This window comes from Chryseobacterium sp. MYb328, assembly GCF_037572595.1.
Classification (GTDB): Bacteria; Bacteroidota; Bacteroidia; order Flavobacteriales; family Weeksellaceae; genus Chryseobacterium; species Chryseobacterium pennae.
Map to the genome: position 1 here is coordinate 1 of NZ_JBBGZQ010000017.1, position 57,671 is coordinate 57,671.

Sequence of the window (57,671 nt, forward strand, 5' to 3'; positions counted from 1 at the left end):
CCGCCGCCAGTTTTTATTTTATTTTTAAAAATCCTTTATCGAAAGATAAAGGATTTTTTTTTGCTCTATACTCAAGAATCAAAATACTCAGAGATCCCAATACGAGTAGTACTGAGAATCTAAAACATCATACAAATATTCATCATTACTTCTCATTATCAATCAATAATCTTACAATCAGCTTCACAGGCATATATTTATTATCTATTGCTCTTTCTAGCCCTGATAGTAGTGGTTACCCCACAGCAGGAGTGGGAGAGCAGGGCTTAAGCGTTGGGATAGAAAGGCGCGAGGAGTATGAGTGGATAGCAGGATTAAGCTCCTGGAATATACTTGAAATAAGGAAAAATTTATTATTTCGCTTTATATATTGTGAAACTATAATTAACATATTTTTATTATTTTGATGAATTTATTATAAATTTTTTCTAAAACATAACCTTTTTTTGTTTTTCTAATTTGTAAATTGTGTAACTTAGTCATACTAAAATGATTACGAATCTAAAATATACATTCTATGAAAAAACATTTATTCCCTCTATTTTTACTGTTCCTAGGCATTAATGCACAGGCTCAGCAGGATTTTTTTGCTATTGCAGGAAAGGATACTCCAAGTATTAATTTCAGTGATTTCCGAGCGATAGATGTAATGAACGGAACTTCCGGTGAGAAAATTTTTACTGCAGAATCATCTTCAAAGGTTATTTCTCAGACCAGAAGAGGAATGGTGACGGAAGATAAAAATTCTTTCAATAACTCCCAGGCAGTAACTATGGCAGCATTGGCTTATGATTCTTCCAGCAATAACCTGGTATATATGCCTATGTTTTCTTCTAATATTTATGTTTTAAATCCTCAGACTAAAGAAATTACTTTAATAGAGAATAATGCCGTGAGAGTAACGTCTTGTGATATTAATTCTCATATTACAAGAATGGCTACAGGGTATGATGGTAATATCTATGCTGCCAATAACTCCGGAACACAGTTTTTACAGATCAGTAAAAAAGGTGGACAGTACGTGGTTAACGATCTTGGAATTATAAAGGATGATGCTTCTAACGGTAAAAACTCATTTACTACGTTAGAAACTGGGTTTGGAGGTGATATGATTGCAGATGCAGATAATAATTTCTATGTTTTTGCAGCTTCAGGGAATGTTTTTAAAGTATCTGTTAAAGAATTAAAAGCAAAATTTGTAGGTAAAATTGCCGGGATTCCGGATAACTATTCTGTGAACGGTTCTGCAGTAAATGCGCAGGGAAAAGTGGTAATAGCAAGTGCTAAAGGAGCTCCTTTATATGAAGTAGATTTAGCGACTTTACAGGCAAAGCAACTTCCGGGAGAACAGAATCTGCATATTTATGATCTGGCAAGTAAGTACTTTGTAAACGACAGAACTTCTTCGAATAGCCTTTCATTAACTGATCTTGATATTTATCCTACAAGGGTTGATGAGCAGTTTGTCAATGTTCATGTTAATAATAAGAGTGTAAAAGGAAATATTAAGCTTAATGTCTTCGATATGTCCGGTAAAAATGTTATGACTCAAAACCTGTCTGTTAAGGATGGATCTTTGGATCAGAAGGTTTATTTTAAAGGATTAATTAGTGGAGCTTATATTGTAAGTATAGCTGATGAATCAGGAAAAGTAATAATAAATAAGAAAATTCTTGTTACCCAATAATGGGTCATTAAAATTTATCAGTAAAATTAGACTTATCATAGAACCTTTTCAATTGTATTGAGAAGGTTTTTTAATGATTATTTGATACTCAACAAGTTTTATTTTTCGATATTAAAATGTACTTTTATAAAAAAATATAGATGAAACTATACTTTAATGTAGGATATATTGTAAAGGCCGGAGAGAATCTGGAGCTTGTGATTAAGGAAGCAGGAGCTTCAGCTCATGTTTATACGATGTTTTGCGCAGAGAATGGTTTGTGGAAATGTGAAGTGGATTATTTTTCAAAATCCATTTCTTATCAGTACAGAGTGGTTAATGAAAAAGGAAACGTTTTAAGAGACGAATTTGTTCAGCATTATCTTAATTTTCCGCACAATTATAAAGAGTTTGTAATCTTTGATGAGTGGAATAATAAAAACTTCCCGGAGAATTATTTAAATAATAAAATTCTTTATAACAAGTTACACGATTTTAGCCTTGAGAAATCTGCAATTTTAAAAAAGCATACTCATCTATTCAGAATAGAAGCTCCTATCTACAATCCGGATTGGAGAATCGTCTTGTTTGGTAGTACAGCCTCATTAGGAAGCTGGGATTATCATAAGGTAGTTCCTTTATTCCAGACAGATTTTGGGGTTTGGGAAGTCTCTGTTGAGATTCCTGAAAATGAAAGTATTCAGTTTAAATACTGTATTTACGATACAAAACAGAATAGAGTAATAGATGTAGAAACAGGAGAAAACAGATTTACAATAGCGAACCCATTACCGGATGTACTACAGATTGTTTCCAACCATTATTTCAGATTCAAAGGGTACCAGATGTATCATGATGCCGGAGTTGCTGTTCCTGTATTCTCATTGAGAAGTGAAGAAGGATTTGGAGTAGGAGAATTTTCTGATATTAAAAAATTAGCAGATTGGACAAAGGAAACAAATCTTGGGATCATTCAGATCCTTCCGATTAATGATACAACAGCCAATTATTCCTGGACGGATTCCTATCCTTATGCTGCAGTATCTGTATATGCTTTACATCCCCAATATATTTCACTGGAAAAACTTGATTTTTCTTTACCGAAAGAATTAGTTAAAGATTATGAAGCTGAGAAAGAGGCTTTAAATGCTCTTGACCTTATTGATTATGAAAAAATGATCGAAGGGAAATGGAAGTATTTGACAGCCGTTTTTCAGGCAGAAAAAGATAAAATTTATAAAGACAGAAACTTTAAAAAATTCATTAAGGACAATGAATATTGGCTGGTTCCTTATTCTGCATTCTGTGTATTGAGAGATAAATACAAAACACCTAATTTCAATGAGTGGAAAACTCATAAAAAATATATTGCCGGAAAGATCACACAGTTTTTTACGACAAAAAGTAAAGACTATGATCTTTCAATGCTTCATGCATGGGTACAGTATCAGCTTCATGTTCAATTGAAGGATGCTGTAGATTATACCCATAGTCTTGGAGTTTCTTTAAAAGGAGATCTTCCAATCGGAATCTATAGATATTCTGTTGAAGCATGGACTGAACCTGAACTGTTCGGAATGGATTTCCAGGCCGGAGCACCACCGGATCAGTTTACAGAGCTAGGACAAAACTGGGAATTCCCTACCTATAACTGGGAAGCTATGAAAGCAGATGACTACCGATGGTGGAAAAACAGATTCAAAGCATTGGAACAGTATTTTGATGCTATGAGGATAGACCATATTTTAGGTTTCTTTAGAATATGGAGGATGCCTGTTTCTGCTGTACAGGGTATTTTAGGATATTTCTATCCTGCGGTTCCTATTGTTGCAGATGAATTTAAAGCCTGGCAGATTCCATTTACCTTTGACAGGTATTGCAAGCCGTTTATCAACAATGAGATTTTATGGAAGAATTTTGCAGGAGATAGTGGAAAAGCTCTTGTATTTATGGATCGTAAAGAAGATGGAACCTATTCCTTTAAAGAAGAATTTGATACCCAGCGAAAACTTGTAGATTTCTTTAAGAAAAAACCACATGGTCCACTTGAGGAAAAGTTGATTTCCCTTTGTGCCAATGTCCTGTTTTTACCGGAAGAAAAAAATGGAGAAACCGTTTATCATCCAAGGTTTAATGTTTATAATACAGAGTCTTATCAAAATCTTCCGGGATCTGAACAGAAAAGTATTTATGATCTGTACCACGATTATTTTTTCAGAAGACAAGATCATTTGTGGTACGAAAAAGCAATGGAGAAGCTGCCGGTTATCCTGAATGCAACAAAAATGCTGATCTGTGGTGAAGATCTGGGGATGGTTCCTGCCTGTGTGCCTGTTGTAATGGATGAGCTGGCGATTATAGCCCTGAAAGTTCAGCGTATGCCTGCAGAGAATATCCCATTCTATGATCCAAGGAATGCCAGTTATATGAATGTAGTTACAGCCTCCTCTCATGACAGCTCAACACTGAGACAATGGTGGAAAGAGGACCCGGCTTTAACTCAGAGATATTTTAACCAGCAACTGATTCAGTATGGAAAAGCTCCGGAAGAATTAACTCCTGAACTAGCCGAGATCATTATGAAGCAGCATTTATACAACGAATCTATGCTGGCAATCTTCCCAATCCAGGAATTTCTGGCTACGGATGCGAATCTTACCAATCCTAAAATAGATAATGAAAGGATTAATAATCCTGCCGTTTTCCCTCATTATTGGCGCTATAGAATGCATATAAATCTGGATGAGCTTAAAAACCAGAAAGTTTTCAATGAAAAAATTGGAGATTGGATAAAAAACAGTGGTAGGATGTAAATTTAACAATTGATTTTCAGACTATTACATATATATTAAAAGAAGTTTAATCTAAGGATTTAACTTCTTTTTTTTATTTGAATCAAAAAGATAGAATTAAGATATTCTGTTATATATTAACCAATTAACGACTATAGAGATGAAAAAAATATTTTTGGGATTAGCTTTTGGGCTTGGCGTTTTGACGTCTGCTCAGCAGTATCCGAATAATGGTTGGGGTGATGATGGTTATTATCAGAATGGAAATGGCTATTACGGCGATGAAGATGACAGAAATTATTTCCCTGATGATTATTATTATAACTATCCTCAGGATTATTATCCAAGTGATTATTATCAAAGCTATTATAACGATTACAGAACCAGTATTGTCAATATCGACTGGAATGGATTCTTTATACAGAACAGATTGACCCGTTGGCAGGTAGATCAGATCATGAGACTTAATAATCTGTATGCAAGTTTTTCTACTTGGGATAACTTTTACAGATATAATCCGGACAGATGGTACTATGACAGATTCTACGCTTTGGAAAGAATTATGGGACCAAGAGTCTTTGTAGTTTTTCAGAATAATTATTACAGAGGAGCAAATCCTGTTATTTACTTCCAAAATTATAGAAGATCTTATTATATGCCGCGATATACGGTAATGCCCAGATACAGAAATGTAAACATTAATATTTACAGAGTAGACCGGTCAAGGTTCAGAAGAAATGATAATCCTACTTTTGATGTAATCAGAGGAAGCAGCAGACCAAATAATGGTTTCAGAAATAATAATGAATCAAGTGGTGGTTTCCGTAATAATGGAAAAGAGACTAATTCTGGAGGTTTTAGAGGAAACTCTGAGAACAACAGCGGATTCAGAAGTAATTCAGATAATGAAGGCTTCAGAAACAATAATTCCGGAGGTTTTAGAAGGGATTCTGAGAACAGCGGATTCAGAGGAAACTCAGACAACAAAGGTTTCAGAAATAATAATTCCGGGGGCTTCAGAGGAGGCAGTGAAGTGAAAAGAGAAGCAGCTCCGGCTAGAGAAAGTAATGGCGGTTTCAGAGGAAACAATGGTGGTTTCAGACAGCAAAGATCTGAAAATTCTTCACCAGGTCGTGGAAATAGTGGAGGCTTTAGAGGAAGCTTGGTAAGGAATTAATTTTCATATATTATATTTAAGTGGTGTGAAGGATAGGTTTTTATAATCTGTCCTTTTTTTATTTATTATTGATTTATTTTAGTTAAAATTTAACATTATTTATGAATTTGTTAATTTAACTTATGGTTTAATATGTAATCAAAAAGATATAATAACAATTAATTAAATTTTTAAAGATGAAAAAATTAGTTTTAGCAATAGCATTTATCGGAATAGGAAGTTTTGCAATGGCACAACAGACAACTCCACAGGACAAGGAAGCAAGAAGAGCAGAAATGCAGCAAAAAATGCAACAGAAAGAGCAGGAACATCTTGCGCAGATGCAAAAAGACCTTAATCTTAATGCTTCACAGGTAACACAGGTAAAAGCATTACATGAAAAAAGAAAAGCTGAAATGAAAGCTGACTTTGCAAAGAATAAAGAAGTAAGACAGGCGAAAATGGAAGAAATGAAAGCCAAGAGAGCACAAATGGATGCTGATATGAAGAAGATTCTTACTCCTGAACAATATGATAAATGGCAGGTTGACAGAAAAGCTAAAATGGAACAGAAAAGAATGGCAATGAAGGATAGAAGAATGATGAAAAAGCCTATGAACACTGCTGCTCCTGAAGTAAAATAACCGTTCGTGATTTTAATTTTTTAATGTGTAAAGGATGGATGATTTTCCATCCTTTTTGTATTAATTTTCTGTAAAACTTTTGATTTCGGGGTTTTATTCCCTATTTTTGACTATAAATTTAATACTTATGGTTAGCGAAAAAATTGCAAAATTAATTAACGAACAAATTGCTCACGAACAATACGCCGCTCAATATTATCTTTCAATGTCTGCATGGTTTTCAGGAAAAGACCTGGATGGAATTGCCAACTACTTCAGAGTACAAAGCAAAGAAGAATTAATGCATGCTGATAAAATGTTTGATTATCTGAATGATGTAGGGGGAGAAATTATCATCGGAGAAATTCCAAAACCTCCGCATGAGTTTGAAAATGCAACAGATATTTTTGAAAAAGCGTTGGCACATGAGAAAATAGTTACTAAAAGTATTTTCAATATTGTGAAAAATGCCAATGAAGAAGGAGATTTTGCAACAACATCGTTCCTTCAATGGTTCATCAACGAGCAGGTAGAAGAGGAAGCAAGTGCTTCTCAGTATGTAACGAAAATTAAAATGGTATGTGATAACCCATCTGCATTATACCTTTTTGATCAGGAACTTTCTCAGAGAGTATTTGCACCTAATACAACTGCTTAAAACCTTAAAAAGTTTTCAATAATATAAAAACCGCTGTTCTTTGGAATAGCGGTTTTTTGTGAGTAGACTTTATTATAAACAATATGTAATAAAGAGTTATATAGGAAAATTACTTATAGGCTTCATTTAGCTCAATTTCAAACTTCCTCTGCTCTTTTTCATTAAACTCTTCTACTAGTACGCTTCTAAAATAAGGTAATAATTTTTTATCATGATCCAGCTTTGCAATCCTGGAAATAAAATCCCGGTCTATAATGGCCTTATCCTTTTGGAAAAGTAGCAGCAGATATTCAGTACTATACTTCTCAGGATTACTTTTTATTTTGCCAATAACATCTCTGAAAATAATTTCATTACTGTCAAAATGAAAACAGCAGACCAGGTAGAAAAATAGATCATTTAATTGCTCATCCTTTAGCCATTTATCAATTTCCTCCTGATTAGGCGTAAACAATAACTTATTAAGAACAATATTATATTCCTCACTATGATCAAGGTTTTTATAATCAGACGAATTGTAATATTTTAAGCTTGATGTATCCAAAAGAGGAAATTCTGTATCAAAAGAGATGATCCTTTCTTTCGGAAAAAGAACCAATCTGGAAGCATCTCCACTAGCGCTGTCTTTTTGAAAAATATGATAAGGGATAATCTGGTATGTTGTATTGTTTACCGGTATTTTTAGGTTTTTATTTACTATTTTGTTAAACTCTGATTCAGAAGGAGCTTTATAATGTTCGTGGATTAGAAATTCACTCACAAGTTTTCCGATTTTCCGATAATAATCTTCCTTATGTTCTGGGCTCCATGAATCCATTACATATGCTTCATCCGAATCTTCCCGTTCATAACTATAGGTCTGTGCTTTTTGTTTACAACCGATAAACAGGAATAGTATTGTAGTTATAATACTTAATTTCATGATTATAATGGATTAGTTGAGAGGTTGAATAGCTTTTATAGCATGACTGCTGTTGATGCTGTATAACGAGAATACCGAAACAATAGTCAATAAGTATAAGACACATAATAAGAATAGTTTCTTGCCATTTCCTTTTCCAATTGAAAAGAACTGTATCAGAAAAAGTAAAGGATATACAAGGATAATCACTGTAAAAAAAATAAAAAACCACGTCATGACTAAAGAAAACAGACTCTGGATATTAATCGTTTCAACACTTCTGTTAAAAGAAACATGAGCTGCTTTATCCCAATAATAGAGGGCTGTTAAAATAATAAAAATACTGAAGCTGATCCATTGGATATTGAATAAGATTTTCCAGTTTTTAATGATGAAACTTTTCAACATAGCCTTTGTGTATTTTTAGTCTGCGAAGAATTATTTATTCTGCCTTTGCCTCTGTATTCTGATAGCGGTAATAAAAACTACAGCACCTATAATAATACTGAAAAAAGTAGATTTAAAGAGGCTTTCTGTAGGCATATACCTAAAACCTTCTGCAGTTACAGGCGGATCAATATAATCCAGAATATTATATATGACAATTCCGGATAAGGTTATCATAAAGACGCTTATAAGAAACGAGATAAAATAAATTTTCATGGCTAAAGCATTAATACTTGTGTTAGTTTTTAAGGGCGCTTTTTTAATGTTTTTCCAGTAGTTTTTTATATGACGAAAGATACAACTAAATCTATATCTTTCGTTGGTTCAACAAGTATTATATTACTGTTAAGAAAAATTGTATCTGAGAACAGACCGATAATATAATAAGGATATTAAATCCAGTTAGAACTCTGATCGTTTTATACACTTTATTCCGGTTCTATTCTGATAATAGAATTTCCAAGGTCGAATTAAAAAAATAATCCTTTTTTACTTTTATTTTAATTGACTGCAAATTAGGATAATAATTGAAATATAGGAAGTTACAGATAAATGATCTGTGTTTTCAAAACTTTTTTACCCAGCCTTTCAAGAATGTTTTTATAGCCTTGTACCTGCTCTTCATCCTTATCTTTCTGTTCGCCGGTTTTAAAATCTACAATAATATAACCTTCCTCACTTTTTAAAATACGGTCAGGTCTTGAAATATGGCTTTCTCCATTTTCAGAGATCATGATATCTTTTTCATTGATGACTTCCCATTTCTCATCAAAAAACTCAGCATACGTTCTTATGATTTCCTGGAGAGTGCTTTGTATCTCATTTTTCTCTTCAAGTGTAATCTGGCCTTCAAGTGCGTATCCTTCCAGAACTTTGTTGATGTCTTTTTCAGTATTGATCTTCGATAAAAGCTCATGCACAAAAAGTCCGATTCTTACTTTCTCATTTCGTACCTGATAATTTTTGGACGGAGTCGCAATTTTGATGGAAGTACTTTTTTCATTTACATTCTTCAGGTTCTGAATGTTCTGGGTTTTGAAAGATGAGCTTTTCGTCTTTGAGTACTTTTTCAACATTTCAGACTTCACTTCATACAAATCAAATGAATCCAGGTTTTCAGTGTTTTTTGTCTGAATAAATTCTAACAGTTCAAGATTATTAGAAGTTTTATTCGCCTTTTGAAGATAGAAAAATAGCTGTTCGACAGGTCTTGTTGTTGCTACATACTGCAAACAAAGTCTATCGATCAGGTTTTTATAAGAATTCTTTTTGTTAAACTTTTGAATTTCCTCATCGTATACTTCCAGATTCTTACTGAACTGATTGATGTTGACAGATTTTAAAGCATCATTTTCATTCGTTTCAAACCAGTTGGTAAACTCGCTATCACGGTTTTTGTTCATCATAGGAATAAAAACGATAGGAAACTCCAGTCCCTTAGATTTGTGGATCGTCATGACCTGGATAGCATCAATATTTTCAGAAGCCTGAATGGTGTAGGAAGAAGCTTCTTCATCCCAGTATTTTAAAAACTCTTTGGTACTTGCTCCCGCATTTTGTGTAAAATTGAAAAGCATTTCCAAAAAGTTCAACAGAAAGTCAGTTTCCTTATTTTCTACTGAAAATTCATTGATGTAATATTCTATAAAATTATACAGATTGAATCTCGGGAAATGATCCTGCTTCAGCTGCAGCGAATATTTCTGCTGAATAAACTGAAGAATTTCCTCATGACCTTCAATATCCAGGATTTCTTTCATTTCAAGGGTAAAATCTGCCATGTGAATTTTTCCCAACGTATTCAGATAATACATCATCATAATCAGGCATGGCTTATTCTTCGGATTGATTTCCCATCTTAAGAACTCAATGACTGCTTTCAAAGTATTGGAAAGCTCCAGTGTAAGACCTTTATCAGATATAGTTTTAATATTGGTTTCCTCGCCATGGTAATTCACTTTTAAATTTCCCAGCTTTTGAGAATAGCTGAAAATATCAAAATTTCCACGGCATAGAATCGTAATATCAGAAAACTTAAACCCATTATCCAGACATTCCTGTATATCTTTTCGCATACACTCAGAAGTATCATCATAAAACTCTTCATTGGTGAGATTTTCGATCAGGTTTACTCTTACCCGTCCGTCAATCTTAGATTTAGGAGTTTGCTCCGCATCCTTCCCGAAAATATTTTTATGTTCCTCTTCCAGCTCCAGAGAATGGTACTGATACAGTTCATTATTAAACTGCACAATATTTCTGGCACTTCTCCAGTTGTCTTTAAGAACAAGAAGGTCTGCTTCTTTAGGTGAAAATTCTTTCTTGTTGATAATATCCAGCATCAGTTTACTTTCCCCACCCCGGAATCTGTAAATACTCTGTTTAGGGTCTCCTACAAGAGTAAACGAAGTATATTCAGTAGAGACACTATGATCCCTCAGCGGAACAAAATTCTGCCACTGTAACTCTGACGTATCCTGAAATTCATCAAAGAAATAATGCTGAAACTGTGAACCTACTTTTTCATAAATAAAGGCAGAAGGTTCATTTTTAAGATTTTCATTGATAAGAATATTAAACTTTGAAAGAAGAACAAGGTCATTCTCTTCCTCAATTTTTTTCAGCTCATCCTGAATATCTTTATTAACCTTTAAAGGAAGCAATGCAGATAAAACCTTTTCCTTCTTCTGAGTCTCAATATACAACAGAATAAGTTTCATTCTGTTTTCAATAAGCTGATCCAGAATATCCAAGATTTCAGCTTCTTTATGCTTCGATTTTGAAGAGGCTCCTTTCCTGTAATTGTTGATTACAGACTCTTCCTGAGTCGTAGGAAAAGGAAACCCGGCTCTTTTCTGTTGGTAAAAATCAATAACCTTAGTAAAGAAACCTCCGATCCCGTTTTTCCCCTGAGCAAAATCTTCAATTTCAATATTTTTGGATTTAAACAATTCAATAGAACTTGCAGCAAGATCTGCAGCCTGTTTTTTATTAAGAACAATCTCTTTCCTAAGCGCGTTTTTGATGTCTTCATAATTGGTGTCATCAAAACTCTGATTACTTTTCAGATGCTCATAGTGAATATCTTTTACAAACTCTTTTGCTGAGTCGTAAAGATTTTTGTTAAGATTAATCCTTTCGTTATTTTCAAGACTGTAATCCACATAATCCATGAAAGAATTGGAGATCGTTTCATTCTCACCGATCTGATCCAGCATTTTATCCACAGCTTCAATCAGAAACGGTTCTGCTTCAATTTCCAGGTTAAAGTTTTTAGCCAGCCCCAACTCATAGGAAAAGCTTCTTACCAGCCTGGAATTAAAACGGTCAATCGTTCCGATATTTAAAGTGGAATAATTATGAAGAATATGGTCTAATAATCTTTTAGACCGAAGATGCAGTTCATCAAGAGTAATTTTTAATCCCTGCTCTTCAAAGGCTTTCTGGATATTTTTAAGATCAGCATTCTCTGCATAATTACTGGCAGTGAAATTCCCAAGCCAGGACAGAATTCTTTCCTTCATCTCATTAGCAGCCTTATTCGTAAAAGTCAGGGCAAGAATATTCCTGATCGATTGCTGTTGGTTAGGGTAACGGAGACAGATCATCAGAAGTCTCTGAACCAGGGCATATGTTTTCCCCGATCCCGCAGAAGCATTGATGACTGTGTAAGAATTTTGCATTGTTAAAAGAGAATTGAGACTGCAAGTTAGCTAAAATTTAAAAGAAAATTTAACAATTCAATCCGGCTATTTAACAGTTTCGGGAGCAAAAGACAGAAAGAAAATATTAAAAGGCGTTAACGGTGGTTAAACTTATGGTATAAATTAAAAATAATTTTAGCTTTGCTCTATAAAAAATAACCTGTGAAATTCAAACTACTTCTTTTTTTATCACTCATTTTCTTCATTCATTCCAATGCCCAAAATTATATCTTCGGAAAGATAGTTGCTGAGAGTGGTGCGGAAATGCAGGATGTTACTGTCGTTAATATTCGGACAGACGACATGGTCTTGTCAAATGGTGATGGTCATTTTATGATTTCCGGAAGAGTAGGTGATGAATTACGTTTTATAAAAGCCGGTTATGATAGAGTGGAGAAAAAAGTATCTCAGGAAAATGTACAGTCTCCTATGAACATCAGTCTCATCCGGTCAACCATTCAGATTCCCGAAGTAGAGGTAAAGCAGGGACTTACCGGAAACCTGAAAATAGATTCCCGAAGCTATAACAAGCCGAAAAAGGTTGAAAAACTGTTGGCTGATCTTGGAAAATATATGTCGCAGAAATCAGATCCGAGGATTCTTGCTGCAAAACCAGGGGAATTTGTACAGCCAAAAGGAGAGGGATTCATGATTGGGAAGGCTAAAAACAAATGGGATGATATTGATTTAACGAACTATATACGGGCAAGTCTTGGAGATGATTATTTTACCAATCTTAAAATAGAGAAACCACTGATTGACCATTTTATTTCCTATGTTTTTGCCGGAGGTTTTGAAAGGAAAAAGATCCTCAAATATGGATTTTGCAGTGATGCGGATCTGTACAGATTTCAGCGTTTTGTACTCACCAGAATTCCGTCTTATCGTACTCCACAAGTTCAGAGGTAATGTAAAAAAGGCCAATGACTCAGGAAACGATACCAGTCTTTCACGAATACTGTAAAATAAATAAACTGTACGATAAATAAAATATCGTTACTTTTATATCTATAATAAATTGGATTATAAACTCAAAAATATACTAAGCATATATTGGGGGAAAGGTTTTCTCTTCCTTACAATACTATGTACTCATCTTGTATTAGCCCAGCAAACTGTAACCGGAAGGATTATTGATGATAATGGTGACAATCTGAGTGCTGTAACTATTGTTAATATGTCTACCGATAAGAAGGCATATTCGAATTCGATGGGGATGTTTTCTATTGAAGCCAATTCTAATGATGAACTGAGGTTTGTAAAAGAGGATTTCAAAAGAGTTTCCAGAAGAGTTCTTACAGATGGTGCCAATACACAATTGCTGATAACCCTTTTTCAGATTCCAAAAGATATTGGAGAAGTAAAAATCGTAAAGAAATTGTCCGGTGATCTGGAGCAGGATTCCAGAATTGTTGCGAAAGTAGACAAAGGAGAGCAGGTAAAACAGGCTGTTGGTCTTCCGGAGCCCATTGGAAAGATGCGCGAAAAACCGGCAGAAGTGAAAAGTGTACTGTTACCTATCCTGCTGGGAAATCTTAATGTACAGGGAGTTTATGATCTCGTAAGCGGTAAAGCCAGGAAGCAGAAGAGACTTTATAAATATGATGATCTGCAGGAGCATATTGAATGGGTTAGAAGCAGGGTAGAGGATGATTATTTTGTTAAGGCTGGAATTCCTGACAACAAAATTTCAGAGTTCATAGAATTTTCATTTGTTGCAAAACCTCAGGTTCGTACCTATGTAAAAGCAAGAAACTTGTCGGGTGCCCTATTGAGAATGGAAGAAGTTATCCCGCTTTTTATTGAACGCTTAAAGAATAGTCATCAATAAATCTGATTTTCTTTTATAATCAGTAGCTTTTCTTTAATGTTAAAATTTTCTTAAAATATTGGAATGGAAATTGCTGCAATATTCTCATAATCAAAATCAATTCACAAATTTTATGAATAAAAACATTATTGCGGTAGCTATAGGAGCACTTGGCTTTGTACTGGGCCTCGGTTTTTTAGGGAATGCAATCAAAAACAGGAATAAATCTGAAAATACAATCTCTGTAACAGGGTTAGGATCCAAACAGTTTACCGCTGATCTTATTACCTGGTCTGGGAGTTTTTCTAAGAATAATGTTGATCTGAAATCAGCTTATGATGAATTGGCTATGGACAGAAAAGTGATCAACGATTATCTGACTTCGAAGGGAATAAAGCAGAATGAAATTGTTTTCTCTTCCGTAGACATTCAGAAACAGTTCAGAAGTTATAATGATTCCAATGGGAATTATGTTCAGGGAGAATTTTCCGGTTATAACCTGACTCAAAATGTATCTATTGAAAGCAAGGAAGTAGGCAAAATTGAAAACCTTTCCAGAAATATTACTGAAATTATCAACCGCGGAATTGAGTTCACCTCTTCTTCGCCTTCCTATTTCTATACCAAATTAGCTACTGTAAAGCAGGAAATGATTGCCAGTGCGACAAAAGATGCCAAAGAACGTGCAGAAAAAATTGCAGAAAACTCAGGAAGCAGTTTAGGAAATCTTAAAAAAGCTACGATGGGAGTTATTCAGATTACAGCACCCAATTCAAATGAAGATTATTCTTATGGCGGAACATTCAATACCTCTTCTAAAGAAAAAGAAGCCAGTATTACCATCAAACTGGAATATGAGGTGAACTGATTTACAATCAAGGATTATTTAATTCGTCAGGTTTAAAAGAATGAAAATAAAGCGCAAACATCTATAGTTAATTCTCTTATCAATTAACTTTTCAAATCAATAAAAAATAAACGCCGGAAATACTCCGGCGTTCTATATTAAGGATATACAATATCGCAAATTTCATTTTTAAGCTCCTCCACATTTTCAGGAGAATAATTGGCCAGCAGCCATAAGTTCAGAGATTGTTTTCCCTCTCCATAGCTTGGCTGTATATAAGTCGTATCAATCAGACCAAAGTTGTTTCTCTGATAGAATGAATAGCGTCTTTTAGCATCTTCATTCTGATCTTCAGGTTCGATTTCAAGGATTATTTGTGGATAACTTTCCAGTAGATGTCCCATAATATGTGATCCCAGCTTTTTACTTCTGAAAGTTTCAAACACTTCAAAATGTTCCATAAAAACAAAAGAACTTAATTTCCATAAGATGAGGTATCCTATATCTTCAGATTCATGTACTACAGACATGAAACTTACATTCGGATTTGAAAATAAATCCAGAAACTGTTCCTTATCTCTTTGCTCGTCTACAGGAAAAGTGCTGGTATAAGAAGTATAGATTCCCTGAACTCTATGATCTTCAGCAGACGTAATCGGTAAAAATTCCATAATTGTTATAAGTCGAAGACGCTTGGTCTTCTGGTGATAAAAATATCTTTAATCCACAAAGTAAATGCCAAACCCAGATAAATCAGAAAGAAAAAGCCGGCTGTGGCGAAAGTAGAGTAGATGAAGAAGATCCTTAATTTGGATACAGGAATTCCCAGTTTAGCTCCTGTTCTTGTCAGTACACCAAACCATTCCCTTTCCATTTTATGACGGATATTACTCAGCATTTCAAGATTCTTTTAAAAGTTTAAATCCAATACTGCAAGTTAAGCAATTTTTTTCGTCACATGAATTTTTATAATGATAAATCAGGCTTTGGCTTTCCAGGGCCGTTTTAACAAGAACTCCAAGATTTTTCCAGTTCTGGATTACTGAGTTTTTTTCAGCAGTAATATTCTGATAGAATTCTAAGATCTTATCAGCAGTTTCTTCTTGATGATATTTATGATAAGTGTATTTTAAAGGAAGTATGGTATTCAAGATGATGAGGTCAATAAAATCTTTGCTCAAAGTCTTAGGGTGTACTTTCGAAATTGTTCCGAAATTGAAATGGCAATCCCAATATTCCGAAGCTTTTACCGATTTAAACAGATCATATAGCTCTTCAGTGCTTTCTGCATCCATGATCTTTGAAAATAGATTCTGATTCTGATAAAGGTCTGCAAGCTGAGATAAACGGATCGTAGGAAAATTAGGCGGTCTTAATCTTAAAAACTTAGGATGAAAAACAAGATCCGGAAGCTTAAATTTTACTTTAAGGAAGTCAAATTCCCGTTTCCATATTTTCATTTGTCCGTCTTCGGGAGTGACAAGCCATCCTGAAATTCCGAATAATAAAGCTTCAAGCTGTAAAGGATTCTGCCGGATTTTATTGATAATACTGTAATCAATACTTTCAGCAATCTGCCTGAAAATATGAGCATTCACTTTTAATCCAAAAGAATACGCTAGGCTGTGAAATAAAACTGCTTCAAAATTATTTTTGTAAAGAACTAAGCTTTGCTCCAGTTCAACAGATTTTTCCTCCAGTTTTTTCAGTATATTTCCTTCATGAAAATGTAAAGGGATCTTATCTTTGTTAAAGATATTTTCACAGGCTATAAACTGGTTTCCATTGATTAACTTTTCGTATTTTCGGATGATATTTTCATCAATGTGATGCTTCAGTTCAAGAGTAGAAACTTGCTGATCTGTAAGCTGACTTATTTCTACATCATGCTGAAATACGACATGAAGAATAATATTCTGGTAATTGGGATCCTGAGAATGATTATGGAAAATCCAGTCCGAGGAGCGGACATGCAGTTCTATATTTCCGGCAAGAATTACCCCGTTGATTTTGATCTTAGAATCGATAAAATCCGGGCCGGCATCTTTGTTCCATTTCCCAAAATGTATGATCTCAACGGAATTTCCTTCAATATCCTTGAAGTCAAAATATTTGAAAACCTTATAGTTCCAAAGATATTGAAGTAATTTTTCCGTCATAAGTGTAAGAAGAAATAGATAGAATGGTTTGTCCTTTATTTTGAATCTACACCCTACATGATAGTCTGACCAATTCCAGATCTAGTTTAGATTAGGAGTAGAATGCCAGGTTCCCTGGATCCAAAAAGTCCCACCGGAGTTTCCAGCATTAATTGCTGTTAAACCGTTTACAGTTGTGAAAGTAAAATTAAAAGCCTGTGAGGAATTGATAGTAAGAGTAAAACCATTGTTGGTTATATTAGTAATAGTAGCCGTTCCCCCAGCAGACAGAACAGGATTTTGAATAATAGTAATAGGAGTACCCAGCTGATATATAATTGAAAAAGTGATGGCAGGAAAACCAGGAATAGACGCTCTTCCTATAAAATCCAGTCGGGCTTCTTTGTTGCCTGTCCGAATATTTGACCAATTACTATTGCTGTCCGACCATCTGTATATTCCTGATGAATATAGAATGTTTAAAGCATTGGTGTTGGTAAGCGTTCCGTCACTGGTCGTTACAACTACTGAATTAGGAAATAATGTACTGTTGTTGGTTGCTGCTCCAGTTAGGTTTCGGACTCTTGTGCTCCCATTGACATCCAGTGTTTTGGTAGGGGTATCTGTATTAATTCCTATCTGAGCAAGGAATAATCCTGAAATCATTAATCCTAATAAGCTCAGTTTTTTTTTCATGTCTCTCATTGTATGTGTTTTATTGTTCAATAAATAAAATTGTATTATTGAAGGGATAACAAAATTTGTAGATTCAGCTTTATTACAGATCTATTATTATTTGCAAAGGTCTGTTATTTTTTGTGTCATTATTCTTAAAGGCGTACGACACTTATACAACATTTGTAAACTACAGGTACTACAAATGTTATACAGAAAATTAAAATATTCTTTATAGTTCCTGAAAAAGAAATTATCTTTTTGTTAACTCTGATTTTTTATCTACGTCCTACCAATGGTAGAGCCAATGATCAGATACGTAGAAATCATGATACGCTGTATATTTCTATCCCTGGGAGAAGTTAAGAAAAGAAACACTGGAAAAACATGAAGCTTATGTAGATATGATACCAGTAAAATGGATCAGGATAAGAATAAAAGTAAAAGATGAAACCGCAAAACTATACTTAAACGGTGGCTGTACAACCTATATTAATTGTTAATAATCTGAAGGGAAGTATTGGGCCATTTTACTGATCTTAAAATAAGTTAGGAAGATTAATAGACTGAGATGATTGCAAAAAAATAAAGGCCTAGATCTATTCATCTAAGCCTTATTTTATGTCTATTCGACTACCGGAATTTTAAAATATTATGCTTTCGTCAACTCCGTTTTAAAATTTTCTATAGTTGTTCTATACATTTTCTCATATATAGGAAGAATATTTTTCAAATCGAACTTTATTGCCTGATCTTTCGCGTTTTCCTTCATTTTGGTTAAAAGATCTTCGTTACTCAACAACTTAATAGTGTAGTTGCTCATGGCTTCTACATTTCCGATCTCTGCCAGATATCCTGTTTCTCCTTGGATATTTACTTCAGGAATTCCTCCAGCGTTCGAGCTGATTACAGGAGTGTAGGCTGCCATAGCTTCCAAAGCTGCCAAACCGAAACTTTCCTGCTCAGACGGAAGTAAAAATACATCAGAAAGCTGTAAGATTTTATAAAGATCATTTACTTTCCCCAGAAGACGGATTTTTGAGATAAGATCAGGGTTTTCTTCAAGGAACTGGTTCACCTTTTCCATATCAGGACCCTCACCAATAATGATCAGTTTGGATTTAACCTTTTTTTCTACATTCTTAAAGATCTGCAGAACTTCATCCACACGTTTTACAGGACGAAGGTTCGATACATGGATCAGAATTTTCTCATCAGGATTTGCAAACTGCGTTCTCTGACATTCTGTACAATCATCGAATTCTGAATTATCAATAAAGTTGGTAATCACCTGGATTTCCTTTTTGATATTGAAAAACTGAAGCGTATCCTTTTTCAGACTTTCAGAAACAGAAGTAATAGCGTCTGATTTGTTGATAGAGAATTCTACTGCATGTTTATAGCTTGGATGCTGACCTACAAGAGTAATATCTGTACCATGTAATGTCGTCACCAAAGGAATATCATTATTGTCTTCCTGAAGCATCTGTTTAGCTGTAAATGCAGCATATGCATAAGGAATAGCATAATGAGCATGCAACAGATCCAGTTTATAGAGATTGACAACCCTATAGATCATAGAACTTAATGCAATATCATAAGGCTGATATTGAAAAAGCGGGTAGGTCTGAACATTTACCCTGTGAAAGAAAATATTCGGATTGGTAATATCTAATCTTGCAGGAAGAGCAGAGCTTATGAAGTGTACTTCATATCCTTTGTTGGCAAGGGACATTCCAAGTTCTGTTGCTACAATTCCGCTTCCACCATAAGTTGGATAGCAAAGTATGCCTATTTTCATTGGATTATAGTTATTTTGATTTTGTACTATTTATTGATGGAGGAGGAGGAAGAGGTAAGTCTATACCCATTCCTGCTTTCAGTTGATCATTGACCAATACAGGAAGTTTACCCCATATTCTTGTTTTTCCGTTTAAGGCATCAGCTGCTGCATTCATTGAATCATCATTGTTTTCATAAGCCACAAGAACTGTTGATACTTTTGAAATATCAATATCTTTTAAAGCATAAGCACTTCCGAATACCGTAAGAAGTACATTTTGATTTTTAGTAAGGTCAGCAAGTATCTTCTTTGATTCAGCAGAGATTGTATAAGGTTTGTAAGCCGTAGAATTATCCTTATGGAAACCTACTATTACAGTTGAGCCCGCAGGAATTGTGTTGATTTCAGATGCTTTTTTAATGATTACATTTGATCCCAGTTTATTGGCAAAAGTCTGATACGAACCTTCTTCTAATGGAACATAATATACTTTTGCGTTCCACCCGGAAATTGGAAGTAATCTTTGATTATTTTTAATCAAAGTCAGAGCATTAGAATAAAGATTCTGAACCAAAGTCTTATGAGAATCATTATTAAGATCAGCATTGATGTTTTCCGGATTTTTCGGAGTATACTGAGTTAATCCAAGGAAATATTTTGTTAATAGTATTTTCTTTACACTTTCCTCTACTCTGGATTGCGGGATTTCTTTATTATCAATTGCCTTTTGAATCAGCTTTTTACCTTCAGAAACTCCCTGAGAGAAAAGCATAATATCATTTCCTGCTTTAAATGCCATGGCATCCAGTTCTCCCGGTTTATATTTGTTGGCTACAGCTCCCATATTGAGAGCATCAGTGATGATTAATCCTTTATATCCGAGCTTATCTTTCAACAATCCTGTAATGATATTTTTTGAAACAGAAGCTGGAATTCCTTTTCCGGATTCTAGGCTAGGAACGTATAAGTGAGCCACCATTACGCCTCCGATTCCTTTATCCATCAAAGCTTTGAAAGGCGCCAGCTCTATAGAGTTTAATCTTTCCATATTGTGGGAAACCACCGGAAGATCAAGGTGAGAATCCGTATTGGTATCACCATGGCCAGGGAAATGCTTGATGGCTGCCAATATATTGTTATCCTGAAGTCCGTTAGAATAGGATAGGGCAGAGCTGATTACATTATCCACTTCAGAACCGAAACTTCTGTTGCCAATAATAGGGTTGTTCGGATTGGTATTAACATCCACTACCGGAGCAAAATCCCAGTTGATACCCATTCTGTGACAGTCTTCTGCAATTTTAGCAGACATCTGATAAACCAGATTCTTATCCTGAATAGCTCCAAGGGTCATTGCCCATGGGAATTTATGTGCTGTTGCAATTCTCTGGAACAATCCCCATTCAGCATCCATTCCGATCATTAAGGGAACTTTGGATTTCTGCTGGAATTCATTCACAAGGTTGATTTCTCTTGCAGCATCATCCTGCATCAGGATCAAGCCGCCAATTTTATCATTAGCAACAATATTTCTTACCTGATTGATATAGTCTTCTCCTTTATTAGTATATAATGCAACAATAAAAAGCTGGCCCAGTTTTTCATCCTGAGAAAGATTTTTATATGTCTTTTCAACCCATTGCTGGGCCTTTTTAAGATCTTCCTTCGATGTATTTTTAGGCTGATATTGGGCATTAATCCTAGGACTGATGATTGCTGCAATAAAGAGTGAAGTATATAATAATTTCTTCATGACTTTTTGAATAAGAACAAAAATACAATTAAAAAAATTGAGAAAAACAAAGATTTTGAAATTTTTGGTATATGATTTGAATACGCAATATAAATAATAACTAAACATTTATAAAAATGAAAAAAATACTTCCACTTATACTGCTAGCATTTGTTGGTTTATTTGTTATGAGCTGTAATAATGACGATAATGTTGTTGGAGACGGTGACACAATCAGCTTAATGCAGGATGCTACAGGGACTTTTAATAGCGGAAATGGATTCTTATTATCGAAAGGTATCAGTATTCAAAGTACAGATGTCGTTCTTGTGTATAGAAAAGAAGGCAATCTGTGGCAACAAATTCCCAAAACCTATTATCTTGATGACGTAAATGGTTTGCCAACAAATAGAGAACTAGATTATAACTTTAAGTTTAATACTAGTGATGTAAATATTGAGACAAAAGCAAATTTTAATCAGGGAACACAAATGACACCTGCAGAAACAGCTCAATATTTGACAAATCAAACATTTAGAATTGTACTTGTTCCAGCTAATGCAGCAGGTAGTAAAGCTAAAAAAGCAAAAGCAGATGTAGATTATAGTGACTATAATGCTGTTGTTAAGTACTATAATCTAGACGATTCTCATGTTCCAATAACAAGAGTAAATTAGTAAATATCTTTTCAGTTTTTTATAATTAAAAAGCCTCGGGAGTTATCTTCCGGGGCTTTGATTTTTCTTAATTAATTAAGATGATTTAAGAACATCTGAATCCTCCTGGATTACCACAAGGAGGATTAGGATTAGGGGTTACAACATGAGAAGGGTCAAAGGGCTTTTCTACAATTTTGATTCCAGTAACAAACATATTATAAGCATTTTTTGGTATGGAGGTTGCCCCTCTTTCTGCAAGTCCAGGCATAAAATAAATTATAAATGCATTTTTAGATTCGCTAGTAGAGAAGTTAAATGTCATTTCTTTTTTTTGGTTGTATGGTTCTGCTAATATGACAGTTTGAGATTTATAATAGTTCCTAACTACAAAAGGTGAAGGTTCAACAAAAGGCCTTGGTTCACAAGGATTATTTCCATTTATAGTAGGGCTGCTGGCTAGCTCTATCCCAATTGTTGGGAATGCTTCACTTTGAGGTACATCATACTTATTATCATCCCTTCTGTCCTCTCTGTTATTGTTTTTCGTTTTCCATATATAATCGGTAATCCATGCCGTTAATGTGATTTGATAAGTTACATTTGCCTTAAAAGGATGTTCTATAGAAAGTGCATTTGATTGAGGATTATTGGTAAGTGTGGTTTGTCCCCTATTGATAGTTGTTTTAGGAAGGTTCTCAATGTCAATTTTTATACCCTTCCAAAGAAATCCATCAGTTCTAGGCTTTCCATATCCTCTAAATGTATAACCAAAAAAGGAGAGTGGGGTTGGGCCAAATGCTGCTGTTGATTTATGTATATTTTCAACACTATATCCAGCTGTAAAAGTACATCCACCACCATCTGGATTTATAAGAGCTTTGTCTAATTTTAAATCCATAAGGGTTACCTCATTAAGACTATTGGCTAATAATTTTGAATGAGAATTTAGTACGGATTGATCCAGATCGGTTGTAAGAGGCAAAGTTTCATCTTGAGAATTAATAAGATCATTTGTACTTGTACAGCCTGTTAATAAAATAGTAGAGACAATAATTAGTGTTTTTTTCATAGTAAAATAATTTCAATGGCAAAGATATTATAATTTCATAAAATATACACTTGTTGGTGAAATATCAATAAACTTAGTCCTTTTAATTTATAATGATAATTAAAAAGCTCCAAAAAATATATTTTTCTGGAGCTTTTTAATAGTTTGTAATAAAGAAATTATTTATCATTGTCATCGAGCAGATGTCCAAAGAAATCTTTTTTTGTCTGTAAATAGCCTTTACTAATCTCGTTGGCCGGAATTTGTAATGGAATCCTTGAATTGAGATGAACATTACTCTCTACCACATATTTTACCTTTTCAGGATTATTGGTCAAAAGGTTGATGTCTTTTACATCCAACAGATTAAGAATTTCAATGGCTACACCAAAGTTTCTGTCATCTGCAGGAAGCCCAAGTTCAAGATTGGCCTGTACTGTATCAAGACCTTTCTCCTGTAATGAATAAGCTTTTAATTTATTGATGATGCCAATATTACGACCTTCCTGACGAAGGTATATAATAATTCCCCCGTTTTCGTGGATATATTTCATTGCTGCATCCAATTGCTGGCCGCATTCGCATTTTTTTGAATGGAAGACTTCTCCGGTAATACATTCTGAATGGAAACGGACATTCACAGGTTTTGAGAAATCTGTATTGTCTGCGATGATGGCCATGTGAGGCATCCAGTCGTTTTCATTTTCGGAGAAAGCGATCATTCGGAAATTGCCGTGCTCTGTAGGAACATTGGCTTCCGCCTGAATTTTAATCATTGATAATTCAATTAGTTTTTAACTTCCTGGTAAAGCATCTTCAATCACAGAAATATTGGTTTTTAAACGGACCAAATATCTGTTGAGAACTTCATCATCATCTTTGTCAAGGCTTTGTCTTTGCTTTTGAATCTTCTTGTATGATTTTTCGAAGCTTTTTAGTGCCCTACTTTTACCTGATGAATTATTGGCATCAATAGCATATAGATAATTCTGAAGGCTGTATTTCAAACTTGCCACCTCATCATTCAGCCCATTGTTTTTAAACTTAGGGAAAGTTGAGATAATATTTGAAATCTCAGATGCGTTTACATTTTCCTTGATATTGATATTAAAACTCTTCTTAGAGCCTCTATCTGAATCAGAGCCTTTTGTATCGCTATAAAAGTTATTTGACAGCGGAGAAAGGTTAAGCTTTTCCGTTGCGCAGGAAGATGTTAATAGTATTAGTACTCCAAAAAAAACTAGTCTTTTCATTTTTGTTGCCCTTTTTGATAAAGGATTGGGTTAAGACTTTCATCGTTATACATTTTCATTTGTTTGTATACTTTCATCTTAACATTACCGTTTTCAATATCAGCAAGCAACTGGTCTATAGAAGTTGACAGATCTTCCTTCTGAGTAAGCAGAACATCCAGTTTAGTCTGGCAGTTGTTCCTGTGTTCTTCAGAGGCAGATTCTCTATTGGCTTCTAATGACATATGATAGACCTTTAGTGCAAGGATAGATAATCTGTCTACTGCCCAAGCGGGAGTTTCCGTATTTATCTTTGCTTCAGGTTTAGGAGTTATATTTTCAAACTTATTAAGGAACCAGCTGTCTATATATTCTACCAGATCAGTTCTTTTCTGATTGGAGGCGTCTATTGTTCTCTTCAGTTGAAGAGCTTCAGCCGGATCAATATTTTCATCTCTAATTATATCTTCCAGATGCCATTGAACGGTATCAATCCAGTTCTTTGCATACAAAATCCGTTCCAAACTATCTTTTTCGAACGGGTTATTAATTAGAGCGTTAACGTCATCAGACACGTGATAGTCTTCAATAGATTGATTGAAGACTTTCCATGCAGTCTCAGTAAATTTCATTAATTCTAAGGAATTTTAGTTACTTGAAGAATTATTATCTGTAGAAGAAGATTTTTTTTCAGAACCTGGTTTGTCTTCTTCTTTCACCGCATCTTTAAATTCCTTGATTCCTGAACCTACTCCTCTCATAAGCTCCGGAATTTTCTTTCCTCCAAAAAGCAATACTAAAAGTATAGCTACGATAAGGATATGTTGCCAAGATAAGGCAAGTATTGTGAGTGTATTCATCTCTTAAAATTTTTGCAAAGTTACACTTTTTTTAATATGAAATCCAACCTAGTGGATCAACCGGTGTACTTCCGTTCCATACTTGGAAATCAAGGGTGTAAGCACCGTCAAAATCCTGAGCTACAGTTCCTACAGGGGTTCCGGCGGAAACCTGTTGTCCTTTGGAAACATTTACATTTCCTAAGTTGGAATAAATAGTAAAATAGCTTCCATGTTTAATGATTACAGTTTTTGTACCATCATTGTTTGCAAGTACTGAAGATACAGATCCCGGATATACAGATTTGGCACGGGTGCCTGCTGGTACAGAAAGTTTGATACCATTGTTTTCTTCTGTAATATTTTTGAATACAGGGTGTGGCTGTCTTCCGAAACGGTGGGTAATTCGTCCTGCTTTGTCTGTAGGATATCCTAATCTTCCTCTGCTTTCTGCAAAACTACTTCCTGTGGAGGTAGTAACTCCATAGCTTGTCATAGCCTTAGATTCTGCAGCTTTTTTGTCTTCTTCTTTTCTCTTGGCTAAGGCCAACTCTGCGGCTCTGGCTGCTGCGAGTTTATCTGCGGCTTCTTTAGATTTGGCAGCTGCTTCATCAGACGCTTTTTTAGCAGCTATTTTTCTTGCTTCATCTTTTGCGCTGGCTTCAGCTCTTGCAGCTTCTTCATTACGTTTTCTTTCTTCTTCAGCTCTTCTTGCAGCTAATTCTGCTGCTTTTTTAGCTTCAGCTTCAGCAATTCTTCTTTCTCTCTCCAAAGCTTCAGCTCTTGCTTTAGCCTCAGCTTCAATTCTTGCTTTTTCTCTTTCTGCAGCAAGTTTTGCTAAACGTATTTTTTCTGCTTCCGCTTTTCTTCTGGCTTCTTCTTCCGCTTTTGCAATTCTGATCTCTTCTGCAATAATTGCTCTGATCTGTCCTTCAAGAGCTTTGGACTGAACTTGTTTTTGCTTTAGCTCACCAGTAAGTTTTACTTCGTTCTTTTTAAAGTCAGCTACCAGTTGCTCTTTTTGAGCTCTTTCCGCATTAATCGTTGCTAAATCCTTCTGTTGATTTACCAGAAGGTTTTGTTTCTCTTTTACAGAGTTTTGTCTTTGCGTAATGGTTTTTTTGATCTGATTGGCTGCATCACTGATTTCAGCCGCTTTTTTATCCTGGTAATCAGAATATTGCTTTAGGTATTGTACTCTTCGAATACCTTCACCCAGATTTTTAGACGAAAGAATGAAGGTTACTTTATTCTGTACCCCTTTGTTTTTATAAGCATTTACCAAGACTTCAGCATAATTCTTTCTCAGAACGGCCAATTCCTTATTCTGACGGTTGATCTCAAGCTGCTTTAAATAGATGTCATCTTCAATAAATCTCTTTTCTTTCTGAGTGTTATTGTAGACCTTTTCTCTTAATACTAACTTTTGATTAACATTGGTAAGGTAGGCTATGGAAAGTTTAGATTCGCTTCTTGTTTTAGCTAAATCCGTATTTATTTGTGCAATTTGTTTTTTAAGTTCGGCATTCTGCTTCTGCAGCTGTTCTTTCTTCTGCTGTCCGTGGTGCAGTCCAAACATAAGAACACCTATTAAAAAGCTAAATTTTTTAATCATTTAATCTCAATTTTCTTATAACTGGATGGTACAGAATATGGTGTTTCCATCCTCGAAAAGTCAAATTTCGTATTTTCCAGTAAAATTTGACTAGATTTTGAACCTTTTATAATTATTTTAACATTTTGCGGAAGGCGTATTCCGTTGTATTCATTCCAGTCACTATATGATATTTCCAGTTCGTCCGGTGATAAAACATCTTTTAAATTGACACTTAATAAATCGTAATTGGTATCATATTGCAAAGCAATTTTATACTCTCTGCTTTTTTCATCGGTTACGATTTTCTGGTTTACATTGGAGACCATTTTATAACCTTGTGCATTTTGGGCTAAAGTAAATTGAGAATCGCTGATCTTTACAAAAGTTCTTCCCAAAAGGATTTTTTCCAAAGCTTTATAATCAATGAAGTTAACATTCAGCAGGTTATTAAGATAGTCGAAATCAGAATCAATGTAGGTTTTACTGGTTTTATCCTGGCCCTTTATTCCATCCGGGGTTGCAATACCTCTGGCAACATTAAATAAAAGAGCTCTCAGATTCATCCAGACCTTTTTATCATTTTCTATATAAATAGTAGCATCTAATGTAGGAATAAAACTTCCGGTTTCTACCCGCACTTTACTGTCTATTTTGATTTGCTCGAATTTTGGTGGGATCAATACATGTTCATAAAAGGTAAGTTTATCTCTTACCGGTTGATTTACATCTTTTGGGTTTCTGTTATCTTCTGTTGTTTGGATACTGTCCCTGCTATTGCCTGTAGTGTTTTTTACGGCATTACGGGTTTTACAGGAAGATAAGGCAAGAAGTAATAAAAGAAACGGGATCCAATTTTTCATGTATTTATCTTTTTTAATTAAAAAAATACGGTGCAATATTAACGCCAAACCACACAAAACATTTTGTGTGGTTTGGTTTATCTTATTTTAAATTAAATAATTACTAATCTTAATTATTTAGACAGGAAATCTAAAACAGAGTAATCTCCGAGTGAAATTTCTCTTGCCACTCCAAAATACTGAGCAGAATTCCCAATCATAGAATTGGAAAGGTTCCCGTGGTTGATTTTTGTGTTTTCCTGGATAAGAGAGTTCTCAATATTAGAGTTAACAATAGCTGTATTGTTTCCTAATGAAACTCCAGGTCCAACTTTAGAATTAGAAATTTTCACATTCTCACCAATAAAGCATGGTGGAATAATCAATGAGTTTTCAATTACAGCAGATGCCGGATAATGAGACATTTCTTCTTTTTCGTATTCAAGAATTTTACTGTTGGTTTCTACGGTTGCATTTTTGTTACCACAGTCCATCCAGTCATTCACTTTACCTAAAGTAAACTTAGCTCCTTTCGCTCTTAGGTTTTCCAATGCCATCGTCAACTGATATTCTCCGCCATTTTTAATGTCATTGTCCATGATGTAGTTGATCTCATCCATTAATTTTTCGGCACTGTTGAAATAATAGATTCCAATAATGGCAAGATCTGAAACAAATGTCTGAGGTTTTTCAACGAAATCAGTAATGAATCCATAGTTATCCAGCTTTACCACTCCGAATGCAGATGGATCCTCTACGCTTTTTACCCAGATTACCCCATCAGAGTTTTTATCCAATTGGAAATCTGCACGGAAAAGAGTATCAGCGAAAGCAATTACAACGTCTCCTGTCATTGACTGTTCAGCACATTTGATAGCATGAGCAGTTCCAAGAGGATCATTTTGATAATATAAACTTCCTTTTGCTCCCAGTTTTTCGGCGATCTGAATAAGTGATCTTTCGATCTCAGGACCAAAGTCTCCAATGATAAAAGCTACTTCTTCAATTTTTTCTCCTGCAACTTTAGCAATATCTTCTACCAATCTCTGTACGATAGGTTTTCCTGCAATAGGAATAAGCGGTTTTGGTACTGTCAGTGTATGTGGACGTAATCTGGAACCACGTCCAGCCATAGGAACAATAATTTTCATAGATGATATAACGATGTTTTTGTTTAAATGTAGGTATTTTTAGCTAAATATAGTAATTAAAACATTTTAGAAATATAATACTCATCATGTTTAACCACTCTGTTTGTTTTTTTAAGCTTAATAGTCATCAAAAGAGAGACCAAAGTTTAATTCTTCCTGATTCTTGATATAATCATATTTTTCTCAGAATAGATCAAAATGCCAAGGAAGGTTAAGAATAATAAATTACTTGTTAAAATATTATAGTTAAGATATTTTACAATGATAAAACTGAAAACGCCAAGCAATAGTAAGAAAAAAGATATTTTCTTCATTCTATAAGGGATCGGGTAATATTTCTGTCCCAGCAGATATGATATGATCATCATAATGGTGTATGCTCCGAATGTTGCCCATGCAGACCCCATCATACTGTGATAATAGGATAGTGCTAAGTAATTTAAAGCGATATTGATCCCTGCTCCAATCCATGAAATTGCAGTTCCAACACTTGTCCTGTCTGTTACTTTATACCATGTGGAAAAGTTATAGTATATTCCGAAACAAAGGTTGGCGATAACAATAATCGGGATAATATCTATAGCAATCCAATACGATTGATTGGGTATGAAAACACTTTTTAGCCAGGAAATATTAGCAATGATTCCCAGGGCAACAGCACATGCAAAGAAAGCAAAGTATTCTGCTACTTTAGCATAGGTCTTTTTGGCATCACCTTTATCCATTTGCTTAAAAAAGAAGGGTTCAATACCCATTCGGTAAGCGGTAACAAATAATGTCATCAGGACAGCCAGTTTATAACATCCTCCATAAGCACCGGCTTGCTCATCTGAAATATGACTTCTTTGAATGGACTTGTCAAAGTTTTCATTTACCATGAAAGCAAGACCTGCAAGCATTAATGGAAATGAATACTTAATCATACGTTTAAAAAGGGGAGCTACAAATTGGAATCTTACTTTCAATATAATGGGAAGTAGCAATAGAACTCCTAAGGCACTTCCTGCGAGATTACTGAAGAAAGGATAATCTACATTTTGATTTAAACCAAAGCTTTTCGAAACACTTTCCGGAATCCAGAAAAATAAAGCGGCTGTAAAAACTGCCTGAAATATAGACTGGAAAACTCTTACTGCTGAATATTTGATAGGCTTATTATGAAAACGGAGCCATGCAAACGGAATCACCAATAAATTATCGAAAAATGCAATTAATGCAAACCATTTAATATATTCAGGATTGTTGTGATACCCCAAATAATCGGCAATAGGCTGATTGAATAAGTAGCATAATGCAAGGAAAAGGGTAGAGGTAGAAAATAAAAACCAGAATGAAGTATTGAAGGTTTTTTTCTCGTTATCGTCTTCCGCAGAGAATCGGAAATAGGCAGTTTCAAAACCGAATGAAAGGATAATGTTGACAAATGAAATCCAGGCATAAAGCTGTGTGAAAATCGCAAAACCTTCATTGGGAATTTTATAGATCAAAAGTGGATTAAGAATAAATAAAATAATTCTTGGCGCAATGGCTCCCACTCCATAAATAATTGTTTGCCCTAATAATTTCTTATACAATTCGAAAAATTTTATGCAAATGTAAATATTTAGAAATTGATTTATTACGAGTGATCTTAAAATTCATTCATAAACCTTAATTTTGCTTTTTAGAGAAGTTAGAAGTAAGATGTTATCAGTTCATAATTATACTGAATAATTGGTTCTAATTGATAATTCAAGCTTTTTCTATCTTTAAATTTCTAATCTAATTTCTAAAAGTAAAATGAAGACCTTAATCAAAAATGTAAATATCGTTAATGAAGGAAAAATCTTTGAAAGCGATATCTTAATAGAAAATGATTTAATTTCTAAAATAGCTTCCGGTATTTCTGAAGATGCCGATCTGATGATTGACGGTACCGGAAAATACCTTCTTCCGGGAGTCATTGATGATCAGGTTCATTTTCGTGACCCGGGTCTTACCCATAAAGGAGATATTGAAACAGAATCAAGATCAGCGATTGCCGGTGGAGTGACCAGTTTTATTGATCAGCCTAATACTGTTCCTAATGCTGTTACTCAGGAATTATTAGCGGATAAATATGATATTGCTTCTCAGAAAGCTTATGCCAACTATGGTTTCATGATGGGAGGAACGAATGATAATCTTGAAGAAGTTTTAAAAACAAATCCCAGAAATGTTCCGGGAATTAAACTGTTCTTAGGGTCATCTACAGGAAATATGTTGGTTGATAATCCGGAGACCCTGGAAAACATCTTCAGCAATACAAAAATGCTGATTGCAGTTCATTGCGAAGATGAAGCCACTATCAGAGCCAACACCCAAAAGTATATGGATGAATATGGTGAAGATATCCCTGTAAAGTTTCATCATCTGATCAGAAGTGAAGAAGCATGTTATAAATCTTCATCCAAAGCTATTGAACTGGCAAAGAAAACCGGAGCAAGACTGCATGTTTTCCACCTTTCAACAGCTAAGGAGATGGAATTATTCAGAAATGATATTCCATTAAAAGATAAAAAGATTACGGCTGAGGTATGTGTTCACCATCTTACTTTTACAAATGAAGATTATAATACAAAAGGAGGTCTTATTAAATGGAATCCGGCTGTAAAAACACAAAAGGATAAAGATGCCCTTTGGGAAGCATTATTGGATGACAGAATTGATGTCATTGCAACGGATCATGCCCCTCATACTGCTGAGGAAAAGAATAATGTATATACAAAATGTCCTTCCGGAGCACCATTAGTTCAACATTCGTTGGTTGTCATGCTGGAAAACTATAAAAATGGTAAAATCTCCCTTGAGAAAATTGTAGAAAAAATGAGTCATAATCCGGCTATTCTTTTCAAAGTGGAAAAGAGAGGTTTTGTGAAAGAAGATTATAAAGCGGATCTTGTTTTGGTTGACTTAAATGCAGACTGGACAGTTTCTAAAGAGAATTTATTATACAAATGCGGTTGGAGCCCACTTGAAGGAATGAATTTTCATTCTAAAGTTACCCATACTTTTGTCAATGGACAGTTGGTTTATGATAATGGAAAAATTGCTGAGGAGAAATTTGGGGAGAGACTACTTTTCGAGGTGAAAGAATAATAAAAGTTATTATAACAATTCAATAGAAGCGGGCTTTAGCCCGCTTTTTTTATATAAAATTCCATTGGCTTTAGCCAAAACCTGTCAACAGGCTGATTGAAAAGGTTTATATAATCTGCGAGAGCTTATTTAAATATTAAATTTTGAAGAAATAGTTTCTCACGATCTATTTTTTAGCCTTATTGCCCATATAAAAAGTAAGTTTCCCACCATTCATAATTTCCGAATGTTTTAATGTAAAATTCTTAATTTCTCTTCCATTTAAGAGAATTTTCTGAACATATACATTTTGTGTGCTTTGGTTGATGGCTTCAATTTCAAAGGTTTTTCCATTTTCTAAATTTAAAATAGCTCTGTCAACTGCTGGACTTCCGATGGAATAGTTTTCTGAACCGGGTGAGACAGGGTAAAAGCCTAATGAACTTAAAATATACCATGCACTCATTTGTCCGGTATCATCATTTCCCCCTAAACCATCAGGAGTAGCTTTATATTGCATTTCAAGGATATGGCGGATCTGTGACTGTGTTTTCCAGGGTTGACCTGCCCAGTTATAAAGATAAGCAACATGATGAGCAGGTTCATTACCATGAACATATCCGCCAATAATACCTTCTCTGGTAATATCTTCCGTATCTGCAAAGAATTCATCCGGTAAGTGCATACTGAAGAGCTCATCAAGTTTTGAAGCAAACTTCTTTTTTCCACCCATCATTGTGATCAGTTCATCAGGATTTTGCGGAACAAAGAAGCTGTAGTTCCATGAGTTTCCTTCAATGAATCCCTGTCCGTGGGTACTTAAAACATCAAAATCTTTTTTGAAACTTCCGTCAGCCAGACGTGGGCGCATAAAGCCAGTGGTTTTATCGAAATTATTCTTCCAATTTTCAGAGCGTTTAATGAATTGATTATAAATTTCTGTTTCTCCCAGATGTTTTGCCAATTGAGCAATCGCCCAGTCGTCATAAGCATATTCAAGTGTGTTTGAAACGGAAGTTCCGTTTTTCTCCGCAGGAATATACCCTAAGTCAATATACTGTCCAATACCTTCATAGTCTCTTTTGTTGGCAGTTTCTACACATGCATTCAGGGCTTCTTTAGCATCACCATCATAGTTTCCTTTAATAATAGCATCGGCAACTACACTTACACTATGATAGCCACTCATACACCAGTTATCATTGGCATAATGAGACCAGATAGGTAGCATCTTCATAGAAAACTGATTATAATGAGCCATCATAGATCTCACCATATCATTATTCCGTTTGGGCTGGATAATATTAAAAAATGGATGGAGTGCCCGATAGGTATCCCAAAGAGAAAAGGTAGTATAATTAGTGAAATTTTCTGCTTTGTGAATATTCTGGTCCAATCCTTTATACTCTCCATTTACATCCATATAGGTTGTGGGATTGATGAATGTGTGATACATTGCAGTATAGAAATTGGTCTTTTGAATGTCAGAACCTTTAATAATAATTTTATTCAATTCTTTATTCCAATCTTCCTGTGCTTTTGCCTTAATCTGATCAAACGTTAAATTTCCAGCTTCTTTTTCAAGATTTTCCTGAGCGTTAGCCTGGCTTACAGGAGAAATTGCAAGTTTAATCTCAATAGATTCGTTCTCATTCGTATCAAAGTCAAAGTACATTTTCAGATTCTTACCGGCGATTTCCGGAAAATTTTTTGTCTGATCAAACTTTCTCCAAAATCCTTTGTAGACCTGCTTTTCATCATAATTTTTCTGACCGTATGATTTGAAAGGTTTTGAGAACTTCATTGCAAAATAAACCGTTCTGATTCTTGCCCAGCCGTTGGTCTGACGATACCCTGTAATGGTATTGCCATTCTCTACACGGGCGTAGGTCCATACATTTTTTCCATCATAATTGTAGATGCCTGCCATCAGATCCAGAATAATATGGGATTGTTCAGATTTAGGAAAAGTATACCGATGAACTCCAACTCTTGGAGTGGCTGTTAATTCAGCAAGAATGTTATGATCTTCGAGCTTTACCTGATAATATCCGGCTTCCGCTCTCTCGTTTTGATGTGAAAATCTGCTTCTGTATCCGTTTTCAGGATGAGATGCTGTTCCGGGATTAAGCTGAAGTTTCCCTACAGTAGGCATCACCAGAAAATCCCCCAGGTCAGAATGGCCTGTACCACTGAAATGAGTAGAACTGAAACCTGTAATGGTTTTATCCTCATAACGGTAACCTGCGCAATATTTATACACCTCACCATTGTATTTCCCGTTAAGTTCATAAGAAATACTATCTGTTTCCGGGCTTAATTGTATGGCTCCAAAAGGAACAGTAGCTCCGGGATACGTATGTCCCATTTTTTCAGTTCCGATAAGTGGATTTACATATTGGTATAATCTTTCAAATTTTTGAGCTTTAAAATGTATGCTTAAAAATAATAGAAACAGAAAAAAAGTGGGTTTGTGATTTTTCATTAATAACAAATTTTCAAAGGTTAAAATTAATTAAAATCATCATTTGCGGCTTTACTTTATAAGAATACGTTCAATATTTATTTTTTTTCGGAAAAACGGAAACCTATTCCGTGCAGGTTTTCAATTAAAATATCCTGTTCTCCAGCCAATACTTTTCGCAATCGGGAAATAAATACATCAAGACTTCTTCCCATGAAATAATCATCATCTCCCCAAATAGCCTTCAGGATATCCTGTCTTTTGACAACAAGATTTTTATGGCGGATAAAATATAAAAGCAGGTCAGACTCTCTTTGGGTGAGAGTGATATTGTTTTCTATACCTTGCAGGGTGTAGTTTTTAGGATCAAAATCATAGTTTCCGACTTTGTATTTTAGAGGAGAGGTATTTGTTTTCTTTGTACGCTTCAGGAAAACTTCAATTTTCAGCATCAGTTCTTCAATACTGAATGGCTTTACAAGATAATCATCAGCTCCTATTTTTAGCCCTTTGATTCTGTCTTCCTTTAAAGCTTTTGCTGAAATAAAAATAATCGGAATATCAGAGTTTTTACTGCGAATCTGCTTTGCTACCTCAAATCCGTTCATACCGGGCATCATAATATCCAGCAGACAAATATCATAATCCTTACTGTTAAATGCTTCTAATGCAGATTCACCATCCGAATAGCAGCTGATGTCATAATAGCTTTCCAGGCTGTCTTCAACCAGGAATGCTATTGTTTTGTCGTCTTCTGCATATAAAATTTTAGATTTCTCCATACTTACACATGATTAAATTGAAAACGGGGAAAATAGAGTAGTGGTAATTCCTTTATACTCATTATTCTCTACAGAAATTTTCCAGAGATGCTGCTGCACTACTTTCTTTACATAAAATAATCCAAGCCCAAAACCATTCACTTCCTCACTTCTTTTGGTAGGTACCCTATAAAATTTTTCAAAAATATGAGGAATATTTTTAGCAGGGATACCCAATCCGTTGTCTTTAAATTTTAAATATAAACCTTTTGAATCTTTATAGGTTGAAATTTTAATAACGGGTTTTGTTTCACAATACTTGATGGAGTTGTCTAAAATATTATAAATGATATTGGTAAAATGAAATTCATCAGCCATTATTGAAGTTGTGTTTTCAATATCTATCTCGATGCTGAGGTCTGCATTTTTGTGCTGTATGGTGTCTGCAATTTCCTGAATAAAAGGAAGGAGCAGGATTTTTTGAGGTTTTAATAATAATCCGGAAGCATCGTTCTTTGCAATATTCAATATTTTTTCAATATGATTATTAAGCTTGTGGCTTTGATTGATAATAATGGATGTGTAAGTCTGCAGTTTGGAGTTTTCCTGTACAAGATCCTGCTTGTTGAGTGCTTCTGAAGCTAAAAGTATTGAAGACAGAGGCGTTTTAAACTCATGCGTCATATTATTGATGAAATCTCTTTGAAGTTCTGAAAATTTCTTTTGCTGAATAATGGTATAGATAGAATACACATACACCAAAAGAATAATAATAAGGGCAAACGTGAGAAGATACCAGAATCTTAATGAACTGATAAGATAAGTTGTTTTATCAGGAAACCGGATGGAAAAGTAATAGGTAAGGTTTTTGTGTTTGGGGAAATTAATCACTTTGTTACTTGGACTTTCCTGATGGGTGGTCATAAACTTTCCGTACACCATTTTATCACTATGGCAGTTATATAATGCATATGCGTAATCCGTATTGATCTGGAAACGGGTAAATTCTGTTTTCAGATAATATTCAAGAACTATGGGATGAAATTCATTGTTAATATTGACTACGTAATAGTCATTGGCGATATTCTGTACAGGGTTTTCAGTATAGGAAGTTTTGCCTTCGGATAATTTCTCTGCAACTTCCATTAAGGCAATATTTACTTTTTGATTAAACTTTTTATCCTCAAGATTATAAGCTTGGCGGGTCCACATTAGTTGAGCTATTAAAATTCCGATAATAGCTATGAACCCCAGCGTTATGATGATATTGAGTTTTTTTATTTTCATTTCCTGAAACAATATTATCCAAAAATATCTATTTATCATTTATCATTAACAACTTGTTAACAAATGTTTGACAACAGTTAACAAGTTATAATCATAGTCTGTTTTACATTTGTTACATAGAAAAAAGATAACCCATTCCTAAATAATAAAATTTATACTCATGAAAAAATTAAAAATTACCGCTCTTTTGGCTGTTTTAGCATTCTCACCTTTTTATGCTAACGTACTTACTGCAGATGCTCCATCCATTGTAAAAATGGTTGCAGATGCTATTAAATGGAAATCAGAATCTATAGATGTAGGAAATATTCCTCAGGGAAAACCAAAATTGATCAGATTTGAATTTACCAATACAAGTTCAAAACCAATCATTATACAAAATGTGGCCCCTTCATGCGGATGTACTACAGCTGATTATACAAAAACTCCTATCCAGCCAGGGAAAAAAGGCTTTGTAGAAGCTAGCTATAATGCGGCTGCAGCTGGTCCATTTATGAAAACTGTAAATGTTACTACAAGTGAGAGTAAGACTCCTAAAACACTTTCATTCAAAGGCGTAGTTGCTTCTTAACAGCTTGTTTGGAAAAATAAAAAATAGCCTGGTAGTTTTATCAGGCTATTTTCTTTTGGAGTATTTGATGTATTTTTTTATTGATATAAAGAATAATTATTTGTAGCATCATTTATCAATCTATTTTAAAGGATTGCATGTCAATATTTATTATTTTTAAGAAAAAATATTTTATGAGTCTATATACACAACCAATGTTGCGCGAAGGTGCACTTAAAGATAAAGTAGCGATTGTAACCGGAGGCGGAAGCGGGCTTGGAAAAGCAATGACCAAATATTTTCTTGAACTGGGAGCTCATGTGGTGATCACTTCCAGAAATCTAGAAAAGCTACAGGCTACAGCTAAGGAACTGGAAGAAGAAACAGGAGGTAAAGTTCTTTGTGTATCTTGTGATGTGAGAAACTGGGATGAGGTGGAAGCGATGAAAGAAGCTACGCTTAAGGAATTCGGTAAGATTGATATTCTGTTAAATAATGCAGCCGGAAACTTTATTTCTCCAACAGAAAAACTGACTCATTCTGCTTTTGATTCTATTTTGGATATTGTTTTAAAAGGAACTAAAAACTGTACACTTTCTGTAGGAAAGCACTGGATAGAGTCCAAAACACCGGGAACTGTGCTGAATATTGTTACAACATATGCCTGGACAGGCTCTGCCTATGTGGTACCTTCTGCCTGTGCAAAAGCAGGTGTTTTGGCTATGACCCGATCACTGGCTGTAGAGTGGGCTAAATATGGAATTCGTTTCAATGCGATTGCTCCGGGACCTTTCCCTACCAAAGGAGCTTGGGACAGGCTTCTTCCGGGAGATCTTCAGGAAAAATTTGATATGAAGAAAAAAGTTCCGTTAAGAAGAGTGGGAGAACATCAGGAGTTGGCTAATCTTGCAGCTTATCTGGTTTCAGATTATTCAGCATATATGAATGGTGAAGTGGTAACAATTGATGGTGGCGAGTGGCTGCAGGGTGCAGGAGAATTCAATATGCTTGAGGCAATTCCGGGTGAAATGTGGGATGCATTGGAAGCTATGATTAAAGCAAAAAAATCTAATTAATTAAATTTTTATAAAAAAGCTCCCGGATTTGTAACAATTCCGGGAGTTTTTTTTACCTATAGATAAACTTTTTCAAATGAATTGTAAATTTCCGGTACTGATTTCTACTGTTGCTGCCTTCCTTTTTACAGGATCTGTATATGCTCAGGAGACACCCAAATATGATTACGTAGAAGCGTTTAAGCCATTCTTCTACCCACAGACTGGTACGGAAACCCGCTCTGCGAGTGGGCAACCGGGACATGCCTATTGGCAGAACTCAGCAGATTATCATTTAAACATAAGTCTGAATGAGGATAAAAAAGAGATTGCAGGAACTGCTGAAATCACATATACAAATAATAGTCCTGATCAGCTAAGTTTTCTTTGGTTACAGCTAGATCAGAATTTATTTGCAAAAGATTCCCGGGGCAATGCTGTGGTGCCCCTGTCTGGAAGCAGAAATGGAGCTCATGGAGAAACATTTGATGGAGGGTATACTATTAAAACTGTAAAGCTTGATGGTAAAGAAGTGAAATACACAATTACAGATACAAGAATGCAGATTGATCTGCCTAAAGAATTAACATCTAAAGGTGGAATTGCAAAAATTACCATCGATTATTCCTTTATTTCTCCAGAATATGGTTCAGACAGAATGGGGGTACAGAATACAAAGAATGGTAAGATATTTACCATGGCACAATGGTATCCAAGAATGTGTGTCTATGATGATGTAATGGGATGGAACACGTTGCCTTATGTAGGAGCTTCTGAATTCTTTTTGGAGTACGGAAATATTACTGCTAATATCACAGTGCCAGCTAATCATTATGTAGTTGCATCCGGAGAATTGCTGAACGAAAAAGAAGTATACAGTAAAGACGAAATCAGCCGGTGGGATCAGGCAAGAAAGAGTGATAAAACAGTAATGATCCGCCCTGAAACTGAAATTGGAAAAAACAAGAATGCAGGAACAAAGACCTGGAAATTTAAAATTGATCAGGCAAGGGATTTTGCGTGGGCATCATCTGCCGGATTTATTCTGGATGCAGCAAAAATAAATCTTCCCAATGGCAAAAAATCATTGGCCATCTCTGCTTATCCGGCTGAAAGTGCAGGAGACAAAGCTTGGGGGAGATCTACAGAATACACCAAAGCAGCAATAGAACACTATTCAAATAAATGGTATGGATATACCTATCCGGCAGCTACCAACGTTGCAGGAAATGAAGGAGGAATGGAATATCCGGGAATTGTTTTCTGTCATATGGATTCCAAAGGGGAAGATCTTTGGGGGGTGACGGATCATGAATTCGGGCATAACTGGTTTCCGATGATAGTTGGATCTAATGAAAGGCTATTTGCATGGATGGATGAAGGTTTTAATACTTTTATCAATGAGCTTTCAACAGAGGCTTTCAACAAAGGAGAGTATTATAAAAAACAGGATATGGCGAGAGCCGGAAGTTATCTGATGAGTGATAATCTGGAGCCGGTTATGGTAGGTCCTGATAATATGAAAGAAGCAGATATTGGGGCATTGGCTTATTACAAACCGGGTGTCGGGATGTCTATTTTAAGAGAAACAATTCTGGGACCTGAAAAATTTGATAAAGCACTCAGAACTTATATTGATCGTTGGGCCTTCAAACATCCTACACCCTGGGATTTCTTCCATACGATGGAAAATGTTTCTGGAGAAGAGCTGAATTGGTTCTGGAGAGGATGGTTTTTTAATAAATGGAAAATTGATCAGGCGGTTAAAGATGTAAAATACATTAATGGAGATTTTAAAAACGGAGTTCAGATTACGGTTGAAAACCTTGGACAGTTACCAATGCCTACAACTGTTCAGCTGAAATTCAAAGATGGAACATCCAGAAATATAAAGATTCCTGTTGAAGTTTGGAAGAGAAATAAAGAATGGAAATTCAAAGTAGATTCTAATAAAGAAATAGAGGTAGTAAAACTGGATCCGGATTCTAAGATTCCTGATGTTAACATGAAAAATAATTCTTTGGGACTTGCAGACGCGAAACCTATTGATAAGATCAATGCCAAGGATTTCACGGGAATCTACGGAACTAAAGAATCTCAATTTAAAATTACATTTATTGAAAAGAATGGCCAGCTTTACGGAAAACCAGGAGGGCAGCCTGAATTTCCTTTAGAATACTCAGGAGATAATAAATTTATTTTTGAGCAGGCAAATGTTACTATTATTTTCAGCAAAGACAAAAAGACGATGACCCTTGAAGATGGGGGAAGAGAACATAAGTTCAATAAAGAATAACCTGTTTTTCTGCTGTAGGAGATAATTTAACATTATCATGATATAAAATAAGACTTCCCTGACTCAGAGAAGTCTTATTTTTGTTTCAAATTTGATAATATATATGATGAGTTTCAGACTTTCAATGATGTTTCTGATGCTTTTTGCATTGGGGTTTTCACAGGATCTTATGGTAATGAGTTTTAATATCAGGCTGAATGTTGCTTCAGATAAGGAAAATGCATGGCCAGAGAGAAAGCAGGATGTTGCTGATCTATTAACTTATTATCATCCTGATTACTTTGGAGTGCAGGAAGCTCTTCCGGAGCAGATGAAGGATATTAAAAGTGGATTGAAGAATTACGATTATATAGGAGTAGGAAGGGATGATGGTAAAGAGAAAGGAGAATTCTCCGCTATTTTTTATGATACCCAAAGGCTGAAAGTGGTGAAGTCGGGAACGTTCTGGCTGTCTGAAACACCTGAGAAACCTTCGAAAGGCTGGGATGCAGCTTTGAACAGAATTTGTACCTATGCTGTCTTTAAAGATAAAAACTCTAAAAAGGAATTTCTTGCCATGAATCTTCATTTTGATCATATAGGAAATGTAGCCAGGGTAAAATCTTCTGAACTGATCCTGAAAAAAATCAAAGAACTTAATCCCGGGAATCTGCCCGTTACCATAAGCGGAGATTTTAACCTGACAGATGATACCGAACCTGTTAAGATACTTTCACAAAATATGAAAGATACTTTTTATCATTCGGAAACCAAGCATTATGGGCCTGTAGGAACCTTTACCGCCTTTAATGTAAATGAAATACCCAAAGAAAGAATAGATTATATTTTTACAAAAGACTTTAAGATACAATCTCACAGACATATCAATGACAGAAGAGAAAACCTCCTTTATCCGTCAGATCACTTTCCGGTTATTGTGAAGCTTTCCTTTTTAAATTAATGAGTGGGAAAATCAATTTCAAATCCAATGCCTCTGAGGGATTGGATTTTTATTTCAGGGTCATTGCTGAAATATTTCCGTAGTCTGCTGATAAAGACATCAAGGCTTCTTCCTGTAAAATAATCATTGGTTTCCCACAGATTATCCAGAATATCATTCCTTGTGATAGTGGAGTGGTTATGCTTCAGAAGATAAAGCAGCAATTCCTGTTCACGCACTGTCATCCGGGTATTTCCGTTAGGGTGGGAAAGTAAAAGTTTTTGTGTATCTAAAGAATATTGCCCGATTTTTATCTGGGGTTCAGTTATTGGTGGTAAGGTTCTTTTCAGGATGTTTTTGATTCTCAATACCAGTTCTTCGGGATCACATGGTTTGGCAATGTAGTCGTCAGCCCCTATTTTTAACCCCATTAATCTGTCAATTTTCTGATTCTTCGCTGTTAAAAATAAAATCGGAAAGTTGTTTTTTTCTTTTAATATTGTTTGAGCCAGAGAAAAGCCATCAATATTAGGCATCATAATATCCAGAATAGCTATCTGAAAAGGAAAAGCGGTAGAAAGAAGCGGTATGATATCTTCAGGATTCTGGAACCAGCTGACCTCAAAATCTTCCAGTTCAAGATATTGTTTCAGGATCATACCGAAATCAGGATCGTCTTCTGCCAGTAGGATGTTAGTTTTCATAAGGAATGGTTATTTTAAAAGTAGTTCCCATGTGGAGTTGACTGGAGACATTAATTTTGCCATGATAGAATGTCACTATTTTTTTGACGAAATAGAGCCCAAGCCCAAGTCCTTTGTTGTTGTGAATATTATTATTCTGTATTCTGTAGAATTTTTCAAAAATATTTTTCAGTTCTTTGCTTTCCATACCATGACCATCATCAGTAACTTCAATTTTCAGATTTTGAGCCATACTATTTGTATTGATCTTTACAGTAGAAGCACCATATTTTATGCTGTTTTCACAAAGATTTCTGATGACTGTTTCCAAAAGATTTTTATCAAATGGAAGTGGTTTTGAAACTTTATTTTCAAATGTAAAATCTGTCTGGGGATAAGTGAAAGCCAGATCCTGAATCAGAAAATCCCAATCTTCCGGTTGTATGGCAATTATTTCTTCCGGGACTTCATCTTTATGCAGCTGAAGCATCAGGCTTTCAAGTCTTGTGATCTGCCTGTCAATTAATGGAAGAGTATCAGGATTCCATCCTTTTTTTAACGTTTTGGAAGCTATTTTTAAGGTGGCAATAGGTGTTTTAAACTCATGAGAAATATTATCCACAACTGTGTGGAGAATTTCTACCTGCTCCTGCTGTCTGATCAGGTTCTTAATCGTAAAAATATAAAGGAGAAGTACACTGGTAAGTAAGAGGATACAACAGATGATAAGGAGGGTAAGCTCTTTAAAAACAATGCTTTTAATATTTTTAACTTCAAAATCAGTCTGGCTGTTTACATAGAAGGTATCTCTTTCGTTAGCTAGTTCTTTTCCTTTGAGCTCCTTTGTAGATGAGGTTCTCCAGGTTCCGGTGCTGGTGATCTTAGGATTGGTAACCTTGTCTGTGGTTTCGTAAATAATGATAGGTTTGTCAATAACCTTGGTACTATCCGGAAGGTGAATGATAGAAGTATACTGAACCCGGACACTGATCTTATAACCGTCTTTTTTCATACGATCGTTGAGGTAGTGGCTCAGTCTTTTACTGGCAGCTTTTCTGCCTTCTATAAAATATTGCAGAAATTTTTTTTTGTTGATTTCTTTATTGTAGTAACGGATAAGAAGTTTCTGGAGAGAATCACTTTTTGTTTCCTGTACTTCGTGAACATTCTCAAGCTGATCTGTATAACCAACAATACTCTGGTCTACCGATCTGTAGATTTCCCTTTCTTTAACCTGATAGGTTTTATACATAAAATAGACCTGTATTCCAAGCAAAAGAAGGAATAAGGTAGCAAAAAGATACATCAGGTTTCTGTTCTTGGATATCATTAAAACAAAGATAAAGTTTTACCATTTTAATGGAATATTATTTTTATCATTAACCCATCATTAACCTTGCGAAGGATATATTTTTTCTTAATTTTAAATACTGAAATTCACTTTTCCATGAAAAAACAGATTGCCTTTTTTATCTTATTGATAGGAGCTATGGTAAATTCCCAGACTCATCGTTTCATCTATGAACTTCAATACAGACCAGATCCTAATGACGCCGCTTATGATCAAAGTGAAATGATATTGGATATTAACCCCGAAGAGGTAAAATTCTATGAAATTGAATTTTTAGTAAATGATTCTCTTAATATTCTTCATGGAAATAACTCATCCCAGTATACAAGTTTGTGTGAACAAACCATCATTCGTAAAAGAAATTCAAATAAAAATAAAAACTATTTTCAGATAAGGATGATGCCTTATTATTATGTTTTTGAGACTGAAGACAACATTCACTGGAAAATAGAACCTGATACTAAAAAGATCAATAATTATAATTTACAGAAAGCAACTACAACATTTGGCGGAAGAAACTGGACAGCGTGGTTTACACAGGATATTAATATTCCGGAAGGCCCTTATAAATTCAGAGGACTGCCAGGATTAGTGCTGTATGTAGAAGATGATAAGAAAGATTTTATCTATTCCTTTTCCAGAAATGTTAACCTGCCCAAAACATATGATACTAAAGATTTTCTTGAAAAACATTATTCATTAGACCCTATCACTATTGATTTTAAAAAATGGGTAAAACTGAATCTTGAGTTTTATAATGATCCTTATGCAAGAATGAGAACAGAGTTTCAGCCAGATTGGAATGTAAGAATTGAGGGGAAGCAAATCAAAAGTAAAGAAGACTTTGCCGGATTAACGAAACAGACCCAGGCAAGTATTAAAAAGTACTATAATCCTATAGAGTTGGACAGGGCTATCCCTTATCCTTAAAATATATATTACTTCAAATTTAACCCTGAATTTCCTTATTCAGGGTTTAGATTTTATCAAGATAAAGGCATTAACCCATCATTAACTTTGCATTAACCGTAATTCTCCTGCCCATTATAGAATTTTGCCCTGTAAAGCAATACTATGTTTTGCTTTACATTATTCTTAATAAAATAATCATGAACAAAATTCTTCTTTTTCTATGTTTTCCGATGATGGTACTGGCCCAAAAGGAAAGAATAGTAGGAACGGTGATGAATACCGAAAATGAAAAACTCTCAGCAGTGCATGTAACGCTGTATAATTCAAAAAACGAATTAATTAAAGAGCTAAAGACTGATACTAACGGTGGTTTCACTTTGGAAATTATTGCAGAAAACAATGTGAAATTGGTAGTGAAAACGATTGGGTATTCTCTATTTGAAAAAACATTGGATCTGGAAAAACCAGAAGCTTTACAAATCATTCTTAAAAAGGAGTCTCAGGAAATTGAAGGTGTTGTTATGACCAAGAGGAAGCCATTGGTTAAAAGAAAAGTGGACCGCCTGGAATTTAATGTAGAAAACAGTAATATTTCATCACTCAATGCATGGGAGATTTTAAAAAATACTCCAAATGTAATGGTCAATAATAATGTTCTGACGGTGAAAGGAAGTACGGGAATTCTGGTTGCCATTAATGATAAAAAAGTAATGCTTACAGGTGATGAACTTAAAAACCTTCTGGAAAATACACAAGGCGATGAGGTGAAGTCTATAGAAGTAATTACCAACCCGTCTGCAAAATACGAAGCTGCAGGAAGTGCAGTACTGAATATTGTGATGAAAAAGAATAAAATTGAAGGTTATCGTGGTATTGTTTCTTCAAAATACATTCAAACGCAGTATGCAAAGGCTGTTTTCGGGTTGTCACAATATTATAAAAAAGATAAGCTCTCTGTGATGGCGAGCTATTATAAAGGGATGGGAACTTATTACCGTGAAGGATATGACTATGTTAATTATGCTGAAAGCCAGACCAGATGGATAAGTACGATGAACAGGAAGGATAAAAACACTAACCAGAATACCCTGAATTTTAATGTGGAATATGAGTTGGATAGTTTAACCAGCTTAAGCCTCAACTATTCAGGTTTTTTTTCTCCAAAGTCTCATGGAATTTATGATGTACCGACACAGATCTATAACAGTCAGGATATTCTAGAGTCAAATTACAGAACCTTTAATGATCATCAATCCCGTTCTGCCAACAGTTCTGTTAGCTTCCAGGCAGACAGAAAACTGAATAAAAAAAGCAGCCTGTCATGGATCAACTACTTTACGGGAAATAATTCCGGGAAAGATCAGAATGTAGCTACACACCTAAATTTTGCAGGTCAGCCATCAAGAGAAGATAACTTCCTTACTCAGAATAAAGCAGATGTAAAATTATATTCCACGCAGTTGGATTATCAATGGAAAGGAGATCAATGGGAAATTGAATCCGGTACAAAATACAGTTTTGTAAAAACAAACAGTACATTGAATTTTTCAGATAATGAAAACGGAATATTGCAGTACCGACCTGAAAAGAGTAGTGTCTTTGACTATAAAGAACATAATTTTGCTTTGTATTCCTCACTTTCTTATAACATTGGAAAATGGAATTTCAAAGGAGGACTTCGTGCAGAAATGACCAATCTGGAAGGAATTGTTTCAGAACCTTATGATCTTAATAAAAATAAATACTGGAAGTTTTTCCCAACTTTTTATGCGCAATACACAACGGAAAATAAGCATGAGTTTGGGTTTTCCTATGGTAAAAGAATCAACAGGCCTTCCTATTCATGGCTGAACCCAGCAAAGTCTTATTATAATCTGTTTTCTTATTTTCAGGGGGATCCACAACTAAAAGCGACAATTATTCATAATCTTAATCTTACCTATTCCTGGAAGAATTGGAATGTGGAGCTTTATTACAGAAAGGAACTGTACCCATCTATGGAGATTTCTTATCAGGTGCCATCAACCAATAATGTGGTTTATCATTTTACCAATATTGAAAAAGGACAGGCATTTGGGATCGATTTATATAAAAACTTTGAAGTAAAGCCATGGTGGAATATTATAGTCTCTGAAAGCCTGGAGCACAACGAAAATTATTTCAATGGCGTTGACGGTATTCTGCACCAGAATAAAGTATGGAGTCTGGGGTCTAATCTTTCTACGAGCTTTACTTTGGATAAAAACAGTGACTGGAAGATGGAAATGGGACACCGTTATTATTCTCCGGGAGTTCAGGGGCCTTTCAGGATCTCCAGCACCTGGTCTGCGTATTTTGTGATGAACAGAAAGTTTTTTAATAAAAAGCTGGAAGCATCATTGGTTTTGAGTGATATTTTCAGAACAACAGGGCAGAAGGTGGTTACCAGATATGCCAACCAGGATAATTATTTCCTGGATTATACAGATGCCAGGGGCTTTACCTTGTCATTAAAATACAATTTTGGAAATCAGTCTGTAAAAAATGCCAAAACAATCAGAAAAACATCCGAGCAGGATAGGCTTTAGAATATTTTAAACAAAAAATTAATTACCATAAAACATTATTATAAAAGAAATTCTTACTTGGTGTTACATTTTCGTTATTTTTGATACCAATCTTAAAAAGAGATCATTATGAAGAGAATTTTTTCCGGAATGTTGGTGGTTGTTTCATTGCTACAATTGTCTGCCCAGGAATTGTATATGCCGAGAAATATTAAAAAAGCTTATGAAAAAGGGACCCGTGATATTTCCGGAGCACCGGGTAAAAACTACTGGCAGAATAAAGGAATTTACAATGTTGAAGTAAAAGTAGATGCCAATACAAAGATTGTTTCCGGAAAAGAAACCATTATGTATACCAATAACAGCCCGGATAATCTCAATGAGCTGGCAATAAGATTTGTGAATAACCTACACAAACCGCAGTCTCCAAGGTCAGGAACTGTTTCCAAAGACTTTTTGTCCACAGGGCTTAAGATTAAATCATTCATTGTAAATGGAGAAAAGTATGACATCAACAGTGATGATTGGGGAACTGTTGAAAAAGTAAAATTAAAATCAGCTTTAAAATCAAAATCAAAATCAGAAGTAAAGATTGAATGGGAATATCCATTGTCTGTACAAAGTGGAAGAGAAGGTCAGATTGATCCGGAAACATTCTATGTTGCATATTCCTTCCCAAGAATTTCTGTGTATGATGATTATAACGGATGGGATATGCTTCCGCATTCTGACAGACAGGAGTTTTATAATGACTTTAATGATTATAGCTTTGCTATTACTGCACCCAAAAATTATGTCGTTTGGGCAACAGGAGATTTCCTGAATCCTGAGGCCGTTCTTCAGCCAGAATATTTAAAAAGATATAAAGCTTCTTTGAAAAGCGATAAACTAATGCATATCGCTACAGAGCAGGAAATGAAATCCGGAAAGGTAACCCAGCAGAATAAATGGAATGTCTGGAAGTTTAAAGCCAGCCATATTACAGATTTCTGCTTTGCATTGAGTAATCATTATGTATGGGATGCTGCCAGCGTTCAGCTGAAAACCAAAAGAGCTAGTGTTCAGGCAGGATATAAAGCCGGAGCAAAAGATTTTGAACACTATGTAGACTGGATGCGTTACAATCTGGACTGGTTTTCCAAAAACTGGCCGGGAGTAGAATATCCTTATAATGTAATGACAGCTATTCAAGGGTATGCCGATATGGAATATCCGATGATGATTAACGATACAAGTATTCCGGATGACCTTAAGGATGCCAGGCTTACTGCGGATCATGAGATTGCCCATACTTATTTCCCTTTCTACATGGGAATTAACGAAACGAGATATGCTTTTATGGATGAAGGCTGGGCAACTACTTTAGAGTATCTGATCGGAATTGATGAGAATGGTGAAGCTGCAGCAAAAGAGTTTTATAAAAATTTCCGTGTAAAAAGATGGATCAATGACCCTTCAGCAGAGCAGGATCAGCCGATCATTACAATGAGTACGCAGGTAAGTGGCTCTGGATACGGGAACAATTCATATGTGAAATCATCCCTGTCTTATCTTGCATTAAAGGATTATCTGGGGGATGAACTGTTTAAAAAGGCGTTACATCATTATATGGACAACTGGAATGGAAAACACCCAGTTCCTTGGGATTATTTTAATTCTATGAGTACAGGTTCCGGTAAAAATCTTAGCTGGTTCTTCCAGAATTGGTTCTATACCAATAATTATATTGATTTAAAATTTGCAGGAGTCAATCAAATGAACGATTTACTTACAGTGAATGTAGTTAATACAGGTGGTTTTGCTATCCCTTTTGATGCCATATTATCTTATGAAGACGGAAGTACTGAGAAATTGCATTTTTCACCTTCTGTCTGGGAAAAAGACCAGAAACTTACTGATCTGGTAATTCCTATTAAGAAAAGAGTGAAATCTGTACAGCTGGACGGAGATATTTTTATGGATTATACGCCAGCAGATAATACTAAAACATTATAAAAGTAAAAGCCTTCAGATCCGAAGGCTTTTTTATTTTAGAAAAATGCGGTTAATCTCAAACCCAGTGTAATATAACTTATTTTTTCTTTAGCAATAAGATTATTCAGTTCCTGATCCAGTTCTGCACTTTCTTTGATATCATCGCTGAAATGATAACGGATGGTAGAATTGATCAGATTGTAATCTGTATAAAAAGTAAGGCCTAATCCAGGATTAAACTTATAGGTCATAGAAGCTCCTGTGTTCCAACGGAAAGCGGGTTTAGGTTTGTACCTGGCTATCTGTAACTCATGACTAGGGGCATCTATATTATCTCCTTTTACAAATACTTTTCCACTGGCGGTGGCAGAATATCCACCGGTTACCTTTAGCATAAGCTGCCATTTATCAGAGAACTCATGAGAGAAATATGGTCCAATACCTGCAGCTAAGAAACCCATAGATTGGGTTTTAATTTCATGCTCACCAAAATCCTGTCCGTCATCAAAAGTTATTCGCTGGGACTTGATCGGAAAGCTGCTGAAAGTAATATCTGCCCCCACGCCCCATTTTTTTGAAAAAAAGTAAGCCCCTTCCAATCCGCCTTCAAAACCGGTTTGTTTTTTGTCATCCAGTTCAGATTCTTTCAGGAAGTTGGTCGTACCCAATGCGGTTCCCATCTTTAGAGCAAGAAAGGATGGATAGTCATTTCCCTGTATTCTGGATAAAACACTTAAATTATCTCCTTTATTTTTATAAATTTTATCAATAAAAAAATACCCGAGTTCTGTGGATATAATCCCGATTCCTGCACCGGCAAGAATATCAGGAACCCAGTGTCTGTTATTTAAGTTTCGTCCCAATCCAGTAATGGCGGCAGAACCGTACCCTGCAATACTGTAGGCCGGGTTTACCATCCCGTATTCCTTGTGTAGAAAACTGGCATTGGTAAAGGCCATTGCTGCATGCCCTGACGGAAAAGCGTTGTTTTTGGACCCGTCCGGACGTTCAACTTTTGCAGTATATTTGATAGAATTGACTAAAATTCCCATAATCAGCAAACTGGCACCATAAGATAAAGTAGCTCTTCCAACATTGTTTCGCCCTTTTACTCCTCCCAGTTTAAGACCATAAACGGCTACAGCTGGAGCATACTGAAGGTAATCATCATATTTGACTTTAAAGTTGGGCAGGTACCGGTTTCTTACCTCACGGATATTTTCTTTTTCCCCCCATGTAGCTGCTGCTGCAGTAAAAAGGATAGCTGGAGCCACAGATTTTTTTACCCAATCCTTTTTAAAAAATGGAGTAGATTCTTTTAGAGGTGAATTGGTGTTGATTAAAGCAATATCTTGCTGAAGATTTCGAGATTGAACAGTATCCTGTGCTTTATAACTATATAAATGCAGTAGAATCCCTGATGCTAGGGCTATTTTTTTCATCCTTGTGACTGTGAAATTTTAAATCGGGTAAAAATAAAAAAAAAAGTCTATCCCAAAAATTGAGATAGACTATTTTAATAATTTTATAATATAGTAAGTGATGTTGTTGACTATCTTAACCCAGATCTTGGTCCGGATGCTGATACTACAGCCTGCATTCTTGTTTTTTGATTCGCAGAGAACATAACCATAGACTTGTCATCTACATAATCCATATAGTTCATGAACATTTGAGAACGGCTTACTCCTCCACAAACTCTATTTAAAGGATATGTTGGATTTCCATAGTTAGGACCAGGAGAGGTTGGTGTGTCATTAGAATAATCTGTCTGGCATCCTGCATTAGATGATCCCCAAAGATGTGGAAGGTTTAGATAATGCCCTACCTCATGCGTTACTGTTCTTCCTAAGTTGAATGGTGCAGAGGCTCCGGTTTTTCCTATATACTGATATCCTATTACAAGACCATCATACCATTGTCCTGCATGTTCCGGATAATAAGCATAGCCTAGAGTTCCGGGCTGGCTGTTTTCATCAAGAATTGAATTGACAACCCAGATATTCATATTTTTATTCACATCAGTAGCATTAATACCTCCAGTAGTCGCTTTTTTCATCTCTTCTAGATCAGATCTCCAGCCAGTTTTTGAGCTTTGCTTGCGGTTGGTTGCTACTAGTTTGAAACGGATTTTTACATCTCCTGCTGCTGAAGGTTGAAATGCAGAAGGAATTTTATTAATGTCGGAATTGGTGGCACCATAATCAGCATTGAGTACAGCAATTTGTTCTGCGATTCTTGCATCAGAAACGTTTTGGGTAGAAGTATTGTAGATAACATTAAAAACAACTGGGATCTCAACAGTTCCGTCTGCAAGTACTTTTCCTAATTTAAGTTTTTCTGCAAATTTTTCGGTACTGAACTCAATCTCGGCCATTTTTTGTTGGAGTGCCGGATTTTTCAGAAGCATTGCTTGTCTTATTTCTTCAGACGGACATTTTCTCTGGGTAGCAGTTGATGCAGTAGGAGAAGCTTCTGAATTCATTGAGGATTCATTTTGATTGGTAATGCTGTCATTATTACAGGCTGACATAAAGCTCAGAATTAGAGCTCCTAAAAAGAGTTTTTTCATATCGTTATAATATAATGTGGTTGAGAGTATGAAATTATATTATTTAAAATTAATATGCAAGTTTTTTGTCTAAATTCTTAATAAATGTTTATTTTATTCATGTTTTAATTGAATATATTTCAATATAATTACGTTTGTTTTGTATTTTAATCAATTATTGATTATTGTTTTATATTTCACTTTTAAGTGTATTTTTAAATGAAAATAAATTATATTTTTTTGTTATTTATAGAATATTTTTCGCAATGAATTAATCAATAAAATAGCTTTAAATGAGAGTTGTAATTATTGATTTATTTATCTTATTCTTCTTAGTGTATGGTTTTGATGTGGGGGAAATAAAAAAACTATCTCAATTTGAGATAGTTTTTAAAAATTTTTAAAAAATGGATTTTTAATTAACTCTTAATCCAGCTCTTAATCCATTAGCTGCTACTACAGATTGCATTTTTGTTTTTTGCCCTGCAGTAAACATATATAATGATTTGTCATTAGAGTAATCCATATAATTCATAAACATTACAGATCTCTTCACGCCATAGCATGTATTGTAAAGCGGATAAGTTGGGTTGCCAGTATTAGAAGTTGTTTGGGTAGGAGTATCTGCAATAAGGTCATCTCCACATGTTGTATCTCCCCAGATATGTCTAAGTCCCATATAGTGACCAACTTCGTGAGTAGCTGTTCTTCCTAAGTTAAAATTAGCAGATGTTCCGGTTTTACCAAAAAATGGAGCTGCTATTACGATACCATCTTTCCATGTACCAGAATCTTCAGGCCATGATGAGTAACCAAGGATATCTCCTCTAGTATTAGGCATACGTCCCACTACCCAAATATTGAAGTTGTTTGTGGTATTTGTAGCATCAATTCCTCCTGTAGATGCTTTCTTCATTGTATTGTTGTTAACATCTGTTGTGCCCCATGATGATTTTGTAGTCGATTTTCTAACTGTATTCACTAGTTTGAATCTTACCTTTACATCACCTGCTTTTACTCCTTGAAACTCTGTAGGTATTTTTGAAACATCAGTATTTGTTCCACCATAATCAGCATTTAATACGGCAATCTGCTCTGCAATTCTTGTATCTGATACGTTCTCAGCAGTTGTGCTGTATAATACATTCACCACTACAGGGATCTCAACAGTTCCGTCTGCTAGAACTTTTCCCATAGCCATGTTTTTGGAAAAATTTGTCGCATTAGCTTCAAAATCAGCAACTTTTTGTCTTAATGCCGGATTGTTTTTTAAGGCTTCATTTCTCATTTCTTCTGAAGGACAATTTCTTTGTGTAGCACTGAAAGGAGAAGAAGCTTCTGAATTCATTGGTGTTTCATTTTGGTTGTTTACGCTGTCATTATTACAGGCAGTCATTAATCCCAGAGCAAGAGCTCCAAATAATAGTTTTTTCATATCGCTTTTAAATTTTGAGATTGTGAAATTATATTATTTGAAATTGATATGCAAATTATTTTGTATTTTATTTAAATTATTCTCATTTAATAGTTGTTTTAGTTGTGTATTGTTTATTTAAAATAGCATTATATTGAATTTTAATTAAAATCGAATATATTTGATGTATTTCACAATTAAGTGGGTTGAGTGAAATAAAAAAATTCTATAACGAATTATTTTTATAGAATTTTTTTAATATTACTATTAGTTGGCAAAGCCATTTTTAATGGCAAAAACGGCTAGCCCGACACGGGTTTTTAAATCCAGTTTTTCACATAGCTGATCTCGGTAGCTTTCTACGGTTCTGGGACTGCAGCACATTCTATCTGCAATTTCTTTATAGCTAAGCTCAGTTACAGTATATTTCAGGAATTCCTTTTCCCGCTCAGAAATTTTTATGACTATTTCTGCTTCATTAGCTTTGTTGAGGTTCGAGAATATGATCTTAGAAGCCCATTCAGGGTAAAAAAAACCGTCGTTATTTAATCTTGTAAGTGCTGTTTCCAGGTCTTTTGGATGGGTGTTTTTTAAAAGATATCCCTTAGCTCCATTTTTAATCATTTTGATCACACTATTGTCATCGCCCTGCATACTGAGTGCCATTACTTTGATATCCGGATGATTTTTGGAAACCCAGGCAGCGGTTTCAAAACCATCCATAATGGGCATACTCACATCCATGAGAATGATATCCGGAATTGCATTTCCTTCTTCAAATTTTTGAATCAGATCTTTACCGCTTTCGCAGACATAGATGACTTCAAACTCACCGAAGTTACCGATAATTCCTTCCAGGGCTTTGGCAATAAGTATATGATCGTCAACAATTACAATTGTTTTTTTCATGGCTGTTTTTTTAAAATGATATTGAGTTGGGTACCTATATTTTCTTCACTTTCAAGAAGGAAGTCGGCACCGATGATTTCCGCTCTGTTTTTCATATTGGTGAGACCTATTCCGTTAGATTTTGTCTGGTTGGTATCAAATCCGACTCCGTCATCACGGATGGTGAGCTCCCAAAGTATGTTCTCTGAGGTATTCAGACTGATGAATATATTTTTGCAGTGAGAGTGTTTTATACTGTTTTGAATAAATTCCTGAGTGATTCTCAATAAAAGGTTTTTATGCACAAAACCCAGATCCAGCTGGTCAAAATTATGTTCAAAACTGATCAGACATTTCTTGAGTGAATTGGTATTGTCAACCTCTTCCTGAATTAATGTCACGATTTCCTTTTGGCTGATATTATCATCTGTAAGAGTTTTTGAAAGGCTGCGGAGGTCCTGTAGAGACTGATTGATAATTTGTGAAACCTGGTCAATTCTTTCACTGGCTTCCGGAACCTTGTTCTCATAAAGCATCTGTTGTACATATAAACTCACTAAAGTCAGTTTTTGTCCGATATTATCATGAAGTTCGCGCCCGATCTGCTGCATGGTGGCCTGCTGGATTTCCAGCTGAGTAGACAGAAGCTCTCGCTGGTGAATTTCATTTTTCATTTCAATTTCATTCAAATATTCTTTTTTTCGCTGTCTGTAATTCCGGATATAGATAAATATGGCAACTACAAACATCAAAAAAAAGATGTTGAATGAAATAAAAGTTATTAAGAGCTCTGTTTTCCCCATATGAATGAACTTGCAAATAAAATATACATAACTGCTCCTGACACCTGGAAATATATAAAATAAATATCCCAGATTTCTATATATTTCCACAGGAGAGAGTTAAATGCCATAAATGGCTGATTGGCAATATAAAAAAGTGTTATTCCCAGATTAATATAAAACATTTTGTTTTTACTGAAATTGAGAATGTCAGATGAGTTAACCTGTTTATAATACTCCATGATGACAAGAGCCATTAAGAACAGGCAGCCTATATTATAATTGAAAGAAAAGATAACTTTCTTTTCCGGGAAAAAAAGAGCCTTGAGAAGATATGTTAAAAGATATGCTCCCGTCATAATATAGAACAGTTTTACTTTCTTCAGAGATTTTTTTGCATACAGCCAATAAAAAAATATAAACTGCAACGGAATCACAAAGTAGTTGTAAAAATATATCCGGTCTATTTTAAGCGGTTTTTCTCCCCATTTTACAGCTGATTCGCAGAGGAAAATAAGAACGAGATAGATGGCCAGATATTTCCAGTGTTGTTTTTTTACACGGTTGTAATAAATCAGAGAGACTAAAGCTGCAATGCCTTCCCCCACATACATGAATGATGCAAAAATTTTTTGAATCTCAGTCATACTGTGTTTAAGAATATGAATGGTAATTAATAAGATTCATTGATTGAGGGTGATGGTGGAATAAGCGTTCCACTATTTTCACCAAGATTACTTGGTTTGGTGCTTTTAAGTGCATTTAAAGCAACAGATTTCCCTTCGTTGTGCAGAGAATTAAAATCATAGTGAAGCGTTTCTCCCTCAGCATTTTCTCTTTTCATCGTTGGGATCATAACCAAAGTATGTCTTTCAGAATATTCCTGCGGGACAGGGTGGCTGTCCATAATCTCCCAGTCTTCAATTTTTGGATAAGCGGCATAATAAAATCTGATTCCCAGATCTTCCTGTGTACACTCAGGATTTACAGCCCTGGCTTCCTGCTCTATCAGACTGATAAAATCTTTCAGCTTAGGTAGATCAAACCATATGGAATGGGCATCATCTATCCCCATAGCTTCATTAATAGCATTCATCTGGTTTTGACGGTAGTTGTCGATAAGAGCTTTAATCAGATCATTTGACATTACTCCTGATCCCGAAGAATTGTGCTCATTAGTAGATTCTGTTTTCATAACTTAGTTTTATAGTAGGGTATCCTTATTTTCGCAAATTTCGCAAAAAAAATCATAGAAAATAGAATAGGAAATAGGGAATTATACTGTTATTTTTACCGTGTTTTTACGGGTTGTGTGATTCAAAAAAAATACAAATAAAAAGTTATAAAGAACAAAACGGAGAAAAGTTCTCCGTTTATATTTAAATGCAACCATATTTTTTAGGATCCCTGCAAACCAGACCTGCTGTACAGCAAAGCCCTGTAGGGCAGTTCCAGAATTCGTCACATGCAATCATTGGAGGAAGAACTCCACCATCAATTTTCTTTAATTCCTGTCTTTTTAACTTTTTCATACTGATTTTGTTTGAGTTATTAATTTGTTAGAAAGATAAAGGTAATTATATTTCACATTGAAAAGATATAATTTAATAAAATATATTCTAATGATTGGAGTTTGTGAGGATTTACCGGTTTAATAATCTTATTTTTTTAGCATTAATCAAACTTAAACAAGAGATATTAAAAAAATAAGTGCCGCAGATTTCTCTACAGCACTTATCTACAAAAATTAATGTATATGAAAAAAACTACTTTATTCTTTTATTGTTCAGTAGGTCTGAATACCAAGCCTGTTTCTACAAAATAATCCAGGGTTATTCTGTCACCATCGTTTACATTTCCTGCAAGGATTTCTTTAGACAGTTTATTCAATACCTCCTGCTGGATCACTCTTTTTAAAGGTCTTGCCCCAAATGCAGGATCATATCCTTTTTCCATCAGATAATCTACTGCGTCCTGAGTGAATGTCATAATGATGTTACGTTTTGCTAACATTTCATTGAATCCTCTCAGCTGAAACTGAACGATTTTTCCGATTTCTTTCTTTCTTAAAGGTTGGAACAGTACAATCTCATCAATTCTGTTCAGGAATTCAGGCCTTAATGTTTGTTTTAAAAGATCAAAAACTTCATCTTTGGTTTTATCCACAATCTCATCCTGATTCTCCTCGGTTAAGTTTTCAAAATTCTCCTGAATTAAATGTGAACCTAAATTTGAAGTCATAATGATGATTGAATTTTTGAAATTCACTACACGACCTTTATTGTCTGTTAAACGGCCATCATCTAAAACCTGAAGTAAAGTGTTGAAAACATCCGGATGTGCTTTTTCGATCTCATCTAAAAGTACTACTGAATAAGGTCTTCTTCTTACCGCTTCAGTCAATTGTCCGCCTTCATCATACCCTACATATCCCGGAGGCGCTCCTACCAACCTGGAAACACTGTGACGTTCCTGATATTCACTCATATCAATTCTGGTCATATTGTTTTCATCATCAAATAAGAACTCAGCTAATGCCTTTGCAAGCTCTGTTTTACCTACACCGGTGGTTCCTAAGAATAAGAAAGATCCAATTGGTTTTTTATCATCACTCAATCCAGCTCTGTTTCTTCTGATCGCATCTGCTACAGCCTCAATAGCTTCATCCTGGCCCACAACCCTGTGGTGGAGTTCTGCTTCCAGATTCAATAATTTATCTCTTTCAGACTGTAATAACTTGGTTACAGGAATGCCTGTCCATTTTGCAATGACTTCAGAGATATTTTCAGAAGTTACTTCCTCTTTGATAAGTTCATTCTGATGATTCTGCATTTCGAGTTCAAGTTTTGCCAATTCATCTTCTTTTTCACGAAGTTTTCCATATTGGATTTCCGCTACTTTGGCATAATCTCCTGCTCTGGAAGCTCTTTCAGCCTCTAATTTCAGAGATTCAATATCTTTTTTGATCTGGGTAAGATCCTCACTTTTCTGTTTTTCTTTCAGCCATTTGGCATTGATCTCGTTTCTCTGTTCGGAAATTTTAGCAATGTCTTCTTTTAAATGGTCAATTTTGGTTTGATTGCCTTCTCTTGAAATCGCAGCCAATTCAATTTCCAGCTGCATCAGTCTTCTGTCTAAAACATCCAGTTCTTCTGGTTTGGAGTTGATCTCCATTCTTAATTTAGCAGAAGCCTCGTCGATAAGGTCAATTGCTTTATCCGGCAAAAATCGGTCTGAAATATATCTTTGAGACATTTCCACGGCAGCAATAATTGCTTCATCTTTGATTCTTACTTTATGGTGAGCCTCGTATTTATCTTTAATTCCACGAAGAATGGAAATCGCAGATTCTGTGTCCGGTTCTTCCACCATTACTTTCTGGAAACGTCTTTCTAAGGCTTTATCCTTTTCAAAATACTTTTGGTATTCACTCAAGGTAGTTGCTCCAATTGCTCTTAATTCACCTCTAGCAAGGGCTGGTTTCAGAATATTGGCAGCATCCATAGCCCCTTCACCACCTCCGGCACCCACTAAAGTATGGATCTCATCAATGAAAAGAATGATCTGCCCGTCAGATTTGATCACTTCATTCACTACAGATTTCAGACGCTCTTCAAATTCCCCTTTATATTTTGCTCCCGCGATCAATGCTCCCATATCCAATGAATACAAGGTTTTATTCATGAGGTTTTCAGGAATATCACCACTGATAATTCTGTGAGCAATCCCTTCAGCAATAGCTGTTTTACCTACACCTGGTTCTCCAATAAGGATAGGGTTGTTTTTTGTTCTTCTGGAAAGGATCTGTAAAACTCTTCTGATCTCTTCATCACGCCCGATTACCG

Annotated in this window: 51 protein-coding genes (1 of these 51 running past the window's edge); 18 read left to right on the forward strand and 33 right to left on the reverse strand. The window is 35.1% G+C overall.

Annotated elements, in window-relative coordinates:
* The 6 genes from WH267_RS16125 to WH267_RS16150 form a co-directional block, all read left to right on the forward strand.
* On the forward strand, nt 1–407 hold a 407-nt coding region (locus tag WH267_RS16125; RefSeq protein ID WP_340009702.1), incomplete at its 5' end, for a hypothetical protein.
* Nucleotides 408–517: 110 nt separating this feature from the next.
* Nucleotides 518–1,687 carry a T9SS type A sorting domain-containing protein gene (locus WH267_RS16130; protein ID WP_340009704.1) on the forward strand — a complete coding sequence of 390 codons (1,170 nt, stop codon included), beginning with the start codon at nt 518–520 and terminating at the stop codon, nt 1,685–1,687.
* A gap of 140 nt (nt 1,688–1,827) precedes the next feature.
* Complete coding sequence (locus WH267_RS16135; RefSeq protein ID WP_340009706.1) at nt 1,828–4,479, forward strand: 4-alpha-glucanotransferase; 2,652 nt, start codon at nt 1,828–1,830, stop codon at nt 4,477–4,479.
* 139 nt (nt 4,480–4,618) lie between these two features.
* A complete protein-coding gene (locus WH267_RS16140) occupies nt 4,619–5,635 on the forward strand; it encodes a hypothetical protein (RefSeq protein ID WP_340009708.1) in 1,017 nt (338 codons plus the stop codon).
* 176 nt (nt 5,636–5,811) lie between these two features.
* Nucleotides 5,812–6,258 (forward strand): hypothetical protein, encoded by a 447-nt coding sequence (locus WH267_RS16145; protein ID WP_340009710.1) that lies wholly within the window; start codon nt 5,812–5,814, stop codon nt 6,256–6,258.
* A 127-nt stretch (nt 6,259–6,385) separates the two neighbouring features.
* Nucleotides 6,386–6,895 (forward strand): ferritin, encoded by a 510-nt coding sequence (locus tag WH267_RS16150; protein WP_115972769.1) that lies wholly within the window; start codon nt 6,386–6,388, stop codon nt 6,893–6,895.
* Between the two features lie 109 nt (nt 6,896–7,004).
* Here the strand turns inward: WH267_RS16150 and WH267_RS16155 are convergent, their stop codons facing one another.
* The 4 genes from WH267_RS16155 to WH267_RS16170 all read right to left on the reverse strand — a co-directional run bounded on the left by WH267_RS16155 (nt 7,005) and on the right by WH267_RS16170 (nt 11,926).
* Complete coding sequence (locus tag WH267_RS16155) at nt 7,005–7,817, reverse strand: hypothetical protein (protein ID WP_123321514.1); 813 nt, start codon at nt 7,815–7,817, stop codon at nt 7,005–7,007.
* Between the two features lie 12 nt (nt 7,818–7,829).
* The gene (locus WH267_RS16160) at nt 7,830–8,204 is read right to left on the reverse strand and encodes a hypothetical protein (protein WP_123321515.1); all 375 of its coding nucleotides are present in this window, start codon (nt 8,202–8,204) and stop codon (nt 7,830–7,832) included.
* A gap of 30 nt (nt 8,205–8,234) precedes the next feature.
* Nucleotides 8,235–8,420, reverse strand: coding sequence for a hypothetical protein (locus WH267_RS16165; protein ID WP_115972766.1), 186 nt, complete (start codon nt 8,418–8,420; stop codon nt 8,235–8,237).
* A gap of 365 nt (nt 8,421–8,785) precedes the next feature.
* Nucleotides 8,786–11,926 carry a UvrD-helicase domain-containing protein gene (locus WH267_RS16170; protein WP_123321516.1) on the reverse strand — a complete coding sequence of 1,047 codons (3,141 nt, stop codon included), beginning with the start codon at nt 11,924–11,926 and terminating at the stop codon, nt 8,786–8,788.
* Nucleotides 11,927–12,109: 183 nt separating this feature from the next.
* On the opposite strand from WH267_RS16170, the gene WH267_RS16175 reads away from it, so the two are divergent.
* The 3 genes from WH267_RS16175 (at nt 12,110) to WH267_RS16185 (ending at nt 14,625) form a co-directional block, all read left to right on the forward strand.
* A complete protein-coding gene (locus WH267_RS16175; protein ID WP_115972764.1) occupies nt 12,110–12,856 on the forward strand; it encodes a carboxypeptidase-like regulatory domain-containing protein in 747 nt (248 codons plus the stop codon).
* 109 nt (nt 12,857–12,965) lie between these two features.
* Nucleotides 12,966–13,778, forward strand: a complete 813-nt coding sequence (locus WH267_RS16180) for a carboxypeptidase regulatory-like domain-containing protein (RefSeq protein ID WP_228438872.1) — start codon at nt 12,966–12,968, stop codon at nt 13,776–13,778.
* Nucleotides 13,779–13,890: 112 nt separating this feature from the next.
* Complete coding sequence (locus tag WH267_RS16185; protein ID WP_115972781.1) at nt 13,891–14,625, forward strand: SIMPL domain-containing protein; 735 nt, start codon at nt 13,891–13,893, stop codon at nt 14,623–14,625.
* A gap of 137 nt (nt 14,626–14,762) precedes the next feature.
* On the opposite strand, the gene WH267_RS16190 is transcribed toward WH267_RS16185, so the two are convergent.
* From WH267_RS16190 to WH267_RS16215, 6 genes are all read right to left on the reverse strand, one after another.
* Nucleotides 14,763–15,275: a GNAT family N-acetyltransferase gene (locus WH267_RS16190; RefSeq protein WP_340009714.1), complete on the reverse strand. Its 513-nt coding sequence runs from the start codon at nt 15,273–15,275 to the stop codon at nt 14,763–14,765.
* 5 nt (nt 15,276–15,280) lie between these two features.
* Complete coding sequence (locus WH267_RS16195) at nt 15,281–15,502, reverse strand: PspC family transcriptional regulator (RefSeq protein ID WP_034695702.1); 222 nt, start codon at nt 15,500–15,502, stop codon at nt 15,281–15,283.
* Between the two features lies 1 nt (nt 15,503).
* On the reverse strand, nt 15,504–16,763 hold the full coding sequence (locus WH267_RS16200; protein WP_340009716.1) for a DUF2851 family protein: 1,260 nt from the start codon (nt 16,761–16,763) through the stop codon (nt 15,504–15,506).
* A gap of 81 nt (nt 16,764–16,844) precedes the next feature.
* Nucleotides 16,845–17,438 (reverse strand): hypothetical protein, encoded by a 594-nt coding sequence (locus WH267_RS16205; RefSeq protein ID WP_340009718.1) that lies wholly within the window; start codon nt 17,436–17,438, stop codon nt 16,845–16,847.
* Between the two features lie 631 nt (nt 17,439–18,069).
* Entirely contained in the window at nt 18,070–19,218 is a 1,149-nt protein-coding gene (bshA, locus tag WH267_RS16210; protein WP_115972760.1) for an N-acetyl-alpha-D-glucosaminyl L-malate synthase BshA, read from the reverse strand.
* 10 nt (nt 19,219–19,228) lie between these two features.
* Nucleotides 19,229–20,953, reverse strand: a complete 1,725-nt coding sequence (locus tag WH267_RS16215) for a glycoside hydrolase family 3 protein (protein WP_123321520.1) — start codon at nt 20,951–20,953, stop codon at nt 19,229–19,231.
* Nucleotides 20,954–21,069: 116 nt separating this feature from the next.
* On the opposite strand from WH267_RS16215, the gene WH267_RS16220 reads away from it, so the two are divergent.
* Complete coding sequence (locus tag WH267_RS16220) at nt 21,070–21,609, forward strand: hypothetical protein (protein WP_340009722.1); 540 nt, start codon at nt 21,070–21,072, stop codon at nt 21,607–21,609.
* Between the two features lie 85 nt (nt 21,610–21,694).
* Here WH267_RS16220 and WH267_RS16225 read toward each other — a convergent pair whose 3' ends face one another.
* From WH267_RS16225 to WH267_RS16265, 9 genes are all read right to left on the reverse strand, one after another.
* A complete protein-coding gene (locus tag WH267_RS16225) occupies nt 21,695–22,660 on the reverse strand; it encodes a hypothetical protein (protein ID WP_340009724.1) in 966 nt (321 codons plus the stop codon).
* A gap of 158 nt (nt 22,661–22,818) precedes the next feature.
* On the reverse strand, nt 22,819–23,415 hold the full coding sequence (ribA, locus tag WH267_RS16230; RefSeq protein ID WP_340009726.1) for a GTP cyclohydrolase II: 597 nt from the start codon (nt 23,413–23,415) through the stop codon (nt 22,819–22,821).
* A gap of 18 nt (nt 23,416–23,433) precedes the next feature.
* Nucleotides 23,434–23,892, reverse strand: coding sequence for a hypothetical protein (locus tag WH267_RS16235; protein ID WP_123321521.1), 459 nt, complete (start codon nt 23,890–23,892; stop codon nt 23,434–23,436).
* A complete protein-coding gene (locus WH267_RS16240) occupies nt 23,889–24,503 on the reverse strand; it encodes a DUF4254 domain-containing protein (protein ID WP_340009728.1) in 615 nt (204 codons plus the stop codon). Before WH267_RS16240 ends, WH267_RS16235 begins: the two co-directional genes overlap by 4 nt.
* A 15-nt stretch (nt 24,504–24,518) precedes the next feature.
* Nucleotides 24,519–24,731: a twin-arginine translocase TatA/TatE family subunit gene (locus WH267_RS16245; protein ID WP_115972755.1), complete on the reverse strand. Its 213-nt coding sequence runs from the start codon at nt 24,729–24,731 to the stop codon at nt 24,519–24,521.
* Nucleotides 24,732–24,762: 31 nt separating this feature from the next.
* Nucleotides 24,763–26,325, reverse strand: coding sequence for a murein hydrolase activator EnvC family protein (locus tag WH267_RS16250; protein WP_340009729.1), 1,563 nt, complete (start codon nt 26,323–26,325; stop codon nt 24,763–24,765).
* A complete protein-coding gene (locus WH267_RS16255; protein ID WP_115972753.1) occupies nt 26,322–27,167 on the reverse strand; it encodes a DUF4292 domain-containing protein in 846 nt (281 codons plus the stop codon). The genes WH267_RS16250 and WH267_RS16255 overlap by 4 nt, the downstream gene beginning before the upstream one ends.
* Before the next feature lie 113 nt (nt 27,168–27,280).
* A complete protein-coding gene (locus WH267_RS16260) occupies nt 27,281–28,297 on the reverse strand; it encodes a sugar phosphate nucleotidyltransferase (protein WP_123321524.1) in 1,017 nt (338 codons plus the stop codon).
* A gap of 146 nt (nt 28,298–28,443) precedes the next feature.
* Complete coding sequence (locus tag WH267_RS16265; RefSeq protein WP_340009734.1) at nt 28,444–29,871, reverse strand: oligosaccharide flippase family protein; 1,428 nt, start codon at nt 29,869–29,871, stop codon at nt 28,444–28,446.
* Between the two features lie 205 nt (nt 29,872–30,076).
* Here WH267_RS16265 and WH267_RS16270 point away from each other — a divergent pair, with 205 nt between their 5' ends.
* Complete coding sequence (locus tag WH267_RS16270; protein WP_340009736.1) at nt 30,077–31,414, forward strand: dihydroorotase; 1,338 nt, start codon at nt 30,077–30,079, stop codon at nt 31,412–31,414.
* A 166-nt stretch (nt 31,415–31,580) separates the two neighbouring features.
* Here the strand turns inward: WH267_RS16270 and WH267_RS16275 are convergent, their stop codons facing one another.
* From WH267_RS16275 to WH267_RS16285, 3 genes are all read right to left on the reverse strand, one after another.
* Entirely contained in the window at nt 31,581–33,878 is a 2,298-nt protein-coding gene (locus tag WH267_RS16275) for a GH92 family glycosyl hydrolase (protein ID WP_340009738.1), read from the reverse strand.
* A gap of 77 nt (nt 33,879–33,955) precedes the next feature.
* A complete protein-coding gene (locus WH267_RS16280; protein WP_115972748.1) occupies nt 33,956–34,639 on the reverse strand; it encodes a response regulator transcription factor in 684 nt (227 codons plus the stop codon).
* 12 nt (nt 34,640–34,651) lie between these two features.
* Nucleotides 34,652–35,905: a sensor histidine kinase gene (locus WH267_RS16285; RefSeq protein WP_115972747.1), complete on the reverse strand. Its 1,254-nt coding sequence runs from the start codon at nt 35,903–35,905 to the stop codon at nt 34,652–34,654.
* Between the two features lie 160 nt (nt 35,906–36,065).
* On the opposite strand from WH267_RS16285, the gene WH267_RS16290 reads away from it, so the two are divergent.
* The 4 genes from WH267_RS16290 (at nt 36,066) to WH267_RS16305 (ending at nt 40,746) form a co-directional block, all read left to right on the forward strand.
* Nucleotides 36,066–36,476 carry a DUF1573 domain-containing protein gene (locus WH267_RS16290; RefSeq protein ID WP_115972746.1) on the forward strand — a complete coding sequence of 137 codons (411 nt, stop codon included), beginning with the start codon at nt 36,066–36,068 and terminating at the stop codon, nt 36,474–36,476.
* A gap of 173 nt (nt 36,477–36,649) precedes the next feature.
* Nucleotides 36,650–37,531 (forward strand): SDR family oxidoreductase, encoded by an 882-nt coding sequence (locus WH267_RS16295; RefSeq protein WP_115972779.1) that lies wholly within the window; start codon nt 36,650–36,652, stop codon nt 37,529–37,531.
* Between the two features lie 76 nt (nt 37,532–37,607).
* Nucleotides 37,608–39,806, forward strand: a complete 2,199-nt coding sequence (locus WH267_RS16300; protein WP_340009741.1) for a M1 family metallopeptidase — start codon at nt 37,608–37,610, stop codon at nt 39,804–39,806.
* Between the two features lie 106 nt (nt 39,807–39,912).
* Nucleotides 39,913–40,746 (forward strand): endonuclease/exonuclease/phosphatase family protein, encoded by an 834-nt coding sequence (locus tag WH267_RS16305; RefSeq protein WP_340009865.1) that lies wholly within the window; start codon nt 39,913–39,915, stop codon nt 40,744–40,746.
* Here the strand turns inward: WH267_RS16305 and WH267_RS16310 are convergent.
* Together WH267_RS16310 and WH267_RS16315 are read right to left on the reverse strand one after the other, a co-directional pair.
* On the reverse strand, nt 40,743–41,429 hold the full coding sequence (locus WH267_RS16310; protein WP_340009743.1) for a response regulator transcription factor: 687 nt from the start codon (nt 41,427–41,429) through the stop codon (nt 40,743–40,745). The two genes, WH267_RS16305 and WH267_RS16310, sit on opposite strands and share 4 nt — an antisense overlap.
* On the reverse strand, nt 41,419–42,738 hold the full coding sequence (locus tag WH267_RS16315) for a sensor histidine kinase (protein WP_340009745.1): 1,320 nt from the start codon (nt 42,736–42,738) through the stop codon (nt 41,419–41,421). Before WH267_RS16315 ends, WH267_RS16310 begins: the two co-directional genes overlap by 11 nt.
* 117 nt (nt 42,739–42,855) lie before the next feature.
* On the opposite strand from WH267_RS16315, the gene WH267_RS16320 reads away from it, so the two are divergent.
* The 3 genes from WH267_RS16320 to WH267_RS16330 all read left to right on the forward strand — a co-directional run bounded on the left by WH267_RS16320 (nt 42,856) and on the right by WH267_RS16330 (nt 48,212).
* Nucleotides 42,856–43,689, forward strand: coding sequence for a GLPGLI family protein (locus WH267_RS16320; RefSeq protein ID WP_123321532.1), 834 nt, complete (start codon nt 42,856–42,858; stop codon nt 43,687–43,689).
* 179 nt (nt 43,690–43,868) lie between these two features.
* Nucleotides 43,869–46,238, forward strand: a complete 2,370-nt coding sequence (locus tag WH267_RS16325) for an outer membrane beta-barrel family protein (protein ID WP_340009748.1) — start codon at nt 43,869–43,871, stop codon at nt 46,236–46,238.
* A 108-nt stretch (nt 46,239–46,346) separates the two neighbouring features.
* Complete coding sequence (locus WH267_RS16330; protein WP_340009750.1) at nt 46,347–48,212, forward strand: M1 family metallopeptidase; 1,866 nt, start codon at nt 46,347–46,349, stop codon at nt 48,210–48,212.
* Nucleotides 48,213–48,247: 35 nt separating this feature from the next.
* Here WH267_RS16330 and WH267_RS16335 read toward each other — a convergent pair whose 3' ends face one another.
* The 9 genes from WH267_RS16335 to clpB all read right to left on the reverse strand — a co-directional run.
* Nucleotides 48,248–49,633, reverse strand: a complete 1,386-nt coding sequence (locus WH267_RS16335; protein WP_340009752.1) for a phosphatase PAP2 family protein — start codon at nt 49,631–49,633, stop codon at nt 48,248–48,250.
* A gap of 110 nt (nt 49,634–49,743) precedes the next feature.
* Nucleotides 49,744–50,763 carry a zinc metalloprotease gene (locus WH267_RS16340; protein WP_115972737.1) on the reverse strand — a complete coding sequence of 340 codons (1,020 nt, stop codon included), beginning with the start codon at nt 50,761–50,763 and terminating at the stop codon, nt 49,744–49,746.
* A gap of 394 nt (nt 50,764–51,157) precedes the next feature.
* Nucleotides 51,158–52,177, reverse strand: a complete 1,020-nt coding sequence (locus tag WH267_RS16345) for a zinc metalloprotease (protein WP_123321537.1) — start codon at nt 52,175–52,177, stop codon at nt 51,158–51,160.
* Between the two features lie 246 nt (nt 52,178–52,423).
* On the reverse strand, nt 52,424–53,065 hold the full coding sequence (locus WH267_RS16350) for a response regulator transcription factor (protein ID WP_340009755.1): 642 nt from the start codon (nt 53,063–53,065) through the stop codon (nt 52,424–52,426).
* A complete protein-coding gene (locus tag WH267_RS16355) occupies nt 53,062–53,718 on the reverse strand; it encodes a sensor histidine kinase (protein ID WP_228455802.1) in 657 nt (218 codons plus the stop codon). Before WH267_RS16355 ends, WH267_RS16350 begins: the two co-directional genes overlap by 4 nt.
* A 107-nt stretch (nt 53,719–53,825) precedes the next feature.
* Nucleotides 53,826–54,473, reverse strand: a complete 648-nt coding sequence (locus WH267_RS16360) for a hypothetical protein (protein WP_115972733.1) — start codon at nt 54,471–54,473, stop codon at nt 53,826–53,828.
* A 26-nt stretch (nt 54,474–54,499) separates the two neighbouring features.
* Nucleotides 54,500–55,021, reverse strand: coding sequence for a hypothetical protein (locus tag WH267_RS16365; RefSeq protein WP_340009759.1), 522 nt, complete (start codon nt 55,019–55,021; stop codon nt 54,500–54,502).
* 184 nt (nt 55,022–55,205) lie between these two features.
* The gene (locus tag WH267_RS16370) at nt 55,206–55,358 is read right to left on the reverse strand and encodes a hypothetical protein (protein WP_165852287.1); all 153 of its coding nucleotides are present in this window, start codon (nt 55,356–55,358) and stop codon (nt 55,206–55,208) included.
* A 247-nt stretch (nt 55,359–55,605) separates the two neighbouring features.
* On the reverse strand, nt 55,606–57,671 hold the 3' portion of the coding sequence (clpB, locus tag WH267_RS16375; RefSeq protein ID WP_340009760.1) for an ATP-dependent chaperone ClpB. The gene runs 529 nt beyond the window's last position; 2,066 of the gene's 2,595 nt are visible here — the last part of the coding sequence; its start codon lies off the right edge, out of view — the gene reads right to left on this strand; the stop codon is at nt 55,606–55,608.

Coding starts and splice junctions, on each gene's coding strand:
- WH267_RS16305 (WP_340009865.1), top strand. CDS start 39,913: ATGAGTTTCAGACTTTCAATGATGTTTCTGATGCTTTTTGCATTGGGG.
- WH267_RS16335 (WP_340009752.1), bottom strand. CDS start 49,633: ATGAAAAAAATAGCCCTAGCATCAGGGATTCTACTGCATTTATATAGT.
- WH267_RS16325 (WP_340009748.1), top strand. CDS start 43,869: ATGAACAAAATTCTTCTTTTTCTATGTTTTCCGATGATGGTACTGGCC.
- WH267_RS16260 (WP_123321524.1), bottom strand. CDS start 28,297: ATGAAAATTATTGTTCCTATGGCTGGACGTGGTTCCAGATTACGTCCA.
- WH267_RS16285 (WP_115972747.1), bottom strand. CDS start 35,905: ATGAAAATAAAAAAACTCAATATCATCATAACGCTGGGGTTCATAGCT.
- WH267_RS16195 (WP_034695702.1), bottom strand. CDS start 15,502: ATGCTGAGTAATATCCGTCATAAAATGGAAAGGGAATGGTTTGGTGTA.
- WH267_RS16150 (WP_115972769.1), top strand. CDS start 6,386: ATGGTTAGCGAAAAAATTGCAAAATTAATTAACGAACAAATTGCTCAC.
- WH267_RS16270 (WP_340009736.1), top strand. CDS start 30,077: ATGAAGACCTTAATCAAAAATGTAAATATCGTTAATGAAGGAAAAATC.
- WH267_RS16160 (WP_123321515.1), bottom strand. CDS start 8,204: ATGTTGAAAAGTTTCATCATTAAAAACTGGAAAATCTTATTCAATATC.
- WH267_RS16245 (WP_115972755.1), bottom strand. CDS start 24,731: ATGAATACACTCACAATACTTGCCTTATCTTGGCAACATATCCTTATC.
- WH267_RS16255 (WP_115972753.1), bottom strand. CDS start 27,167: ATGAAAAATTGGATCCCGTTTCTTTTATTACTTCTTGCCTTATCTTCC.
- WH267_RS16340 (WP_115972737.1), bottom strand. CDS start 50,763: ATGAAAAAACTCTTTTTAGGAGCTCTAATTCTGAGCTTTATGTCAGCC.
- WH267_RS16225 (WP_340009724.1), bottom strand. CDS start 22,660: ATGAAAAAAACACTAATTATTGTCTCTACTATTTTATTAACAGGCTGT.
- WH267_RS16185 (WP_115972781.1), top strand. CDS start 13,891: ATGAATAAAAACATTATTGCGGTAGCTATAGGAGCACTTGGCTTTGTA.
- WH267_RS16130 (WP_340009704.1), top strand. CDS start 518: ATGAAAAAACATTTATTCCCTCTATTTTTACTGTTCCTAGGCATTAAT.
- WH267_RS16330 (WP_340009750.1), top strand. CDS start 46,347: ATGAAGAGAATTTTTTCCGGAATGTTGGTGGTTGTTTCATTGCTACAA.
- WH267_RS16280 (WP_115972748.1), bottom strand. CDS start 34,639: ATGGAGAAATCTAAAATTTTATATGCAGAAGACGACAAAACAATAGCA.
- WH267_RS16320 (WP_123321532.1), top strand. CDS start 42,856: ATGAAAAAACAGATTGCCTTTTTTATCTTATTGATAGGAGCTATGGTA.
- WH267_RS16190 (WP_340009714.1), bottom strand. CDS start 15,275: ATGGAATTTTTACCGATTACGTCTGCTGAAGATCATAGAGTTCAGGGA.
- WH267_RS16310 (WP_340009743.1), bottom strand. CDS start 41,429: ATGAAAACTAACATCCTACTGGCAGAAGACGATCCTGATTTCGGTATG.
- WH267_RS16135 (WP_340009706.1), top strand. CDS start 1,828: ATGAAACTATACTTTAATGTAGGATATATTGTAAAGGCCGGAGAGAAT.
- WH267_RS16345 (WP_123321537.1), bottom strand. CDS start 52,177: ATGAAAAAACTATTATTTGGAGCTCTTGCTCTGGGATTAATGACTGCC.
- WH267_RS16165 (WP_115972766.1), bottom strand. CDS start 8,420: ATGATAACCTTATCCGGAATTGTCATATATAATATTCTGGATTATATT.
- ribA (WP_340009726.1), bottom strand. CDS start 23,415: ATGATTAAAATTCAGGCGGAAGCCAATGTTCCTACAGAGCACGGCAAT.
- WH267_RS16350 (WP_340009755.1), bottom strand. CDS start 53,065: ATGAAAAAAACAATTGTAATTGTTGACGATCATATACTTATTGCCAAA.
- WH267_RS16170 (WP_123321516.1), bottom strand. CDS start 11,926: ATGCAAAATTCTTACACAGTCATCAATGCTTCTGCGGGATCGGGGAAA.
- WH267_RS16315 (WP_340009745.1), bottom strand. CDS start 42,738: ATGATATCCAAGAACAGAAACCTGATGTATCTTTTTGCTACCTTATTC.
- WH267_RS16220 (WP_340009722.1), top strand. CDS start 21,070: ATGAAAAAAATACTTCCACTTATACTGCTAGCATTTGTTGGTTTATTT.
- WH267_RS16200 (WP_340009716.1), bottom strand. CDS start 16,763: ATGACGGAAAAATTACTTCAATATCTTTGGAACTATAAGGTTTTCAAA.
- WH267_RS16250 (WP_340009729.1), bottom strand. CDS start 26,325: ATGATTAAAAAATTTAGCTTTTTAATAGGTGTTCTTATGTTTGGACTG.
- WH267_RS16300 (WP_340009741.1), top strand. CDS start 37,608: ATGAATTGTAAATTTCCGGTACTGATTTCTACTGTTGCTGCCTTCCTT.
- WH267_RS16360 (WP_115972733.1), bottom strand. CDS start 54,473: ATGACTGAGATTCAAAAAATTTTTGCATCATTCATGTATGTGGGGGAA.
- WH267_RS16295 (WP_115972779.1), top strand. CDS start 36,650: ATGAGTCTATATACACAACCAATGTTGCGCGAAGGTGCACTTAAAGAT.
- WH267_RS16355 (WP_228455802.1), bottom strand. CDS start 53,718: ATGAAAAATGAAATTCACCAGCGAGAGCTTCTGTCTACTCAGCTGGAA.
- WH267_RS16290 (WP_115972746.1), top strand. CDS start 36,066: ATGAAAAAATTAAAAATTACCGCTCTTTTGGCTGTTTTAGCATTCTCA.
- WH267_RS16155 (WP_123321514.1), bottom strand. CDS start 7,817: ATGAAATTAAGTATTATAACTACAATACTATTCCTGTTTATCGGTTGT.
- bshA (WP_115972760.1), bottom strand. CDS start 19,218: ATGAAAATAGGCATACTTTGCTATCCAACTTATGGTGGAAGCGGAATT.
- WH267_RS16370 (WP_165852287.1), bottom strand. CDS start 55,358: ATGAAAAAGTTAAAAAGACAGGAATTAAAGAAAATTGATGGTGGAGTT.
- WH267_RS16240 (WP_340009728.1), bottom strand. CDS start 24,503: ATGAAATTTACTGAGACTGCATGGAAAGTCTTCAATCAATCTATTGAA.
- WH267_RS16215 (WP_123321520.1), bottom strand. CDS start 20,953: ATGAAGAAATTATTATATACTTCACTCTTTATTGCAGCAATCATCAGT.
- WH267_RS16145 (WP_340009710.1), top strand. CDS start 5,812: ATGAAAAAATTAGTTTTAGCAATAGCATTTATCGGAATAGGAAGTTTT.
- WH267_RS16275 (WP_340009738.1), bottom strand. CDS start 33,878: ATGAAAAATCACAAACCCACTTTTTTTCTGTTTCTATTATTTTTAAGC.
- WH267_RS16140 (WP_340009708.1), top strand. CDS start 4,619: ATGAAAAAAATATTTTTGGGATTAGCTTTTGGGCTTGGCGTTTTGACG.
- WH267_RS16365 (WP_340009759.1), bottom strand. CDS start 55,021: ATGAAAACAGAATCTACTAATGAGCACAATTCTTCGGGATCAGGAGTA.
- WH267_RS16205 (WP_340009718.1), bottom strand. CDS start 17,438: ATGAAAAAAAAACTGAGCTTATTAGGATTAATGATTTCAGGATTATTC.
- WH267_RS16235 (WP_123321521.1), bottom strand. CDS start 23,892: ATGAAAAGACTAGTTTTTTTTGGAGTACTAATACTATTAACATCTTCC.